We start from the raw sequence: 55,694 nt of genomic DNA, 5'->3' as shown, positions 1-55,694 counted from the left end.
CAGGGACAGAACGCCAAACGGATGCTTGAAGAGGCCAGGGAACGCGTGGCCGCGAGCGTCGGAAGCGACCCGATCGAGATCGTCTTCACCGGCAGCGGCACCGAATCGGTCAACCTCGCCATCAAGGGGCTGTACTGGGCGAGGGCGCCCCGCACACGGATCCTCGTGCCCGGCGGAGAACACCACGCCACCGTCGACACCGTGGAGTGGCTTGCCCAGCAGGAGGGGGCGGTGGTGCAGTGGATTCCGCTGGACGCCCTCGGCCGGATCGACCTCGCGGCGCTCGCCGCGGCCATCGCCGAGAACCCCGACGACGTGGCCCTGGTCTCCCTGCTCGCCGCCAACAACGAGGTGGGAACCCTGCAGCCGATCGAGGAGGTGGCGGCGCTCGCCGCAGCCGCCGGCATCCCGGTGCACGTCGACGCCATCTCCGCCTACGGGCACGTGCCGATCGACTTCGCCGCCCTGCACGCGGTCGGCGTCTCGGCGCTCAGCGTTTCGGCGCACAAGATCGGCGGCCCGGTGGGCATCGGTGCGCTCGTGCTCTCCCGCACCGCCACGGTCGTGCCGTTGATCCACGGCGGCGGACAGCAGCGCCAGGTGCGCAGCGGCACCCAGGATGTCGCGGCCGCGGTGTCGTTCGCGGTCGCCGCCACGGCCATGACGGCCGAGCTGGCGAGCGAGAACGAGCGTCTCGCCGTGCTGCGCGACCGGGTGATCGCCGGAGTGCGCGCAGCCGTGCCGTCGGCCGTGCTGAACGGCGACCCGGACTCATCCGGCCGCCTGCCCGGCAACGCCCACTTCACCTTCCCCGGCTGCGAGGGCGACTCGTTGCTCTTCCTGCTCGACGTGGCGGGAGTGTCGGTGTCGACGGGGTCAGCCTGCCAGGCCGGCATCCCCGAGCCGTCGCACGTGCTGCGCGCCATGGGCCGCAGCGAGGCGGAGGCCCGCAGCGCGCTGCGGATCACGCTCGGCCGCACCTCGACCCAGGCCGATGTCGACGCGCTGCTCGACGCTCTTCCGGTGGCCTGGGGGCAGGCGATCGGCGCGGGAATGGCCGACTCGGCGCCGCGTGCGTACACTTAACCAGTGAAGATTCTGGCAGCAATGAGCGGTGGGGTGGATTCCGCCGTGGCCGCAGCCCGCGCGGTCGAGGCAGGGCACGAGGTGGTCGGGGTGCACCTGGCCTTGTCGCGCATGCCCGGCACGCTCCGTACCGGCAGCCGCGGCTGCTGCACCGTCGAGGATTCGATGGACGCCCAACGGGCCGCGAACATCATCGGTATCCCGTACTACGTGTGGGATTTCTCCGAGCGGTTCAAGCTCGACGTGGTCGATGACTTCATCGCCGAATACGCTGCCGGCCGCACGCCCAACCCGTGCATGCGCTGCAACGAGAAGATCAAGTTCGCAGCTCTCCTCGAGAAGGCCATCGCCCTCGGCTTCGACGCCGTGTGCACCGGGCACTACGCCTCGATCGTGACGGATGCCGACGGCAACCGCGAACTGCACCGCGCCAGTGCCTGGGCCAAGGACCAGTCCTACGTGCTCGGCGTGCTCACCAAGGAGCAGCTCGCGCACTCGATGTTCCCCCTGGGCGCCACGCCGTCCAAGGCCGAGGTGCGCGCAGAGGCCGCCGAACGCGGCTTCTCCGTGGCGAACAAGCCGGACTCTTACGACATCTGTTTCATCCCCGACGGTGATACCCGGGGCTGGCTCGGTGAGCGGGTCGCCCCGGCGACGGGCGACATCCTGGACCGCGAGGGCAACAAGCTCGGCGAACACGAGGGCGCCGTGGCGTTCACCGTCGGCCAGCGCAAGGGCCTCTCCATCGGCACGCCCGCCGCGGACGGCAAGCCCCGGTTCGTGCTGGAAGTGCGCCCCGTGTCGAACACTGTGGTCGTTGGCCCCAAGGAGGCCCTGGCGATCAGGGAGATCGCCGGCACCAAGTTCACCTGGGCGGGCCTCGCGCCAGAGCACCCCGAGATTGAATTCGCCTGCGACGTGCAGATCCGCGCCCACGCCGACCCCGAGCCCGCCGTGGCCCAGGTGATCAGCGTGCCCGCCGACCCCACCGCGACCCCGCCGGTGGAGGCGCACACGGAGCTCCGCATCCTGCCGAACGAACCCCTCACCGGCGTCGCCCCCGGCCAGACCGCCGTGGTCTATGTGGGCACCCGGGTGCTCGGCCAGTGCACGATCGACCGCACGGTGAGTGCCGTGCCGGTTCGTGCGATCCCTGACGTTGCTGTTCCGGTTCCCGCCGACTCCGCGACGATCAATGCCTGACGCCACCGGAGCGTCACCGGCCGCAGCCCTGGCGGCCGCCGGAGAGAAAGCCGCGAGCCTCACCAGCCGCATCCTCGAGGCCCGCGACGCGTACTACGAACAGAACGCCAGCGTTCTCTCCGACGCCGACTACGACCACCTGATCCAGCGGCTGGAAGAACTCGAACGACTCTTTCCCGAGTTGGCCAGCCAGGACAGCCCCACCCAGACCGTGGGCGGCCGCGCCGAGACCACCCTGTTCGACCCGGTTCAGCACGCCGAACGGATGCTCAGCCTCGACAACGTCTTCTCGATCGAGGAGTTCGAGGCCTGGGCGGCCAAGGTGGAGCGCGATGCCGGCCGGCGCGTGCACTACCTCTGTGAACTCAAGATCGACGGCCTGGCCATCAACCTGCGCTACCAGAACGGTGTGCTCGTCAGTGCGGCCACCCGTGGTGACGGTGTGGTCGGCGAGGACGTCACCGAGAACATCGCCCTGGTTCCCGGCATCCCCGAGCGGCTCAGCGGCACCGGGCATCCGCCGCTGATGGAGGTGCGCGGCGAGGTGTTCTTCCCCGTCGAGGCCTTCCGAGAACTCAACGCCGCCCAGAGCGCCGCGGGCGACCGGGTCTTCGCCAACCCGCGCAATGCCGCCAGCGGTTCGTTGCGGCAGAAGGCCGAGGGCAAGAACGCCGACCAGCTCGCGCTGATGAAGGCCAGGCTCGGTCGGTTGCGCATGCTCGTGCACGGCATCGGCGCGTGGGAACAACCCGGCGCCGACGCGCAGTCCGCCGTGTACGCGCTCCTGGCCGGCTGGGGCCTGCCCACCAGCACGCACTTCAGGGTCGAGCCGACGGCCGCCGAGGCCGCCGCGTTCATCGAGTACTTCGGTGAGCACCGCGCTAGCGTCGAACACGAGATCGACGGCATCGTGATCAAGGTCGACGAGCTCGCGCTGCACGCCGAACTCGGCGCCACCAACCGGGCGCCGCGCTGGGCGATCGCCTACAAGTACCCGCCGGAGCAGGTGAACACCAAACTGCTCGACATCGTGGTGAGTGTCGGCCGCACCGGCCGCGCCACCCCGTTCGCCGTGATGGAACCGGTGCGGGTTGCCGGCTCCGTCGTGCGCCAGGCCACCCTGCACAACCAGGATGTGGTCAAGGCCAAGGGCGTGCTGATCGGCGACACTGTCGTGCTGCGGAAGGCCGGCGACGTCATCCCAGAGGTTCTCGGCCCGGTCGTGGAACTGCGCGACGGAACCGAGCGCGAATTCGTGATGCCAACCGACTGCCCGGTCTGCGGCACCCCGCTCAAGGCCGCCAAGGAAGGCGACATCGATCTGCGCTGCCCGAACGCCCGCAGTTGCCCCGCCCAGGTGCGCGGCCGGGTCGAACACATCGGTTCCCGTGGCGCCCTCGACATCGAAGTTCTCGGCGAGGTGACCGCGGCAGCGCTCACCCAGCCGAGCGTCCCAGAGACCCCGCCGCTGGACACCGAGGCCGGCCTGTTCGAGCTCACCCTCGACGACCTGCTGCCCATCTCTGTGGTCGTGCGCGACGCCGAGACCGGCCTGGCCCGCGAAGACGACGACGGTACCGTGCGCCAGCGCACGCCCTTCCGCCGCAACCCGACCGCGGCCGAGAAGAAAGCCGGCCTCACCGGCCCGCAGGCCTCTTCCAACGCGGTCAAGCTCATCGCCGAGATCGAGCTGGCCAAGACCAAGCCGCTCGCGCGCATCCTGGTCTCCCTCAACATCCGTCACGTGGGCCCGGTGGCGGCGCGTGCCCTGGCCAACCACTTCGGCTCGCTGGACGCGATCCGGGCGGCCTCTCGCGAGGAGCTCGCCGAGGTCGACGGGGTCGGCGGCATCATCGCGGATGCCGTGATCGACTGGTTCGAGGTGGACTGGCACCGCGAAATCGTGGAGCGCTGGGCCGCCGCCGGGGTGCAGTTCACCACGCCCGGGCATCCGGGCCCTGGTGCCGCCGCCGCTGCCGGGGGAGTGCTGACCGGACTCACCGTCGTGGCGACGGGGTCTCTGGAGGGCTTCACCCGGGAGGGTGCCTCCGAGGCGATTCTCGCCGCCGGCGGCAAGAACGCCTCGAGCGTCTCGAAGAAGACCGACTACGTGGCCGCCGGTCCCGGTGCCGGGTCCAAGCTGGCCAAGGCGGAGGCCCTGGGCCTGCGCATCATCGACGCGGACCAGTTCCGGCTGCTGCTGGAGTTCGGCCCGGCCGGGTTGCCGGATGCCGAGCCGACCGAGCCGGAACCGACGGCCGAGGCCGACACGGACTAGGTCTGCTCCGACGGGCGGGCGTCCTCCGGCGCTGCCGACCAGGTCGCCGCGCTCGTTTCCGCACATCGCACGGTAGAGGTCGCCCTGGACCGTGCGATTCCCGGAAAGCAGGGACGTGATTGCAGACATGCTGTGCCCAGAGCGAACCGCGCTTGCTGCCGGATGCCGATGTTCGGTTAGCTGGCCGCATGCGATTCCTCATCCTCGGCGGAACGGCCTGGCTCGGCAGCACCATCGCGGCAGCGGCGAGCCGGCACGGCCATCGGGTCACCTGCCTGGCCCGCGGTGAATCCGGCGAGGTGCCGGAGGGGGTGAGTTTCGTGCGCGGCGACCGCACCAGGGCAGACGCCTACGACACCGTGGCCGCTGCGGAGTGGGATGTGGTGGTGGATGTCTCCCGGCAGCCCGGGCAGGTGGCAGCCGCCGTTGCAGCGCTCCGTGAGCGCGCCGGCTCCTACACCTTCGTCTCCTCCAGCAACGTGTACGCCGGCACCGCCATCCCGGGAGAGGACGAGAGCGCCGCGCTGCTGCCGGCCCTCGAGGGCGACGTGATGGAGAGCATGGACACCTATGGCGAGGCCAAGGTTGCCTGCGAACAGCGGGTGCTCGACGCCTTCGGGCCGCAGAACTCGCTGATCGTGCGGTCCGGCCTGATCGGCGGGCCCGGTGACGTGTTCGACCGCAGCGGCTACTGGCCCCTCCGGTTCGCCCAGCCGGCCACGGACGACCACAGCGTGCTCGTTCCAGACGTACCGGCCATGCTCACCCAGCTGATCGACGTGCGTGACCTCGCCGAGTGGATCGTCGACGCCGCCGAGGACGGCACCGCCGGGGTGTTCAATGCCGCGGGGGAGACGGTCTCACTGGCAGAGCACCTGGCCGTCGCCCGCGCTGTGGCCGGGCACACCGGCCCGGTCGTTGGCGCCGATGCCGCCTGGTTGCTCGGGCACGAGGTGCAGCCATGGTCCGGCCCCCGGTCCCTGCCGCTCTGGCTGCCGTTGCCCGACTACGCGGGCTTCAACGCACGGGACAGTTCCGCGGCCAGGGCAGCCGGGCTCGTCACCCGGCCGCTGGCCGAGACCCTCGCCGACACACTCCGCTGGGAACGCCGGCGCGTGACCCAGGGCGCGCGCCGCGCGGGACTCAGCGATGCCGACGAGGCCGCCCTCCTGGCCGAGCTCGCCGCCCGCTGATCCGGTCGTTCCCAGGCGCCAACTGTTCCCGAAACGGGCAACGTCTGGGCGAACGTTGGCGCGGCGGCGCGTGTGGCGAGCGGCGGGTCAGGCCGGCGGGGCGACGTCGATGAGCACCTTGCCCACCACTCCGGCTTCCACGGCGGCGTGAGCCTGCGCGGTCTGCTCCAGGGTGAATCTTCGCAGGGGAAGGCCGGCGTCCGCGCCGACCGCGAACACGCCGTCGGCGGCCGCGGCGCTCACGTCGTCCCTGGCCGCATCGAGCGCCGGCTGCCCCACCGTGTAGAGCAACACGAACTGGTAGCGCACGTTGGCGGCCATGTTCGGGCCGGCAGTCAGGGTGACGCTGCCGCCGCCATCCGTGGCATAGATGGCAACGGATGCGCGGGGGGCGGCGACAGCAACGTCGAGCGCAGCATTCACGGCCGGGGCCACCTCCACGATCAGGTTCACCCCGGCCGGAGCCAGCGCACGAATCGTGCCCGCGGTGTCGCCCTCGGTGTACACGACAACGTGGTGGGCGCCCGCGGCCTCGGCCAACGCGGCCTTCTCGGCACCGCTGACCGTGGTGATCACCGTCGCACCCGCCCAGCGGGCCAGCTGGATGGCGGCGTGCCCCACGGCGCCGGCGCCGCCCGCCACGAGAACGGTGCGGCCGGCGAGTGCGCCGGGGTGCAGCCGGTTCGGGCCGTCCTCGGCCACTGTGAGGGCGCGATGGGCCGTCATCGCCGGCACGCCGAGGCTGGCACCGACATCGAAGCTCGCGGCATCCGCCAGCGGCGCGACCCGGTTGGCCGGCAGTACCGTGAACTCCTGCGCGGTGCCGCTGGGACGCTGGTACGCCGCCAGATGGAGCCACACCCGGTCACCCACCGCGAAGCCGGTCACACCGTCGCCCAGGGCGTCCACAACCCCGGCGCCGTCCTGGTTGGGGATCGTCTCGCTCACCTCGGCGCTGAGCACACCCTGCCCGCGGCGGGACTTCCAGTCGGTGGGGTTCACCCCAGACACCACCACCCGAACGCGCACCTCCCCGGCGCCGGGTCGGGGCACTGGCCGCTCGACGATCTGCAGTACGGATGGGTCACCTGTTTGCGTATAGACGATGGCTTTCATGCTGTGCAGAAACACCCGTGGCGACCGAATGCTTCCCGCCGGGAGGGTGTTCTGGGCGAATTGCGAAACGCCGCCGAAACATTGGGTGCAAATCGTGTCCAAACTGCCCCGGATGACCCTCTATGAGGGGCATTGGCGGCTCCCGCGAATCTGTAGGCTGAGAGCGCATGACTTGCCAGTGGCGTTGAGTCTGCTAGCTACTACACGTTCGGGAGGGGACGGGAGACGTCGTGCTTTTCGAGGCCGCTGCACTGGTGACTGCCTCGCTCGCCCTGGTCGGGGTCGGCGGGTCAACCGGCGTGCCCGAATACTCCCTCGTTTCGGTGCAGCAAACCGTCGCCGAACGCCTCTCCGACCGACAGAGCGACGCCGGTGCCGCACCCCTCTGGGCCCAGGTGGAGGTGCAGTCGGCCGCGTCGGTGGACATCGACCTCGCCTCCCTGCGTTCGATGACCGGTCCGAACCTGCTGGTGGGCATGTCTCAGCTGCCCCTGGCCGACCTGGCGACCTTCGCTGCCGACTACCCGACGCACATCGACGCCCTGCTCACCGCCCCGCCGAAGGCCACGGCGGTGACGGCCTGGTGGACCATGCTCGATGCCACCCAGCGCGCCGCCCTCACGGCCGCGACTCCGCGACTGGTGGGCAACCTCGACGGTGTTCCGCTCGCGCAGCGCAGCCGGGCGAACGAGATCTACCTGAGCGACTCCCTCGCCGCAGCGACCAGCGCCCTGACCGGGTCCCTGTCAGAGACCGAGCGGAAGACCCTCACCAGCCGGGTTGCGATGCTCACGCAGGTGGCCGAAGCGCTCAAGTCGAGTGATGGCGGCCCCAAGCGCAGCCTGATCCTGCTCGACATCACCGGAACCGGCCGCGCAGCAATCGCCCTGGGCAATCCAGACACCGCCGATTTCATCGGCTACCTGGTTCCAGGCATGAACTATCAGGTCGAACCGCAGATCGTGAACTGGACCACCGTGGCCGACGACCTGTATCGCGAGCAGGCCGCGGTGCTGACTGGCGCGTCGACCCGCACTGACGACGACACCACGACGAAGTCTGGATCCACCCTCGCAGGTTTCACGGCCGCGGCAGGAGCCTCCGCGTCGTCCCGGGCCGCAACGCCCACCATCGCCACCATTTCCTGGATCGGCTACGAAGCGCCCGACCTGTTCTCGGTCGCCGGCCGTGACCGGGCACAGACCGGAGCTGGCTTCCTCGAGACGTCCTGGGCCGGCCTGCGCGCCACCCGCGGTGCCGACCAGCCCTACATCTCGGTGTTCGCGCACTCCTACGGCTCGACGGTGTCCCTGATGGCGCTGGCCAACGGTTCGGTCGAGGTGGATGCGCTCGTCGTCGTCGGGTCTCCCGGCAGCGAGATCCAATCGGCCGAGAACCTCAAGGTCGCCGATCACAACGTCTTCGTGGGCAAGGCGGACTGGGATCCGGCCGTGAACTCGGCGTTCTTCGGCAGCGACCCCGGCGCCGCGTCCTACGGTGCCAGGGTGCTCGGCGTGCACGGTGGCACGGATACCGTCACCGGCGCGAGCCTCGCGGCATCCGTCGGTCACAACGACTATTTCAAGCCCGGAAGCGAGTCGCTGCACAACATGGCGTTGATCGGCACCGACCAGGCGGAACTGGTCAGCGGCGACACTGAATAGACTTGAAGCTTCCACTTCGATTTTCTTGGGAGTTTCATGTCTGAAATCACGGCCGAGCAGGTTGCCCATCTGGCCAACCTCGCCCGGATCGACCTCAGCTCGGCTGAAATCGATCGTCTGACGATCGAACTCGGCCAGATCGTCGACTCTGTCGCCAAGGTCGCCGAGGTCGCGACGCCCGACGTGCCGGCGACCAGCCACCCGATGCCGCTGACGAACGTGTTCCGCGACGACGTCGTCGTGCCCTCGCTCAGCGTCGAACAGGCCCTCTCCGGTGCCCCGGACCGCGCCGGCGACAAGTTCCGCGTGCCCGCCATCCTGGACGAGGAGTAACCCCAGTGACCAACCTGATCAACCAGACCGCCTCCGCGCTGGCCGGCCTGCTGGCCGACGGCACGGTGAGCTCCGTCGACGTCACCCGTGCGCACCTCGACCACATCGACGCCGTCGAACCCGATGTGCACGCCTTCCTGCACGTGGCCAGCGACGCCGCCCTCGCCACCGCCGCCCGGGTGGATGCCCGCCGCGCCGCCGGCGAGAAGCTCGGCCCGCTCGCCGGCGTGCCGATCGCGATCAAGGACGTGCTCGCCACCCTCGACATGCCGTCCACCGCCGGATCGAAGATCCTCGAGGGCTGGATCCCGCCGTACGACGCCACCGTCGTCAAGCGCATCCGCGACGCCGACCTCATTCCGCTGGGCAAGACCAACATGGATGAGTTCGCCATGGGGTCGTCCACCGAGCACTCCGCCTACGGCCCCACCCACAACCCGTGGGACCTGGACCGCATCCCCGGTGGCTCCGGCGGTGGCTCCGCGGCCGCCGTCGCCGCCTTCGAGGCGCCCCTCGCGCTCGGCAGCGACACCGGCGGATCCATCCGCCAGCCCGCCGCCGTCACCGGCTCCGTCGGCGTCAAGCCCACCTACGGCGGGGTGTCCCGCTACGGCGCCATCGCGCTGGCCTCCTCGCTCGACCAGGTCGGCCCCGTCACCCGCACCGTCCTGGACGCCGCGCTGTTGCACGACGTGATCGGCGGGCACGACCCGCTCGACTCCACCTCGCTCACGGATGTCTGGCCGTCGATGACCGCCGCAGCCCAGGCCGGTCTGAAAGACGGTGCGCTGAAGGGCGTGCGTGTCGGCGTGATCAAGGAACTGAACGGCGCGGGCTTCCAGCCCGGCGTCAAGCAGCGTTTCGAAGAGACCCTGGCCCTGCTCACCGCGGCCGGCGCCATCGTCAGCGAGGTGAGCGCCCCGAACTTCGAGTACGCGGTCTCCGCCTACTACCTGATCCTGCCCGCCGAGGCCTCCAGCAACCTGGCCCGCTTCGACTCCGTGCGCTTCGGTATCCGGGTCAACCCCGACGACGGCCCGCTCACCAGCGAGCGCGTCATGGCGGCCACCCGCGACGCCGGCTTCGGCGACGAGGTCAAGCGCCGCATCATCCTGGGCACCTACGCGCTCAGCGCCGGTTACTACGACGCCTACTATGGCAGCGCCCAGAAGGTGCGCACCCTCATCCAGCGCGACTTCGCCGCCGCGTTCGACCAGGTGGACCTTCTCGTCTCGCCCACCGCGCCGACTACGGCGTTCAAGTTCGGCGAGAAGCTCGCCGACCCGATGGCGATGTACCTCAACGACATCACCACCATCCCGGCCAACCTGGCCGGCATTCCCGGCATGAGCCTGCCGATGGGCCTGGCGCCCGAAGACGGCCTGCCCGTCGGCCTGCAGGTGATGGCCCCCGCCCGCGCGGATGCCCGCCTGTACACGTTCGGCGCCGCCGTCGAGCAGCTGCTCGAGGCGCACTGGGGGCACACCCTGCTCAGCCAGGCGCCAGCGTTGGCCCACACCGAAATGTTCGCAACCGAAGGGGGAGCCGTCTGATGGCCGCAAAAGCCGAATTGATGGACTACGACAAGGCCCTCGAACTGTTCGAGCCGGTGCTCGGCTTCGAGGTACACGTCGAACTCAACACCAAGACCAAGATGTTCTGTGGCTGCGCCAACGAGTTCGGCTCCGGCGCCAACACCAACACCTGCCCCACCTGCCTGGGCCTGCCCGGCGGGCTGCCGCAGGTCAACCGCCAGGCCATCGAGTCCTCGATCCGCTTAGGGCTGGCGCTCGGCTGCGAGATCGCCGAGACCAGCCGGTTCGCCCGCAAGAACTACTTCTACCCCGACACGGCGAAGAACTTCCAGACCTCGCAGTATGACGAGCCGATCGCGTTCAACGGCCAGCTCACCATCGAGCTGGAGAGCGGCCGCCAGGTCACGGTCGACATCGAGCGCGCACACATGGAGGACGACGCCGGCAAGCTCACCCATATGGGCGGCGCGGCCGGACGTATCCAGGGCGCCGACTACTCGCTGGTGGACTACAACCGCGGTGGCGTGCCGCTGGTGGAGATCGTCACCCAGATGATCGAGGGTGCAGAGGCCGACGCCCCGGAGATCGGCAAGACCTACGTCGCCGCCATCCGCGAGATCGTCAAGGCGCTCGGCGTCTCCAACGCGCGCATGGAAGAGGGCAACGTGCGCTGCGACGCGAACGTGTCGCTCCGCCCGCGCGGCTCCAACATCCTGGGCACCCGCACCGAGACCAAGAACGTCAACTCCCTGCGCAGCGTCGAGCGCGCCGTGCGGTACGAGATCCAGCGCCAGGCGGCGCTGCTCACCGCCGGCGGCACCATCACGCAGGAGACCCGGCACTGGCACGAAGACACCGGCGTCACCTCTGCCGGCCGGCCCAAGAGCGACGCAGATGACTACCGCTACTTCCCCGAGCCCGACCTCGTGCCCGTCGCCCCGTCGCGCGCCTGGGTCGAAGAGCTGCGCGCCACCCTGCCCGAGCCGCCCGCGGCCCGGCGCAAGCGTTTGCAGGCCGACTGGGGCTTCGTCAACCTGGAGTTCCAGGATGTCGTCAACTCCGACCTCCTCGATGTTCTGGAAGCCACCATCGCCGCCGGCGCACCCGCCCAGGCCGCCCGCAAGTGGTGGACAGGCGAGATCGCCCGGCTCGCCAACGCGACCGGTGTCTCCGCCGACAGCCTCGTAACGCCGGTGCAGGTCGCCGCGCTGATCGAGCTGATCACCGACGGCACCCTCACCGACCGCCTGGCCCGCCAGGTGCTCGAGGGCGTCATTGCCGGCGAGGGCACCCCGAGCGAGGTCGTCGCCAGCCGCGGACTCGCCGTCGTCAGCGACGACGGTGCGCTCATCGCCGCCATCGACCAGGCACTCGCCTCGCAGCCCGATGTTCTCGCGAAGATCCGCGACGGCAAGGTGCAGGCCGCCGGCGCCGTCATCGGTGCGGTCATGAAGGCCATGCGCGGCCAGGCGGATGCCGCCCGGGTGCGCGAGCTCGTGCTCGAACGAGCCGGCACCGCCCCGGCGGAGTCGGCAGAGTAGTGGCCCTCTTCAAGCGCCGTCCGGTGGACGCCCCCGCAGCAGCGGGGGCGGCCGCCGCCTTCGGCGTTGGCATGCAGGTTGTCGTACGCCTGGACCGCAGCCGCTACCCGGACTCCCTGGTGGAGGACCCGATCGGGGTCATCACCGCACCGGGCGAGCTCGTGGGCTCCGCGCTGTACGCCCCGGTCGTGGGCAAGGACGCAATCTGGGTCGTGCACTTCGAGGAGCCGTTCTACGGCCTCGACGGCACCGGACCGCACGAATCCGCCCGGGTGTCGCAGCGCTCGCTCGAGGCCGCACCAGAGGCATGATCGCCGTGGCCGACCAGATCCAGCCGCCGGAAGCTGACATCCGTCGGTGGCGACAGTACTTGGCCGACGAGCAGGCTGAAGCCGCGGTCTATCGCGACCTGGCCGGCCGGCGGAGCGGCGAGGAACGGGAGATCCTCCTGGCCCTGGCCGAGGCCGAGGGCCGGCACGAGGCGCACTGGCGTGCCCTGCTCGGCGACCGGGTTGGTCCGCCCCGCAAGGGCGCGCTGCGCACCCGGATCCTGGGTCTGCTCGCTCGCCGGTTCGGCTCGGTCTTCGTACTCGCGCTCGCGCAGCGCGCCGAGGCCCGCTCGCCCTACGACGGCGACGCCGATGCGACCAGCGCCATGGCCGCAGACGAGCGTATCCACGAGGAGGTTGTGCGGGGACTGGCCGCCCGCGGCCGCCAGCGACTCTCCGGCACCTTCCGGGCCGCCGTCTTCGGCGTGAACGACGGCCTGGTGAGCAACCTGGCGTTGGTGCTCGGTATCGGCGCCACCGGGGTGCCCACCGCCACCATCCTCTTCACCGGCATCGCGGGCCTGCTGGCCGGCGCCCTGTCGATGGGCGCGGGGGAGTACGTCTCCGTGCGCTCCCAGCGTGAACTGCTCGACGCATCCACACCCAACCCGGCGCCGCGCACAGTGCTCTCGCATCTGGACGAGGCCGCCAACGAACTCACCCTGGTCTATCGGGCGCAGGGCATGTCGATCGAAGACGCCGAGGTGCACGCCCGCGAGGTGTTGCGCACCGTGGCCATGGCGACAGGCTCACTGGAGCTGAGCCGGGTGGCTGCCGCCGCGGCCGCCGACGCCGAGATTGACGAGCACGAGGCCATCGGCACCGGCATGGGCGCCGCCATCTCGAGCTTCTGTTTCTTCGCCTCCGGAGCCCTGCTGCCGGTGTTGCCCTACCTCTTCGGCATGCAGGGCCTCGCGGCGATCGTCGTCGCCGCCGTGCTGGTGGGCCTGGCGCTGCTGGCGACCGGCGCCGTGGTCGGGTTGCTCTCCGGCGGTCCGCCCCTGAAGCGGGCGCTCCGCCAACTGGCCATCGGCTTCGGCGCCGCCGGCGTCACCTACCTGCTCGGCCTGCTGTTCGGCACCACCGTCGGCTAGCGGCGGTCGTCGCGGCCGGTGAGGGCGAGCAGACGGGACTGCAGCGGGGCATCCGCCGGCATCGGAACCGGGGAGTCGAACAGGCCGCTGGCCTCGAGGGTCTCCCGCTGCGGTTCGAAGACCGTCCAGACGGCCTCGATCAGGTCGTCGTCGAGCTCCTCGTCGGCCGCCGTGGCCCGGGCGAGATCCCAGGAGTGGATGGTGACGTCGGAGACCTGCTCCCGGAGGTAGTCGAGCACCGTCACGGTGTCGTACGAGAGCTGAACGGATGCGTCGGCCGGCGCCGCCTGCCAGGCTTCGGTAGCGCGGGTGGAGTGGGTGTGCCATTCGGCAGCGAGGTCATCGCCCAGCGGGTCGACCCGGCGCTGGGCCTCGTCGATGCTCAGTCCGGCGAGCAGGGGCGGAATCCACTGCTGTTCCTGCGCGACGTGGCGCACCAGATCGCCCACGTTCCATTCCTTGTCGGGGGTGGGGGCCGACCAATCGTCGACGGCGGCCACCCGCTCGCTGAACTCGTGGTGGGCCTTCTTCTGCAGGGCGAACCAGTCGATGGTCGCCGAGTCGGCTGCGGATGCGGGGTTGTCGGGGGTCGCGGTGTTATCGGTCGCGGCGTTGCTGGTCGCGGTGTTGTTGGTCACAGTGGGCTCAATTCTTTGCTGGGTCACGCGTGATCCGCCACGAGGTGGTCGTCTCTTGGTGGGTGCAACGACACCGTGGGCGCTGGCATTCCACGGTCGCCCGTATTCGCCTGCGCCTCCGTCACCCTGCTCCCGGGCGTGCCCGGTCAGCCCTCAGGAGTTGCGAAAGCCCACGAACGTGCCGCCGGTCACCCGCACGCTGAGGTTGAACAGCAGCGCATAGAGCGCGCCCAGCGTCGTGATCAGCACGGTGTTGAGCAGGACCACCGCCGCGATGAAACCGCCGACGACCCCGGGGTCGAGAAACTGGCCGAGGTTCACCGGCTTGTTGGTGAGATCCTCGAACACACCGGTCACGCTCGAGAACACCTCCGTGTCGGTCAGGAACCGCACGACGAGCAGCAGGAGTACCACCGTGACCACGTTGAGGCACACCGAGAGCACAAAGGCGAGCTTTGTGCTCGACCACACCCCGATGTGCGCCAACGCGAGTCGCATCTGCCTGACCGGTTCCCCCCGGTCTCCCTTGCGAGCCAGCCTCTCGGCGACGTCGGTCACCGTGTTCTCCCGACCCTCATGGTTCCCGCGGGCGCTGTCCTGCCCGCCGTGTGAAGCGGCGAAGACGACTGCTGCACCATAATTCCCCCGAATCATTTTTTTCCCCTTACCCGTATATGTCCGGCCAGGGCTGGATCGTCTCACCGGCGTCCAAGAAACTTTTCGGAATACGCCGGGGGACGTGAGAATCGGGCCGGACCGGCTGTACGTTCGAGGGGAGAGCCCGTGCACCGCTCACCCGGTCACCGAACAGAGGAATCGCCCGTGCCCGCTGCCATCGCCGTCATGCTGCCCAGGGATCTGCCCGCCGCCCAAGTGGTGCCATACGCCCGCCGCGCGGAGGAACTGGGTTTCGATGAGATCTGGGTGGTCGAGGACTGCTTCTTCCGAGGCGGAATCGCCCAGGCCGCCGTCGTGCTCGCGTCGACCAGCCGGATCGTGGTGGGTATCGGCATCCTCCCGGCCGCCGCACGCACTCCCGCCTTCACCGGCCTGGAGGTCTCCACCCTGGCAGAGCTGTTTCCGGGGCGGCTGCAGGTGGGAATCGGCCACGGCATGCCCGACTGGATGCGGCAAGCCGGAGCGTGGCCGGCCAGCCCGCTCGCCATGCTCGCCGAGAATCTCGACCTTCTCCGCGGCCTGCTGCGCGGCGCGACCGCCACCGTCACCGGCCGCTACACGAACGCGGATGCGGTGAGCCTGGCCAGCCCTCCGGCCACCGTGCCGCCCGTCCTGGCCGGCGTGCGCGGGCCCAAGTCCCTGGCGCTGGCCGGCGCCTGCGCCGACGGCGTGGTGCTCGCCGAACCCGTCACCCCCGAATACCTGGCCGCGGCCCTCGCGGCGCTTGACACCGGCCGGGACGCCCCGGCCGGTGCGCACGGCTTCCCCGACCTGCGCCCGGCCCTGGGCGAGAGGCACGTGGTGGCCTACAACGTGGCTGCTGTGCACGACGACCCCGCGGAGGCCCGCAACCTGGCGCGGCCGGCGCTGGAGTGGATCGGCGACCCGGACTGGGAGCCGCACATCCGAGTGCTGCCCTTCGCCGAGGAGTTCGCGGCGTTGAGCGCCGCCAGCGTCAACAGAGCGGACTTCGCCCTGGCCCTGCCCGACGCGTGGGTCGACCAGCTCGCTGTCGTGGGTACCGCCGCATCCGCCCGGCACCGGATCGACGAGCTGCACGCGGCGGGGGCGACCAGCGTGGTGCTGATCCCGGCCGGCCCTGACCCTGTGAATGCACTGGAGTCCTTGGCCGGTGTCCTGTCGGAGCAGGGAGGCGGAGCCTAGGCTGGACATCCAACCGAAGGAGAACGCTGATGGGATTCCTCGACCGCCTCTTGGGCCGACCCGAACAACCGGAGCAGAGCCGCCAACCCGCGACACCGGAACGCTCAGAGGACGAGATCGCCGTTGAGCGCTACCGCTATCTGCTGCGCACCGCGCCGCCGGAGACGATCGAGCAGGTGCACACCGAAGCGTTCAGCAAGCTCACCGACGAGCAGCGTGACCTGCTCTTCCAACAGCTGACCGAGAACGCCATGGAGGGCGAACGCCCCGCGAACGCCGAGCCGGCCACCCTGGCCCAGTCCGCCACCCGAGCTGAACTCCGCCAGCCCGGCACGATGGAGCGCACCTTCGGCGGCGAGCAGGCCGGTGGCCGGCAAGGGCCGGGTTTCGGCAGCATGCTCGGCGCGTCACTCCTCGGAACCGTCGCCGGCTACGTGGTGGGCTCGGCTCTGGTCAGCGCCTTCCTGCCCGACCTGGGCGGCGGGGCGGATGCGTCCGCCGACGCCGGTGACGCCGGCGCTGACTCCGGTTCCGACCAAAGCGGCGAGTACGGCGGGGATTCCGGCGGCGACGCGGGTGGCTGGGGCGACTTCGGCGGTGGCGGCGACTTCGGTGGCGGCGATTTCGGCGGGTTCTAACCGGTCGCCGACCACCCCGACCCTGTATTCTCGAAGGTAACTTCGAAACTAATGGTGCCGGGTACGGCGGAAGGGCGTGTGCGGGTTGAGCAGGCAGGACGGCAGTGACCGCCAGACGACTGGCGCCGACGTCGACGACACCACTGCCACCATGCTGCACATCGACATGGATGCGTTCTTCGCCTCCGTCGAACTGCTCGACCACCCCGAGCTGGTGCACCTGCCCGTCGTGATCGGGCACCGCTCCGGTCGGTCGGTGGTCACCGCCGCGAACTACGTCGCCCGCAAGTACGGTGTGAACTCGGCCATGCCCATGGCCATCGCCCTGCGCCGCTGCCCGGCCGCGATCGTGCTCGAACCGCACATGGGCCGCTACGTGGAGGTGTCCAGGCAGGTGATGGGCATCTTCACAGATATGACGCCACTGGTCGAACCCCTGAGCATCGATGAAGCGTTCCTTGACGTTGCCGGCGCCCGGCGCCTGCACGGTTCGCCGGCCGAGATTGCGCAGAAGATCCGGGCAAGGGTGTTCGCCGAAACCGGACTCACCTGCTCGGTGGGCGCCGCGTCGACCAAGTTCGTGGCCAAGCTCGCCTCCGGCCGGGCGAAACCCGACGGCCTGCTGGTGATCCCGGCAGAGAACACCATCGACTTCCTGCATCCCCTGCCCGTCGGCGCCCTCTGGGGCGTCGGCGCCACCACCGAGCAGACGCTGCTCGGGTTGGGCCTGCGGCACGTGCGCGATATCGCCCACGCGCCGCGAGAGATGCTGCAACGCGCGGTGGGGGTGGCAACGGCGCAGAAATTGCACGACTTGTCCTGGGGCATCGACCCGCGTGCCATCAACCTCGACCGCGAGGAGAAGAGCATCGGGCACGAGGTGACGTTCGAGCACGACGTGACGGATGTGGCCCGGCTGCGTAGCGAACTGTTGCGCCAGTCCGACGCCGTGGCGGCCAAGCTGCGCGGGGCCGGGCTGGTGGCCCGCACCGTGGTGCTCAAGCTCCGCTACGCCGACTTCAGCACGGTCACGCGATCCCGCACCCTCAACGAGCCCACCAACGTGGGGCGGCGGATCTACGAAGAGGTCGCGGGGAGTTTCGATGTGCTCGCCGCCCGCGGTATCCGCGTTCGGCTGATCGGCGTGCGGGCGGAGCAGCTCGGTACCGGCGACGGCGCCGGAATGGGACTCTGGGACGACGACGACGATTGGCGTGAAGCCGAACTCGCCGTCGACACCGTGACGGCCCGCTTCGGCCGGGGCATCGTGCGCCCGGCCTCGCAACTGGGTGGTGGCAGCGCGCCCAAACGGGACGTGCATCCGTTCGGCACCCCGAAGGCCACCGACGACTGATGTGACGGGGCGCGCTGTTCTGGGTCTGCGGCCGCGAGTGGGGGTAGCCTCTCAGCATGACTAATCTCGCCTTGAAGCTCGCAGAAAACGCTCGATCGATCGGTGTCACGTCGGCATACGGCGATCCCGTGCAGATCGAGGGCGTCACCATCATTCCGGTGGCCCTCGTGCAGTACGGATTCGGCGGCGGCGGCGAAGGTGGCGACGAGGAGGGCGCTGCCGGCGGTGGTGGCGGCGGTATGGCCATCCCGATCGGCGCCTACGTGAAGTCCGGTGGGGCGGCACGTTTTGAGCCGAACGTGATCTCGCTCCTCGCCGTCGGCATCCCATTCGTCTGGGTGGCCGGCAAAGCCGTGGCCCGCATCATTCGAGCGCTCAAGCGCTAGGCACGAGCGCGTCGACCCGCAGATCGCGACGCACGCGCTGATCGAGCTTCTCGAGATCCCGCGCGCCCCGCTGGTCGAGCTTGTCGAGACCCCGCGACAAGCACGTTGATCGAGCTTGTCGAGATCCCGGTGTCAGTGTTCGTGTTGTTCGAGTGCGGCGGGGCTTTTGCTGTGCAGTTCGATCAGGCTTTGTCCGGGGTCGATGGCGGCGGGTGGTCTGAGCCAGTACCGGCCGTGGTGTTCGAGGATTTGCCAGCCTTGGTTGTGCAGTAGCCGGTGGTGGGGGTTGCAGAGCAGGATGCCGAGGCGGATGTCGGTGCGGCCGTTGTCGCGTTTCCAGTGGTCGATGTGGTGGGCTTCGGTTTGGGAGGGTGGTCGGGTGCAGTCTCCCCACCTGCAGCCGCCGTCGCGGGCGGCCAGGGCGATGCGTTGCGCGGGGGTGAAGAGGCGTTCGTCCCGGCCGACGTCGAGGGGTTGGCCGTGGGGGTCGAAGGTGATGTCGACGGTACCGGAGTCGCAGATCAGGCGGTCGAGGGTTTCCTGGGAGACCGGGGCGGGGTTGCCTTCGATGTAACCGTGCCCGGTGCCATCGGGAACGGGAGCCAGGATGTCGTTCGGGTTCCGGCCGGCCGACGGGGTGGGCTGCTGGGTGGTGGGCTTTTGGGTCTTCAGGATGCGGACGGCGGGAGTGCGGCCGCCGAGCATCCGGTTCGGGTTGACAGTGCTGCCCGCTTTGATCAGGTCGATGAAGCCGTCCGCGGTGAACTGGTCGGTGCTGCGCGGGTCGTCTTGCACGGCTTGCGCCCACGCGGCCCGGTCGGGGTCGACGAAGTGCACGCCGCCGCGGCGGGGGCCGGTGAGGCTGTCGGCGACGGCGGTGATGTAGGCGCCTTGTTCGGGCGGGAAGAGCCCGTTGATGCGGACCTGGCCGGTCTCCAGGGTCCAGATTCGCAGGTAGCGGTCGTCCCAGGCTTTCTGCTCCCGTTTGCTGATGCCGGCTTCGTCGAGGCGGTCCCGCATCCGCCGTGCCCGGCGGATCAACTCGTCGATAGTGAGAGTGCGGGCGTCCTCGAGCAGAGTCGTCAGGTTCTCGGCGAGGATATCGGCGGTGACGACGGTGTCGATATCGCCCAGCCCGGTGCGGATCGCGTGTGCTTGCGCGGCGGAGAGGGTGCCGGCGGTGACGGCGTGCGCGATCGGGGTGTGCCACGGCAGCGCCGGCACCACCACCGGTGCTGCGGGCGGAACTACGTCGGCACCGCTGGGGTCGTCGCCGTTCTCGTCTCCGGTGAGGTCCAGGGTGATGTCGAGCAGCCGGCGGGCGGCTTCCGCGTCAGCGTCGGCCTGGGCGCGGGCAGCGGCGGCTTCGGCGGCGTCAGTGTCGGCGAGCATCCGGCCCACGTCGATGAGTTTCCGGGCGTCGGCTCGGCTGGCGCCGGTGAGATCTTGCATCAAGTCGCCCGGGGTGAGGAAGCCCTGCTGCTTGGCCAGGCCCTTCTGGCCCAGCTCCGGGCGGGAGCGTTCCGCGATGGCTTTGGCGACCCACACCGACCGGGTCGTGGTCAGGGTCTGCAGCCGGGTGATCTCGCGTTGCGCGGCGAGCAGATCCGCATCGGGGAGAGCATCGAAATCGGCACTGCAGGCGCCCAGCCGAGCGACGGCGCCGGCGGCGGCTACGAGCGCCTCGGCCGACGTATCGGCGTGCAGAGCGGCAGGCGCGAGCGACTCTGGCCGGGTGCCGGTGTCGAAGAGGTCTGCGATGGTAGACATATAGTGAGAATAGCTCGATGTCGTATTTTTGTGTGCTGGTTTTGCAAGATGTGGATAACTTTTTTGGCCACCGAAAGTGACCCTGGACTGGGGTTCCTCGTGGACGGGATACTGCATTCGGGTCAGGGGGTCTCGACAAGCTCGACCAGCGAGACGGGTGCGGTGGACACGATGGGTTGCGGGGTCTCGACAAGCTCGACCAGCGAGACGGGTGCGGTGGACACGATGGGTCGCGACGGTCTCGACAAGCTCGACCAGCGAGACGGGTGCGGTGGACACTATGGGTTGCCGGGTCTCGACAGGCTCGACCAGCGGAGTGGGTGCGCTGGACACGGTGGGTCGCGGGGGCTCGAGGTCTCGCCGCGAGGAGCGGGGGCACCTATACTCGTAACCGAACACGGGAGTCCGGTGAACCGGGCTGAGAGGAAGCTACTTCAGCTTCGACCGTCGAACCTGATCTGGATCATGCCAGCGCAGGGAGGCTTCTCAATCCCGTGCCCTGTTTTCATCAACGGAAAGGGCACGAACAGTGCACGCATCAACCAATCTTCTGCGCGGCTCGACCACCCGGAAGCCCCGGGTGCTGAAATGGCGGGTCGTCGACATCGTCGTGGCCAGTGTCATCGGCGTCGCGAGCGGTGTCATCTTCTGGGCCTGGGGCCTGGCCTGGTCCCCGCTGAGCGCCGTCCTCGCCTTCACGCCCGGGCTGGAGGGCCTGCTCGCCGGCGGCTGGCTGTTCGCCGGAGTGCTCGGTGGCTTGATCATTCGCAAGCCCGGCGCCGCCGTCTACACCGAGGTCGTCGCGGCCGTGGTGTCGATGCTGATCGGTACCCAGTGGGGCTTCTCCACTCTGATCTGGGGTGTGGTGGAAGGACTCGGGGCTGAGATCATCTTTGCCCTGTTCCTGTACACCAACTGGCGCCTCGGCGTGGCGCTGCTGGCAGGAGCCGGGGCCGGCGTCGCCGTTGGCCTGCTCGACACCACCTTCACCAGCTACGCGGCCCTGGATGTCGGGTACAAGGCGGTCTACATCGTCTCCGCCGTCGTCTCCGGCACGGTCCTGGCCGGATTGCTCTCCTGGCTCGCGGTGCGCGGCCTGGCCCGCACGGGGGCACTCAGCCGGTTCGCTTCCGGCCGGGAGACCGGGCGCACCGACCGGCTCGAGCCCGTATCCGCCCGGTGACCGTGACCGGATGCGCCGGCTGGCTGGCCCGACTGTGACCGGGTCACGGGTCACCGCCTCCGGATGGGGCTGGCGGCACGCCGGCCGGGCCCGGCAGGCGGTCTCCGGACTCGACCTCGACATCCGCCCGGGGGAGCGGGTGCTCGTGCTCGGGCCGAGCGGAGCGGGCAAGAGCACTCTCATGCACGCCCTGGCCGGGGTACTGGGCGACGATGAGGACGGCGACGAGACTGGCGACCTATTCGTCGACGGTCTGCGCCCCAGCCAGGCGCGCGGCCGGGTCGGCCTGGTGCTGCAAGACCCGGATTCGCAGGTTGTCCTCGCCCGGGTCGGCGACGACGTCGCGTTCGGCTGTGAGAACCTCGGCGTACCCCGCGCCGAGATCTGGCCGCGCGTGAGCCAAGCTCTCGCGGACGTCGGACTCGACCTGCCGTTGCGGCACCCCACCAGCGCGCTCAGCGGCGGCCAGAAACAGCGCCTGGCCCTGGCTGGCGTGCTCGCGATGCGTCCGGGCCTGGTGCTGCTCGACGAACCGACCGCGAACCTCGACCCCGACGGCGTCGTGGAGGTGCGGGATGCGGTTCATCGATCGGTGGAAGCCAGCGGCGCCACGCTGATCGTGATCGAGCACCGGGTGGCGGTCTGGCAGGACGTGGTGGACCGGGTGATCGTGCTCGATCCCGCCGGAGGCGTGCTCGCGGACGGCCCCGCCGGAACCGTGCTCAGCGCAGAAGGTGAACGGCTCGCGGCCGCCGGGGTGTGGATTCCGCGCTTCCCGCCGGCCATGCCGCACCGCACCGAAGCCGCGGGCGACACTCTGCTCAGCGCACAGGATCTCGCGGTGGGCCGGGTGCCGTTCGCCCGTCGACAGGCCGTGCCCGTGGCCGACGGTCTCGACCTCGATGTGCGGGCCGGGAGCACCCTCGCGATCACCGGACCCAACGGCACTGGCAAATCGACCCTCGCGCTCACCCTCGCCGGACTCCTCGCCCCGGCGGGCGGACGCCTGGCGGCGACCAGCGCGTTGGCCGCCGGCATCGGCGAGGCACCGCACCGCTGGCGCTCCCGCGACCTGCTGGAGCGCATCGGAACGGTCTTCCAGGACCCCGAGCACCAGTTCCTGGCGGGAACCGTGCGCAGTGAACTGCTGGTCGGTCCTCGCGCCCTCGGCCTCGGCGCGGCCGAACAGGCCGAACGCGTCGACGGGCTGCTCACCCGCCTCCGTCTCGACCACCTCGCCGACGCGAACCCGTTCACGCTGTCCGGCGGGGAGAAGCGCCGCCTGTCGGTGGCGACGGTCCTGGCCACCCGGCCACGGCTGCTCGTGCTCGACGAACCCACCTTCGGCCAGGACGCCCGCACCTGGGCCGAATTGGTGCGGTTGCTCGCCGAACTGCAGGGCACCGGCACCGCGGTCGTCGCTGTCACGCACGACGACCTGTTCGTGACCGCCCTGGCGGATGCACGGCTCACCCTCGTGCCCGGCGCCGGCCCTGCGACGGGACGGGTGGTGTCGACCGGACCGGTCGCATCCGCCGGCCCGTCCCGTCCGGCGCCGCCGGTCGAGGGAGGCACCCCATGAGCCTGATGACCCCGGAGATCCGGCCGAGCGCGATCGCTCGAGTGAACCCCGTCGCCAAGCTGGCCGTCGCCCTGCTGATCAGTTGCGCTCTGATGCTCTCGATCGACTGGGTGTCGGCCGCGGTCGCCCTGGCGTTGGAGGCCATCCTGCTGGCCTGGTGTGGGTTGAATGCCCGTCAGTTCTGGCTGCGCACGGCGCCGGTCTGGATCGCGGCGCCGTTCGGCATGCTGACCACCATCCTCTACGGCGAGGACTCCGGTGCGGTGTTGTGGAGCGGCGGCTGGGTGAGCATCACCGAGGGCTCGGTGGCGCTGGGTCTCGCGATCGGGCTGCGGGTGCTCGCCATCGGCCTTCCCGGCATCGTGCTGCTGGCGACCACCGACCCGACCGACCTGGGAGACGGGCTCGCCCAGGTGCTCCGCCTGCCGGCCCGGTTCGTACTGGGCGCCCTGGCCGGCCTCCGGCTGGTGGGTATGTTCATCGACGACTGGCATTCGCTCGCGTTGGCCCGGCGGGCCAGGGGAGTGGGCGACGGCGGCGGGCTCAGGGGCAAGGCAGCCCGGTTCCGCTCCCTCGCCTTCTCGCTGCTGGTGTTGTCGGTGCGGCGGGGCAGCAAACTCGCCACCGCCATGGAAGCGCGCGGCTTCGGCAGCGACGAACCGCGCACGTGGGCCCGGGAATCGGTGTTCGGCCGGCGCGACGGCCTGGTTGTACTGATCGGGGTGGCCATCGCCGCCGCGTCGATCACCGCGGCGATTCTGGCGGGGACGTGGCACTTTGTGCTCGCCTGACCGATTGGTGACGCCCGTGCTGGCCGCCGTTCGCGGCCTCGGCCGGCATCCGGTCGGCGACCGGGCCGTTGTGCTCATCGACGGACCCAGCGGGGCCGGCAAGAGTACCCTCGCCGATGCCGTGATCGCCGCCTGGCCCGGGCCGCGGACACCAACCCTGGTACGTCTCGACGACATCTATCCGGGCTGGGGCGGCCTGGATGCCGCGATCACCGCGGTCGGCGGCCGCCTGCTCACCCCGCGCCGCACCGGGCTCGTCGCGGGCTGGCAACGGCACGACTGGCTGGCCGACGCCCCGGCCGAATGGCACAGCGTCGACCCGGACGCACCGCTGGTGATCGAGGGCTGCGGTGCCCTCGCCCGGGCGCACGCCGGGCTCAGCGACGTGCGGGTGTGGCTGGATGCCGATGACGGCATCCGCAAGCAGCGCGCGTTGGCCAGGGACAACGGCGTCTTCGAGGAGCACTGGGACCAGTGGCAGCGGGACTGGGCGGCCTACCAGCTCAGGGAACGGCCGGAGCAGACCGCAACCGTGCGATTGGTCGCGACGCCGGACCCGGCCCCGCAGTAAGTTGGGGGTATGACTACCCCGCAGAGTGGCAATGAGAACACTGAGTACACCGTGGAGTTCGTGGACGGCCCGCTCGAGGGCCAGACCGACACCCGGGTGCTCCTGCACGGCACGCACGATCCACGGATCAGCATGGTCGCCGCCGTCGACAGCATGGAATCGCTGTTCTGGTACGACGAGGTCGATTCCCGCGAGGTACAGGGCAAACTGCACGTGCGATACGCCTTCGACTCCGGCGACAGCGACCCGGTCGAATCCAACGACGAACCGGACTGATCCGCCCGCTCCGCTACTGAGCGGCGATGAGCGCGCTGATCAGGGGCACGGGGTGCAGCAACCGCCAGCCCGGACCGGGGTCGGTCAAGCTCGAGTCGAGCTCGAGGCTCGAGGAGACACTCTCGCCGAAGGCATCGACGGTGACTCGGCCGACCTTGCTGCCCGCGCGCCCCGTCGTGACATCCTCGATGTCCACCTCGGCCTCGCCGGGCGTCGCGGCCTGCCAGCCGAACCGGGTCTTCGGTGTGCCGACCACGGCATCCGCCGAATCGCCCCAGGCGGTGGTCAGGGTGGCGTAGGCGGCGCCCTCGGCCAGCACGGGAAGCTCAGTGACCCCGGCCCTGGCCGAGGCCATCAGCGCCGTGAGGTCGGCCGTGAGGGTGTCGTAGTCCGGTTCGCCGATGAACGCGCCTGCGAAGGTGAACGTCTTGCCCTGGGCGTCCACCGTGCCGGTGAAGAGGAAGCAGACACCGCCCTCGTCGGTGTAGCTGCGGGAAATCCCGGTGATGCCCTCTTCGGGCAGGTAGGCGGTGGTGTTGTTGACACCGCGTTGGTTCACCAACGCCGAGGCGGGGTTCTGGATGATGTCGGACACGATGGGGTTGGTGGCCGCCAGCCCCGCGAGCCTCGCGAGATCCGCTCCGGTGCCGGCACTGCCCTCGAGTAGCCCGTTGGCGTCCACGACGGTGGTGTCCGGCATGCCGTTCGCCGCCAGCCAGTCGTTCGCGGCAGTGAGGTAGGCGTCGACGGAGCCGAAGGCCCAGCGAGCCAGGGTGTCGGCGTGGTTGTTGCTCGAGCCCAGGATGAGGGCCTGCAACATCTCCCGTTGGGTCCAGGACTCGCCCGAGAAGACGATGACAGTGCGGGCACCTTCCGCGGTGTAGTCCAGGTAGTCCTGGTAGTCGGCGGTGACGAGGGAGTACGCCGGACCGGGCTCGTCCAGCTTGAGCGGCTTGGCGTCGAGCACCACGAGCGCGGTGATGATCTTGGCGGCGGACGCCATCGGCAGCGCGTCAGCGCCACCGCCGACCGCGATCGGCGTCTCGCCCAGGGCCGGGGTCTCTGCTGTATTAGCCGTGGTGGTAGCCGCTGTGTCATCGGTACCGGCCGTCGCGTCGTCGGCCGGCGCCTCCAACGGGGCGATGGCCAGGACGCCGCTGGTTCCCGCGACGGGCAGCGCCGGGGTCGACGCGGCGACGGCCGCGGCCGGCACGCTGAGGGCGACCTCAGCGGCGGGCAGCGGACCGAGCAGGGTGGCAGGACCGTACACGCCGATGGCGAGGATCACGAGTGTTCCCACCGAGATTCCGATCACACGGCCGGGTCGAAATCTGCTCATGGTTCAGGGTAGCCGACCGGCGTCACGCCCAGCCCAGCTCGTGCAGCCTGTCGTCGTCAATGCCGTAGAAATGGGCGATCTCGTGCACCAGGGTGACATGCACTTCGTCGCGGAGCTCATCGAGATCCGCGACGATGGCCAGCAGCGGCTCGCGAAAAATGATGATCCGGTCGGGCATCTCGCCGAAGCCGTACTGCCCGCGTTCGGTCAGGGCCACACCGTCATAGAGGCCGAGGGTGTCGAGGCTGCCGTCCTCCGGCCGATCCTCCACCACGAAGATGAGGTTGTCGAGGCCGTCGACCATGTCGTCGGGGAGCAGGTCGAGTTCGTCGATGACGAGACGTTCGAAGTCGTCGTGGCTGAGCGTGAGCATCTCTTCAGCATGACACGCGTTAAAGCCAAAAGTCCCGGCTGCTCTCGCAACCGGGACTTTCGTTACTTGGGGTGAGTAACGGGGCTTGAACCCGCGACCTCCTGGACCACAACCAGGCGCTCTACCAGCTGAGCTATACCCACCATGTGCTGCTTCACCGTGCCGGCGAAGGCAACTCAAGAATTCTATTACACGTTTGAGGTGAAGTTGTTCACAACGGCCGCTGCGTGCGATTTTGCTTCGGCACTTGTGGGTCCGGGATCGGCCACGAAGACGCTCTGACGGTAGTAGGCGAGCTCGCGAATCGATTCCAGGATGTCGGCGAGAGCACGGTGGCCGCCGTCCTTGGCAGGGGCGTTGAAGTACGCGCGCGGGAACCAGCGGTGCGCGAGTTCCTTGATCGATGACACGTCGACGTTGCGGTAGTGCAGCTGCTTGTCCAGGCGCGGCATGTACTTGGCCAGGAACGCGCGGTCGGTGCCGATCGAGTTTCCGGCCAGCGGAGCGCGCTGGTCTTCTGGCACGAAGCGCAGGATGTACTCGAGCACCTGGTATTCGGCCTCGGCCACGCTCACGCCCTGGGGAATTTCTTCGATCAGGCCGGACGAGGTGTGCATATTGCGCACGAAATCGCCCATGTTCTCGAGCGCGGAAGAATCGGGCTTGATCACGATGTCGAGGCCCGGGTCGAGAATGTTGAGGTCGAAGTCGGTGACGACCACCGCAATCTCCACAAGTTCGTCGCTGTTGATGTCGAGCCCGGTCATTTCACAGTCGATCCATACCAACCGGTCACTGCTGTTTGTCATGGCCCGAGTCTAGCGGTGGGCCCGGACAGCGGCCCCGGACGGCCGCCCGCCACTGTGCTGTTGGCTCGTAGAATTGCCGGGATGCTTACAACACTCGCGATTCTGCTCCTCGTCAACGCCGTCTGGAATGTCGTGGTCTGGCCGCGCTTCTACAAGCGGGTCAGCCAGGATGCGCGGGCACGGGACGCTGCGGGCAAGCCCACTTCATTCCTCATCGTGCACTCCGTGTTGGTCGGGGTGTCGCTGCTGTTGGCCGCGGTCTCCGCCGTGGTGGGCATCATCGCGCTTGTCAACGGTTAGGACCGGTCATGGAACTCGTCTTCTTCTCTTCGGCCTTTTGCGAACCGTGCCTGCAGACCCGGGCGATCCTGGCCGAGGTCGAACGCCTGGTTCCGGCCGCCACGGTGCGGGAATTGGATGTGGCCCGGGACAACGCCGAAGCCGAGGCCGCGGGCATCCGCAACACGCCCATGATCATCGTGCGCGACAGCTCCGGCACCGAGGTCTTCCGGGCCGGTGGTGTCCCCACGCTCGCCCAGGTGCTGGTGGCGACGGCCAAGGCCCTCTGACGCACCGGCGCCCTCGCCGCGCGGCAGAGACTCCCGTCCCCGCGCGACTGCGGTATCGTTGAACCGCTATGCGCCCCCGTAGCTCAGGGGATAGAGCAGGAGCCTTCTAATCTCTTTGTCGCAGGTTCGAATCCTGCCGGGGGCACAGCACAACCCCGCCGGCCTCGCGCCGGCGGGGTTTTTTCCGCTCGCTGACCGGGCAGATGTGCACTGCAGCGCTTGCGCCGAGTTGCTAGATTCGTTGCATGCGAGAGAACCAGGCGCGAATCATCGCGGCACTGCACGTGAGCCCATCCATCAACCCGGCCGCCGAGATTCGCCGCCGCGTCGACTTCCTCAAGGACTACCTGCTTGCCAGCGGCGCCAAAGGCCTAGTGCTGGGCATCAGCGGCGGCCAGGACTCGTCGTTGGCCGGCCGGTTGTGCCAGCTCGCGATCGAAGAACTCACCGTGGAAGGGCACGCCCTGCGCTTTGTGCCGGTGCGCCTGCCCTACGCCGTTCAGCGCGATGAGGACGACGCCCAGCTCGCCCTCGAGTTCATCGCGCCAGAGGCCAACCTCGTCTTCAACATCCAGCGCGCCGTGGACGGATTCGAGGCCGAATTCGCCGACAGCACCGGCATCCCACTGCCGGACTTCGACAAGGGCAACGTCAAGGCACGCTCCCGCATGATCGCCCAGTACGCTATCGCCGGTGCCTACGGGCTGCTGGTTGTCGGCACCGACCATGCCGCGGAGGCCGTGACCGGTTTCTTCACCAAGTACGGCGACGGCGGCGCCGACCTGCTGCCCTTGACCGGTCTCACCAAACGGCAGGGTCGCGCGCTGCTGATGGAGCTGGGCGCCCCAGAGCACCTGTACCTCAAGGCGCCCACCGCCGATCTCCTCGACGACAACCCCGGCCAGACCGATGAGGCGAACCTGGGCATGCAGTACGAGCACATCGACGACTTCCTCGAGGGCAAGGAGGTTGCCGCCTCGGTGGCCGAGGCCATCGAGCGCCGATACCTGAGCACCGAGCACAAGCGCCAGGTGCCGGCCTCACTGTTCGACGACTGGTGGAAGTGACCCGAGCCGTCTGACCGTCGCGCCCCGCGCCATCCGGACGCAGCAAAAACCCCGGCCCGCTCGAAAGCGGGCCGGGGTTCTTGTTGCCCGAAGGGCTGGGTCAGGAGTTCGGCACCGTTGCCGGTCGAACTTCGAGTGCCTGCACGTCGTCGAGCAGGCGCTGGGTTTCGGTCGACGGCGAAGCGGTCGGTGCCGGCGTGTAGCCCAGCGGCTGGGAGGCAGGAGCAGCGGCCGGAGCCGACGGCGTCGCGAACTGGTCGTGATGCTGCTGCGCAACCCAAGCGTCCTGCTCGGCCAGCAGGTTCTTCTCGGTGGGACTGCCCTGCGTCTTCCACCGGTCGAGGTCGCCCTGGAAGATCTTGCGCGCCCGGGACGGCTTGTTCTGCCAGTCGATCAGGCGGTCACGGAACTCCACCAGGGCAGGTTCGAGCTGGTAGCCGAACGTGGCCGACGTGCGCTTGAGCTCGGCGAGTTGGTGCGCGGCCCAATCCGCGGCGATGCTCGAGCCCTTGATGGGAAGCAGGCGCACCTGGATGTCGGCCATGCCCACGGCGCGATCGTTGAGCACCTGCTCCTGGGGGGTGAGTGAGTTCCACACGGATGCCTCGGTTGCGGCGTCCACGATGGTTCCGATGGCGGCAGCCTTGAGTTCGCGGTCGTGCTGTGCGAGCAGGCGCTTGATCGCACCACGTGCGATCCAGGCGGCCAGAAGACTGGCCACGATAATGGCGACAATCAGCACCACGGCGCTGAAAATCACGGGCTGGTTCCTGGTCGCTGAGAGCCAGGTTACGAAATCATTCCACCACTGCATGTGCGGAACGATACCTCGTGCCCGGGCGCATCGGCGGGAGCCGTGGCGGCGTGGCCGAATCGCGCGACGAAGGGACTCAGCCGGCCGGCGGGCCAGCGGGGGCGCCGAGCGTGTCGCGGCTGAGCATGGCGGCGCCGGCGACGGCCGAGGGCATGGTCACGACAGCCACGAAGGGCACCAGGAAGAGCAGGTAACACGCGGCGCCGAATCCCACCGCAACCGGGCGGCGGGCGCGGAGCGCGCGCCGCCGTTGCCGCACGGTGTAGCCGCGGGCGTCGAAGGCAAAGCCGGTCAACTCAACGCTGAGCAACCAGCCGCCCAGGAGCGCACCGAGCACGATTGCGAAGGCGGGGCCGACGAGGGGGATGAAGCCGCAGGCCAACAGCAGGATGCCTACCCCGATAGCGGGCACGAGCAAGCGAATCGCATCACCGATGGCCCGCCACAGGCTCCGCCAGAATCCACGTTCCGGCGCGATGGGCGGGTCGCCGAGGGCGGTTTCCACGGCGCGCCAGATGCGTTCGTAGAACGGGTCGCCCACGAGCAGCGTGACGGCGGTGAAGGTATAGACGACCGCGAGCGCAGCCACGGTCAGGAAGATCAGGGCCGCCGCGAGCCGGGCGGACACCACCAGGGGCTCGGCCCAGTCGTTGGCGAACGGGGTGGCCCAGACCACCATCGTGTCGAGGTTGAGAATGAGGAAGACGATGCCGACCAGATAGACCGCGCCCACGAGCAGGGCCGGCAGCGCGCCGAGCAGCATCAGGCGCGGTGAGGTGGCCCACATGCCGAAGCCGCGGCCGAGGTACCCGATACCGGTGAAGAACCCCGACACGGCGCCAGGGCGGGCGGAAGTGACCGGGGAAACGGTGCCTGGTTCGGGCTGGGGCAACATCGTCCCAGAGTAGCCGGGCCCGGCCTACCTGGCTCGGCCCGCCGGGCACGACATGCTCAGCGGAAGCAGTCCGCCGCCTCGTCGATGCGCCAGAACGCGCCCAACTCGATCCGCCGGGTCGACATCACCAGGCGTCTGGCCAGGTACCTGTCGCCGTCGGTCTGGGCTTCGCGTTCGATGTGGCCGAGCACGGCGCCGGAGCGGTCGACGACCCGCCACAGGCCGTCCCGTACGGCCACCAAGCTGGGCCCGTTGCGTTGACCGGCCACCGTGGGGCTGCCGGGCACCGCTGAGGCGTGCGCCACGGTGCTGGATCTGGTCTGCATGTTCAACGTGATCACGGTGTTCTCCCAACGAGGTGTTGCCGGCGCTGCGTGTTCGCACGAGCGATGCCTTCACGGTAGAACCGACCACCGACATCCCAGCGACATCCCCGCCACGGCCATCCGTCGCCCCCTCGCTTAACGCGATCGCCCGCGCCCTTACTGCCGCCCAAGCGGACATGTGCGGCCGGTGGGCCGGGCGCACATGTCCGATCGGGAAACAGTTATGGGTCGCGGGCGATGCGCAAGCGGATGCGCGCGGGCGGGCCGGGTTAGTTCATGCCGGTGCCGTGCACGGCGTACGGCTCGATGCTGGCGATCTCGTCGGCGTCGAGCGCCGGCGCCTCGAGCGCGGCAACGGTGTTCTCGAGCTGGCCGATGCTGCTGGCGCCCACGAGCACACTGGTGACCTGCGGCTGGCGCAGGATCCAGGTGACGGCGAGCTGGGCGAGCGTCTGGCCACGGTCGGCGGCGATCGTGTTCAGCGCTCGGGCACGCTCCAGGTAGGTCTCGCTGAGCGAGCTTTCGTTCAGGAACCGGCTCGTGGCCACGCGGGAGTCAGCCGGCACGGTGCCGCCGAGGTAGCGGTCGGTGAGCAGGCCCTGCGCGAGCGGGGAGAAGACGATGCTGCCCATGCCGAGCTGGTCCAGCACGGGGAACAGGCCGTCTTCGATGTGGCGGTCGAACATCGAGTAGCGCGGCTGGTGGATGAGCAGCGGAATCTTGTGTTCGGCCAGCGCTGCGTAGGCGGCGACGGTCTGCTCCGGGGTGTAGTTGGAGATGCCGGCGTAGAGCGCCTTGCCACTGGTGACGGCCGTGGCCAGGGCGCCCATGGTCTCTTCGATCGGGGTCTGGGGATCGGGACGGTGGGAGTAGAAGATGTCGACGTAGTCCAGGCCCAGGCGGCCCAGGCTCGCATCCAGCGAGGAGAGCAGGTACTTGCGCGAACCGAAGTCGCCGTAGGGGCCCGCCCACATGTCGTAGCCGGCCTTGCTGGAGATGATCATCTCGTCGCGGTACGGGCGGAAGTCTTCAGCGAAGATGCGCCCGAAGTTGGTCTCGGCCGAACCGGGAGGCGGGCCGTAGTTGTTGGCGAGGTCGAAGTGAGTCACGCCGAGGTCGAATGCCCGGCGCAGGATGCCGCGCTGGGTGTCGATCGGACGGTCGTGGCCGAAGTTGTGCCACAGCCCGAGCGACAATGCGGGGAGTTTCAGGCCGCTCTGCCCGGTTCGGCGATACGGCATATCGGAATAACGGTTGTCGGAAGCAACGTAGGTCATGCTGCAACTCTAAAGCCGGACAAACCCGAGATCCGCACGAGTTCCCTCCGGTTTCCGGGGTGAGCGGGGGTGACCGCCGGCCCAGACCTGCGGCCAGTGCGGGGCGCTCCTCCACAGCCTGGCTGAGTCATCCCACTCCACCGCCGCAGCGTGGACGTGATGCCGCACAAATCGTGCGGGCAGGCTGTCGTCAGCGCGGCTCCGGTCACGAACCCGGCACGAGGACTGACCGGGGTCGCGCCTTCCGCCCGACCAGCCTCGTGCCGCTTGGAGAGTGCACCATGACCGACACCATCGCACTGGCCGGAATCGTGGCCACCAGCCCCCGGCATCTGGTGACAAGCACCGGCCTGGCCATCACCTCATTCCGGCTCGCCTGCCGCCAACGCCGCTTCGACCGGGAGCGGTCCGCCTGGGTGGATGCCGACACCAACTGGTACACAGTGTCAGCGTTTCGGCAGCTGGCCCACAACGTGGAGCGCTCGGTGCAGAAGGGCGAGCACGTTGTCGTGAGCGGTCGGTTGCGCATCCGTGACTGGGAGAACCAGGACCGCAGCGGCACCTCAGTAGAGGTGGAGGCCGACGCCATCGGCCACAACCTGGCCTGGGGGACCACAACCCTGGTGCGCACCGCGGCACCGGCCGAGACCGAGCAGCGTGACGCTCAGCCCGCCGGCCCGGTGCAGGCCGGTGCCGGGGCAGGCGGCGGAGCCGGTTCAGGCGAGACCGAACTGGAAACATCGCCAACATAGACTCGTACTCTCGGTCGCAGGGTGCGGCCGTGGGGGAGGACGACGCGTGGCCCGGTATACCGACACTCGCTTGACGGGAACGCGCCCTGCGCACACCCCGGCCTGGCCCTGGCCCGTGCGGGCCGGTTGGGCGCTGTGCCTGGTCGTGGGGCTCGGCCTGACCGGCTGCGCCGGCAGCGCGCCCGCCGCGGAGCCGACCCCGTCGGCATCCGCGACGACCCCTGCCACCGCGGAAGCCACGGCACCCACCGCTCCTGCGCTTGAACCGATCGGCACCGCCACCGACAACCAACCGTTCTTCGACGCCGTGATCACGGCGGCCCTCGCAGCCGATCCGAACCAGGGCGGCCGTGGGTATATCGACGCGCTGAGCGCCGCCGGATTCGACAAGGCGCAGATGGAAGTCACCGCCGACACCACCACTGAGGGAAAGCCCGCAGACTCGATCCAGTTCTCCGTGCGTTTCAACGGCGAATGCATCGTCGGCCAGAACGGCCCGTCCTCTGGCGGGTACCACAGCATGGTCGCGCCCATCCTGGGCAGTGAAACGTGTCTCGTGGGTGCCACGCGCCAAATAGACTGGTAAACACTATGGCTGAATTCATTTACTCGATGGTGCGTGCGCGCAAAGCCATTGGAGACAAGCTCATCCTCGACGACGTCACGATGTCGTTCTTCCCCGGAGCCAAGATCGGTGTGGTGGGCCCCAACGGTGCCGGTAAGTCCACGATCCTCAAGATCATGGCCGGACTCGACACCCCGAGCAACGGTGAGGCCCGGCTGTCGCCCGGCTACTCCGTGGGCATCCTGATGCAGGAACCGCAGCTCGACGAGACCAAGACCGTGCTGGAGAACGTGCAGGAAGGCGTTGGCCCGATCAAGGCCAAGGTCGACAGGTTCAACGAGATCAGCGCCGCGCTGGCCGAACCCGACGCCGACTTCGACACCCTGCTCGAAGAGATGGGCACGCTGCAGGAAGAAATCGACGCAGCCGATGCCTGGGACCTCGACTCCCAGCTCGAACAGGCGATGGATGCCCTGCGCACCCCGCCGGGCGACTACTCGGTCGTGGACCTCTCCGGTGGTGAGAAGCGGCGCGTCGCTCTCTGCAAGCTGCTGCTGCAGAAGCCCGACCTGCTCCTCCTCGACGAACCGACTAACCACCTTGACGCCGAAAGTGTGCTCTGGCTCGAGCAGCACCTCGCCAAGTACCCCGGCGCCGTTCTCGCCGTCACCCACGACCGGTACTTCCTCGACCATGTGGCCGAGTGGATCGCCGAAATCGACCGCGGTCACCTGTACCCGTACGAGGGCAACTACTCGACCTACCTCGAGAAGAAGCAGGAGCGCCTGCAGGTGCAGGGCAAGAAGGACGCCAAGCTGTCCAAGCGCCTCGCCGAAGAACTCGACTGGGTGCGCTCCAACGCCAAGGGCCGTCAGGCCAAGTCGAAGGCCCGTCTGGCCCGGTACGAGGAGATGGTCAACGAGGCCGAGCGCGGACGCAAGCTCGACTTCGAAGACATCCAGATCCCGGTCGGCCCGCGCCTGGGCGCCCAGGTCATCGACGCCAAGAAGCTCAAGAAGGGCTTCGGCGACCGCGTGCTGGTCGAAGACCTCTCCTTCACCCTGCCCCGCAACGGCATCGTCGGCGTGATCGGCCCGAACGGCGTGGGTAAGACCACCCTGTTCAAGACCATCGTCGGCCTCGAGCCGTTGGATGCCGGTGACTTGAAGATCGGCGAGACCGTCGACATCTCCTACGTTGACCAGTCCCGCGGCGGCATCGACCCCAACAAGTCGCTCTGGGAGGTCGTCTCCGACGGCCAGGACTACATCCAGGTCGGCAAGACCGAGGTGCCGTCGCGTGCCTACGTCTCGACGTTCGGTTTCAAGGGACCCGACCAGCAGAAGAAGGCCGGCGTGCTCTCCGGTGGTGAGCGCAACCGCCTGAACCTGGCACTGACGCTCAAGCAGGGCGGCAACCTGTTGCTGCTCGACGAACCGACTAACGACCTGGACGTCGAGACTCTCGGTTCGCTCGAGAACGCCCTACTCGAATTCCCCGGCTGCGCCGTGGTCATTACCCACGACCGGTGGTTCCTCGACCGCATCGCCACGCACATCCTCAGCTATGAGGGCACTGCGGAAGAACCGGGTAACTGGTACTGGTTCGAGGGCAACTTCGAGTCGTACGAGCAGAACAAGATCGAGCGACTCGGTCCGGACGCGGCCAAGCCACACCGGTCCGCGTACCGCAAACTGACGCGCGACTAGGAGTTCCATGCGGCTACACGTTCCCATCCGGCTGCGCTGGTCGGATCTCGACGCGTACGCCCACGTCAACAATGCCGAGATGCTGCGCCTCCTCGAGGAGGCGCGCATCCAGGCGTTCTGGAGCAACGACGAGCTGGACGGCATCGATGGTGCCGCAGCCGGGGCTCACCCGGCGGCCGCGAGCACTGCTGTGCTCGACGGCCGGCCGGGCGCGGCGACGCTCACCCTGATCGCGCGCCTGGAGATCGAATACCTCGCCCCGATCCCGTACCTGCGTCAGCCGATCGACATCCAGTTGTGGATCGGCAAGCTCGGCGGGGCCAGCCTCGATGTCTGCTACGAGGTTCGAGGGCCGGCCGGGCAGGAACCCGGCACGCTCTACGCTCGGGCCAGCACCACGATCGTGCTGGTGGATGCGGCGACCGAGCGCCCCCGGAAGATCAATGCCATCGAACGGGCGGCCTGGACTCCCTACCTGGAGGAACCCCTCAGCTTCGCCCGCAAGTAACGCCACCCCGCGAGCCGTGACCTAAACCCCGAAAACCGCCCGGTTGTGGGGCTTAGCTCACGGCTCGCGGTCAGGTCGCGAGTACTCGGTCGCCGTCGAGGGTGACGCTTACCTCGGCGAGGGGCTCGGTGGCCGGCCCCTGCAGCACGGCGCCTGTCGCGGTGTCGAATAGCGATTGGTGGCACGGGCAGCTCAGGCCCGTCTTCTCCGGTGCGACCATGCAGCCGGCGTGTGTGCAGATGGCGCTGAAGGCGACGACGGTACCCTCGGTGGGCTGCGAGACGATGACCTGCGAGCCGTTCAGCATCACCGCCACGGCGCCGCCGACCGGAACGTCGGAGAGCAGAGCGATTTCGGTGGGCGTCCCGGCGCCGGAGTCGGCGCCGTTCCGTGCGGGCGCGCACGCGGCCAAGGCCAGTGCCGTGCCGGCACCGCCAGCGACGAGCAGCGCGCGGCGAGAGAGGTGCGTGCAGGCGGAATGGGTGGCCGCCGTGTGCGTCGACGGCGGCAGGTTCGGAGTCGTCATGGCGTCTTTCGGTCGGGCGTGGAGCGTATGGTTCCGGCGGTGGTGATCAGTCGACGGGCTTGGGCACCCGCACCATGCCCTCCTGGGCCACGGTGGCCAGCAGCAGGCCCTCACGGCTGTAGATGCTGCCCGTGGACAGACCCCGGCCGCCCTGGGCGGAGGGGGAGTCCTGCACGTACAGCATCCACTCGTCGACCCGGCCGAACCGGTGCCACCACATGGCGTGGTCGAGGCTGGCGACCTTGAGCCCGGGCGTGGCCCAGGCCAGCCCGTGCCGGCGCATCACCGGTTCCATGATCGAGTAGTCGCTCACATAGGCGAGGGCCGCCCGGTGCAGATCGGGGTCGTCGGGGATGGCCTCGAAGGTCTTCATCCAGATCATCTGCTTGGCTGTGTGCTCGCCGTCCACGGTGAGGTAGATCGACGACGGCACGTGCCGCATGTCGAACGGGCGATCGTTCGCCCATGCCCGGGCGAAGTCGTGGTCGATGTGGCCGAGGGTCTCGGCCGTGGTCGGCAGCGACTCGGGGTCTGGCAGATCTTTCGGCATCTCCAGGTGGTGCTCGAGCCCTTCATCGTCGTCCTGGAACGACGCGATCATCGACAGGATCGGGACGCCGTTCTGGTACGCCTGGGTGCGCCGGGTGGAGAACGACCGGCCGTCATGGATGCGGTCGACCGAGAAGGTGATCGGGTGGTTGATGTCACCAGGGCGCAGGAAGTAGCCGTGCATCGAGTGCACGTGGCGCTCGTCCGGCACGGTGCGGATGGCGGCGACGAGGGACTGCGCGAGCACCTGGCCGCCGAAGACCCGCCCCTGGGGCATCCACTGCGACGGACCGGTGAAGATGTCCTCGTTGGTGCGAGCACCGGTGTCGGTCAGGTCGAGAGCGGTCAGAAGACCCTCCAGCGGTGCGTGCATGCTGCCTCCTCGTTCTTTCGGGACCGAAGACCCGACGTACCTTGGTAGTTTAGACAGCAGATGAGCCAGTCATTTTCCCTCTCAGATTCCCTGTCCCTCGGCGACCTCCAGGTCTACCTTTCGCGCGCCAGCAGGGTGGAGGACGGATCGGTGCGGCTCGTGTCAGCGGCGGGAGTGCTGGCGGTGTACACCGCGATCCTGTATCCGCGCGGATTGCTCGACTCGAGCCCCACTGTTCTGGGCCTGCGCACCTTCGCGCTCACAGAGCCCGTCGAGATCGACGTGGTCGTTCCGGTGCGCTCGTTGCTCGACCGGTTGGTGCGGCTTGAGGCAGCGGTGACGGATGCGACGGCCCCGGTGACGGTCACGGTGCCGTTGCAAGTGTCCTCGGTCACCTGGGCGGGCATCACGCCCCCGCGCGGCGGCTGGAAGTCGCAGGGCAGCGCCGCCGCCACGATTCTCGAGGCTGCCGCCCACGCGGGCATCGCCGAGGTCGCCTCCGTCATCCCCACCGGCACCGGCGAGCAGATCGTGCAGCGAGTGCGCTCAGAGGTCTGGGGACGCCCGATCGACGCGCTCGACTTCGTTCCGTCCGGTGCAGGCTTCGCCGCGGTGAGCCTGGGTTTCCTGTCAGCGGATGAACCGGTGCAGTTGTTCGAGACCGGCCCCTGGACCCGGCTGAGCACCAGCCGCGGCCACATCCTGGTGCGCCGCAAACCCTGGAGCCTGCAGGCCTGAGCCGGCCATCGGTTCCGCCGGTCAGTACTTCTTGCCGGGGTTGAGGATGCCGTTCGGGTCGAGCACGGCCTTGATCGCCCGCTGCATCTCGCGCAGTCGCGGCGGCAGTTCCCCGTCGAGGGCGGCGAGTTTTTCGATGCCGACGCCGTGTTCACCGGTCATGGTTCCGCCGAGCTGTTGGGCGATCCCGGAGATGCGCTGGTAGGCCTCGTGCGCGGCCGCGACCTGTTCGGGGTCGCCCGGGTCGAACGCCACGACGGGGTGCAGGTTGCCGTCGCCGGCGTGGCCGCCGACACCGATGACAACATGCAGTTCGTTCGCGAGCGCGGCGAAACGTTCGACCAGGGCAAGGAGCCGGGACCGAGGCACGCTGACATCGCCGTTCAGTGAACCGCCACGAAGGGCGCGCATGGCCTGATTGAGCAGCCGTCGAGCCGTGAGCAGCCGATCGAGTTCGATGGGGGTGTCCGCCCGGTCGACAGTCAGGGCGCCGTGTTCGCGGAAGATCCGTTCGAACGCGCTCAATTCGGCATCCGCCCCGTGCACGGAGTCCGTTATCGCCAGTACCCAGGCCTTCGCACCGATCGGGATGCCGGCGTGCGGCAGATAGGCGTCCACTGCGCCGAGCACGATGTCATCGAGGAGCTCAAGGGTGGAGGGAACGTTCGGCCCGGCTGCGATGGCGTTCGATGCGGCGATGCCGGCGGCCAGGGTGGGGAAGACGGCGCTGACGCCGCGTGAGGGTCCGGGGGCCGGGAGCAGGCTGAGAGTGGCCTCGGTCACCACCGCCAGCGTGCCTTCACTGCCCACGATCAGGCCGGTGAGATCGAGGCCGGCGACACCCTTGATGGTCGACGGCCGCGTGCGCACGAGAGACCCGTCGGCCAACACGACCTCGAGCGTGCGCACGGCGTCGCGGGTGACGCCGTACTTGATGCAGCGCATACCGCCGGCGTTGGTGGCGATCGTGCCCCCGATGGTGGCCCACTCGGCAGACGCCGGGTCGGGTGCGTAGAACAGCCCGGCGGCGCTGGCCGCGGCGGCCAGTTCGGCCACGGTGACGCCGGGCTGCACCACGGCGAGCCGTTCTTCGACGTCGATGTGCAGGATGCGGTTGAGCGCGGAGAGGTCCAGCAACAGGGCCCCGGGCACGGCGTTCGCACCGCCAGCCAGGCCGGTGAGGGCGCCCTGCGGCACGACGGGCACCCCGGCCGCGTTGGCGGCGCCGACGACGGCTGCCACCTGTTCGGTGCTGCGTGGTTGTACAAGGGCGAGCGCGGCCCCGATCGCGGGTGCGCCCGAGGCGTCGATGCTGCGACCGAGCACGGCCGCATCCGCTGTGCTCACGGTGCCGTCTGGCAACAGATCGCGGAGGGTCGCCAGAATGTCGGGGTCGCTCATCGGATGCTGTCAGCTTGCAGGCGGCACAGGGCCGCGGCGTCTTCGGTGTCGTCGCCATTATTGATGGAGACGAGTGAGTTGACGCGAACGACGTCAGGGGCGGTGCCTGTGCCGGTAATGGTCATGGTTCCTAGGGTTCTGGGGAGGCACCTGCCTCGATTCAGGAAAGCCTATGCCACCGTACGGATGGGTCTCAGACTGCGCCGGGATCAGGCGGCGACACCGAACGCCCCAGGCCGGGTCAGAGCGCGGCGGCCACCGCGCGGCCCGCGGTGCGCCCGGTGAACAGGCAGCCGCCGAGGAAGGTGCCTTCCAACGACCGGTAACCGTGCACGCCGCCGCCGCCGAACCCGGCGGCTTCCCCTGCCGCGTAGAGTCCGGGCACCGGGTTGCCGTCGGCGCCGAGGGCGCGCGCGGACAGGTCGGTCTCGATGCCGCCCAGGCTCTTGCGGGTGAGCAGGTGCAGCTTCACGGCGATCAGCGGCCCGTTGGCCCGGTCGAGCAGCTTGTGCGGGCTCGCCACCCGGATCAGCCTGTCGCCGCGGTAGTGGCGTGCCTGCCGGATCGCGGTGATCTGGGCATCCTTGCTGAAGTCGTTGTCCAGCTCGCGGTCGCGGGCCAGCACCTCGCGTTCCACCTGGGCGGCATTGATCTGCACCTCGGGGGAGCGCTGCTGCATTCCGGCGATGAGAGCGCGCAGGCTGTCGGCGACCACGAAATCCTCGCCCTTGCTCTTGAACGCCTCGACCGGCCCCGGCGCACCCGGTGTGACCCGCTTGGCGAGCAGTCGCAGGTCCTTGCCGGTGAGGTCGGGGTTCTGCTCGCTGCCGGAGAGCGCGAATTCCTTCTCGATGATCTTCTGGGTGAGCACGAACCAACTGTGCTCGTAGCCGGTCTTGAGCAGGTATTCCATGGTGCCGAGGGTGTCGAAGCCGGGGAACAGCGGCGCGGGCAGCCGGGTACCGGTGGCGTCCAGCCACAGCGATGACGGGCCGGGCAGAATGCGGATGCCGTGTCGGGGCCAGACCGGGTCGTGGTTGACGATCCCCTCGGTGTAATGCCACATCCGGTCGCCGTTGATCAGCCGGGCGCCGGCGGCCTCGCTGATGGCGATCATCCGGCCGTCGACGGATGCCGGCACGCCGGACAGCATGTTGGTGGGTGCCGGTCCGAGCCTGGCTGGCCATTGGGCGCGTACCAGGTCGTGGTTGCCGCCGATGCCGCCGCTGGTGACGATCACCGCGGAGGCGCGCAGTTCGAATTCGCCCGCGGCCTCCCGGCCGCTGGCCTGGCCCCGGGCGGCCGTGCTGGCTTCGAGCACGGTGCCGCGCACGCCCACCACTGTGCTGCCGCCGGTGCTTGTTCCGCCCTCGAGAAGGAGTTCGTCGACCCTGTGCCGGTGCAGTGCGGTGACCAGGCCGGCCCGCACTCCCTCGCGCACCCGGGTGATGAATGGCTCCAGAATCGCCGGGCCGGTTCCCCAGACGATGTGGAACCGGGGCACGGAGTTGCCGTGGGCGAGCGCCGTGTAGCCGCCGCGTTCCGCCCAGCCGACCACCGGGAAGAACCCGACTCCGCGCTCTTTGAGCCAGGCGCGCTTCTCGCCGGCGGCGAAGTTGAGGTACGCCTCCGCCCAGCGGGTGGGCCAGTAGTCCTCCGTACGGTCGAAGCCGGCGCTGGCGAACCAGTCCTGCCTGGCCAGTTCGAGGGAGTCCTTGATGCCCATTCGACGTTGCTCGGGGGTGTCCACGAGGAACAGGCCGCCGAATGACCACCAGGCCTGGCCGCCCAGGGACGCGGCGGGTTCCTGGTCGACCAGCAGCACCCGTTTGCCGGCATCGACGAGCTCGGCCGTGGCGACGAGGCCGGCCAGGCCCGCTCCCACCACGATCGCGTCGGCGGATGTGACGGCGTGCGGAACGGGTGTTGCTGGGCTCATCGTGACTCCATCGTCAGCTGCGCGGGTGACGCCGGGGCGGGCGCCGGTTAATCGTCGAAGGTGTTGACCATAGCGTGTGCGGCGCGCTCGAGGTAGTCCCAGAGAGTGGCACGCTGCAGCGGCGGCAGGTCGGCGGCGTCCACGGCGTTCTTCATGTGCAGCAGCCAGCGGTCGCGGGCGTCGGGGTTCACCTTGAAGGGCTGGTGGCGTTGACGCAGGCGGGGGTGGCCGCGCTGCTCGCTGTAGGTGCCGGGGCCGCCCCAATACTGCTCGAGGAAGCCGGTGAGGCGCTCGATGGCGGGGTCGAGGTCTTCCTCCGGATACATGGGCTTCAAGACCGGGTCGCCGGCCACCCCGCGGTAGAACTCGGTGACGAGCTTCTCGAAGAACGGACGTCCGCCGACCTCTTGGTAGAACGACGGCCCCAGGGCGGCACCGTTCGCGCTGCCGCGCAGGTGCACTCCGGATGGGCCGGTGGCGGGGATCAGCACCGGCCCCTGGCTCTCGGGACGGCGGGTATTCGGATCAGTCATCGGTGTCTCCCTGAGCGGGCTCGCTGTCAGCGGCTGGTGAAGCCGGTTTCTCAGCGGGCTTGTCCGCGGGCTTGGCGGCCGGCTTGTCAGTGGGCTTGTCGACCGGCTTGGTGACGGCCTTCCTGACCGGCTTGGTGGCGGGCATGGCCGACGGCTCTGCGGCGGCGCCCAACGGCTGTTCGGCAATCGGCTTCGAGGCGGGCGCCGACGGGTCAACGGCCGGCAGGTGCACCGTGCGCGGTGCACGGGGTGCCTGGTTGCGGGAGATCGACGGAATGCGGGTGGTGCCCTGGGCGAATGCCTCGGCGGCCTGGGCCGCAGTGGGCTTCGCTGCGGGCGCTGCGGTCGACGCCTCAGCGGGCGTGGCAGTGGCCGGCTTCGCCTTGGCCGCGCGCGGTGCCGGCGGGTGCACGGGCAGCGCTGCGGCTGCGGCGGCCGCCGCGGCCTCAGCCGCCTTGACGGCACGGCTCTTGCGCGGTGCGCGCTTGGGTGGCGCCTCGATCACGGGCAGCGGGGTGGTGCGCGGCGGGCGGGCGCCCTGCACGCTCGCGGCACCCTCGAAGCCGGTGAGCACGATGCTGGTCAGCGAGGGCAGCTGCACGCCCATGGCGTCGAGCGCCTTCTTCAGGCGCATCCGCAGCTCGCGCGCCACATCGTCCTTGGCGGTGGTGCGCGTCTTGATCACGATGCGGATGACGATGGCCTCTTCGGAAATCGACTCCAGGCCCCACACCTCGGGCTTCTCCAGCACCCGCGAGCGCCACTTGGAGTTGGTGGCCATCTCCACGGCAACCCGCAGCATCTCGGCCTGCACGGCGTCCACATCGGTCTTGTACGGCACGGCGAGGTCGATGATCACGCGGGCCCAGCCCTGGGACATATTGCCCACCCGCAGGATCTCGCCGTTGCGCACGAACCAGAGTGTGCCGTTCACGTCGCGCACCTGGGTGATACGGATGCCGACGGCTTCCACGACACCGGTCGCGGGGCCCAGGTCGACAACGTCGCCGACGCCGAGCTGGTCCTCCATCACCATGAACAGGCCGTTGAGCACGTCCTTGACGATGTTCTGGGCGCCGAAACCCAGGCCGGCGCCGAGCGCGGCGGTGAGGAGGGCGAACGAGCTGAGGATTGTGTCATCGATCGCGTTGACGACGAGCAAAATCGCGACGACGACGACGAGCACGTTCACGATGTTTGTGAGCACGGAGCCGAGTGTGCGAGTGCGTTGAACCGTTCGAACCGCGGAGAGCGGTGACACGTTCAGGGCTTGGGTGTCGTCGACGTTTTGGGTTTTCTTTACCCCGGACACGATCTGCGTCACAACGCGTCGGATCACGAACAAGAGCACCCAGCGCGCCAGGATCGCGAAGATGATGATGAACACGACCTGCACGATTGGCCAGGTCAGGATGTCGTTAGTGGTTTTCCAGAATGAGTCCCATGTCATAGCTCGGCCAGTCTACCGAGCGGCCGCGTTGGTCAACCTGAGCGCCACAGCCCGCTGGTCGCACAGCCCGCGGGTCGAATTGTCCGCCGCACGAGCAGTCCACTGGTCTAGCAGTCCACTGGTCTAGCGGTCCGCTGGTCGAGCTTGTCGAGACCCCGTGCGGGATCTCGACAAGCTCGATCAACGGCAGCTCGGCCAGCGAGAGATCGCTGCGGTGCTACTCCTTGTCGCGGGCCTGAACGCGCAGTGAGCGCTCCACACCGGCGAGGTTCTCCACCACGAGGCGGCGGAGCGCCGCGGGCTCGGGGTTGGCGTCCAGCCAGGCGCGGGTGGCATCCACCAGGGCCTGGTTCGACAGCGGCGACGGGTAGAGGCCCGTGATGAGCTTCTCGGCGATGGAGTAGCTTCGCTCGGCCCACACCTTCTGCAGCACGTCGAAGTACTGGGCGACAAACGGCTCGAGCAGGCTCGTGTCGTGCGCGCGCAGGAACCCGGCGGCGGTGACGCGCACGATGGTGTTCGGGGCGGTGTCCACGTCGATGAGCGACGACCAGGCGGCCTGCTTGCCCTCGATGGTGGGGATGGCGGCGCGCACGTTCGCGGCCGACTGTGCGCCGGTCGCGGTGTTGTCGGCTGCCAGGGCGGCGTCGATCTCCGCGGCGCCGGCTTCGCCCCCGGCGACGAGGGCGCCGAGCAGTTCCCAGCTCAGGTCGGTGTCGATCTCGAGTCCGGGGAGCTTGAACGCGCCTGTGCGCAGGCCCGCGATGGCGGCCAGCTGAGCGGGCGTCTCGGCTACGGAGGCGAAGAACTTGACGAACTGGAACTGCGCGTCGCTGCCGGCCTCCGCACCCTGGGCCAGCGCCCAGAGTGCATCACCGACCGCGTTGACGGCCTCGTCGCGGTGTTCAGGAGCCACGTAGTACTGCGCCGTGAGCGACACCTGGCCGAGCACGGTGCGCAGGGTGGTGGATTCGGTCTCGGTGGCGATGTTGCCGAGCACCAGGCGCACGAAGTCGCGCGGCGAGGTCTCGGCGTCGCGGGTGGCGTCCCAGACGGAACCCCAGACCAGCGAGCGGGCCAGCGGGCTCTCGATGGCGGCGAGGTGCTCGAGGGCCACGGTGTGCGAGGCCGGGTCGAGGCGCACCTTGGCGTAGGCGAGGTCGTCGTCGTTGAGCAGGATCAGGTCGGCGCGGGTGCGGCCGACGAGCGCCGGCACATCCGTGGACGTGCCGTCGACGTCGAGTTCGACGCGGTGGGTGCGCACCAGGGCGCCGTCGACCAGGTCGTAGAAGCCGATCGCCAGGCGGTGCGGGCGAATGGTGGGGTAGTCCTCCGTGGCGCTCTGCAGCACGGCGAACGCGGTGATCACACCGGCCTCGTCGACCTCGATCTGCGGGCGGAGGGTGTTGACGCCGGCGGTCTCGAGCCACAGGGCGGCCCAGTCGGAGAGGTCCCGGCCGGAAGCGGCCTCGAGCTCAACGAGCAGGTCGCGGAGCTCCGTGTTGCCCCAGGCGTGCTTCTTGAAGTACGAGGCGACGCCCGTGAAGAAGGCGTCGATGCCGACCCAGGCGACGAGCTGCTTGAGCACCGATCCACCCTTGGCGTAGGTGATGCCGTCGAAGTTGACCTGCACGTCTTCGAGGTCCGTGATGGTGGCCACGACGGGGTGGGTGGAGGGCAGCTGGTCCTGGCGGTAGGCCCAGCTCTTCTCCATCGCGGCAAAGGTGGTCCAGGCTTCCGTCCACTCGGTGGCCTCAGCCGTGGCGATGGTCGACGCCCACTCGGCGAACGATTCGTTCAGCCACAGGTCGTTCCACCACTTCATGGTGACCAGGTCGCCGAACCACATGTGGGCGAGCTCGTGCAGGATCGTGACGACGCGGCGTTCCTTGATCGCGTCGGTGACCTTGGAGCGGAAGACGTAGGTCTCGGTGAAGGTGACCGCGCCGGCGTTCTCCATGGCGCCGGCGTTGAACTCCGGCACGAACATCTGGTCGTACTTGTCGAACGGGTACGGGTAGTCGAACTTGTCCTCGTAGTAGGCGAAGCCCTGGCGGGTCTTCTCGAAGATGTAGTCGGCGTCCAGGTGCTCGAACAGGCTCTTCCGGCTGAACAGGCCCAGCGGAATGACGCGGCCGTCGCTGGAGGTGAGCTCGCTGCGCACCACAGCGTACGGGCCGGCGACGAGGGCCGTGATGTAGCTGGAGATGGTGTGGGTGGGGGCGAACGCCCAGGTCTTGTTGCCGTTGCCGGCGTCAGTGGGCTCGGGCGTGGCGGAGTTGGAGATGACTTCCCAGGCGCCGGGGGCGGTCACCGTGAAGGTGAAGGTGGCCTTGAGGTCGGGCTGCTCGAACACGGCGAAGACGCGGCGGGAGTCGGGCACCTCGAACTGGCTGTACAGGTAGACCTCGTTGTCGACGGGGTCGACGAAGCGGTGCAGGCCCTCGCCGGTGTTGGTGTACGCGGCGTCGGCGACGACGGTGAGCACGTTCTCGGCTGCCAGGCCGTCGAGCTGAATGCGGATGCCGTCGCTGACGACGGCCGGGTCGAGCTCGGCTCCGTTGAGGGTGACGCTGTGCACCGTCTCGGTGATCGCGTCGATGAAGGTCGAGCTGCCGGCCACGGCACCGAAGGCGACGGTGGTGGTGCTGGCGAAGGTCGTCGGACCCGTCGTCAGGTCAAGGGTGACGTCGTAGCTGGTCACCGTGACGAGCGCTGCGCGCTCCTGGGCTTCGATCCTGGTGAGGTTTTCTCCGGGCAACGGTATTCTCCATCTGGTCTTCGTGGGCGCTTCTGGCGCCTCCGCACGAAGATCAAGCCTAGCCAGTATTCGGCCGGCGCCGGCGGAGCGGCTGATCAGGCCGCGTCGGTCACCCGACGCCCATCGGGCCGGAGGCTAGACCGGGGGAGTGACCAGCACGGGCACCACGACGCGATCGGCGCCGGCGCGGATCGGCCAGGCGCCGTCGATCACGATCAGGTCGTCGCCCTTGGACTTGCGCAGGTACGACTGGAAGCTCTCCGCCTGCTCCAGCGCCCAGCCCACCTGCCGGTCGTGCAGGGCGTGCAGGTGGGTTTCGTCGGTCTTGGCCAGCAGGGCCCAGGCCACCCGGCCGGTGGCCACGGCATCCGCTTCGGCGTCATGGGCGCCCTCGAGCAGCACGCCGTAGTACTCGGCGGTCGCCACCAGGGTGCGCTTGCCCTTGCGGTACTTGTCGATGGCCTTGTCGATCACATACGGGTCGAGCACCGGGCCGAAGTCGGTGATCGGTTCGAGGCCGTACCGGCGGGCCTCGGCGTTGAGCATGGAGAGGTCGAAGCTGGCGTTGTAGGCCACGATCGGCCGGCCGCCGGCGATGCTGCGCCGCAGCACCGTGAGCATCTCGGCGATGGCGGTGGCCGGGTCGACGCCGTCACGCTGGGCGACCTCGTCGGTGATGCCGTGGATGGCGGACGCGCCCTCCGGGATGGGGATGCCCGGGTTGACGAGCCAGCTGTACGACCCGTTCACCTGGCCGTCGCGCATCACGCGGCCGATGAAGCAGGTGACGATGCGGTCCTCGTCGGTGTTCACGCCCGTCGTCTCCAGGTCGAAGACGCAGAGCGACGGAATGTCGGCGAGGGCGGTCGGCACGGTTGCGGTCTGCACGGTTGATGTCTGCACGCTCCACACGCTAGCGGTCACCCCCGACACTGCCCGCCAAGCACCCGGGAGTGCCGCAAACTATCTCGCGAGCCGTGAGTAAAGCCCCGAAAACCAACGATTTTTGGGGCTTTGCTCACGGCTCGCGGAGAGAGACGCGGGGTTACCAGGTGCCGGGCTTGTAGTCCTTGAGGAAGACGCCGTGGATGTCTTCGCCCTGCTCGCCTCGCACGATGGGGTCGTAGACGCGGGCGGCGCCGTCGACCAGGTCGAGCGGGGCGTGGAAGCCCTCCTCGGCCAGGCGGATCTTGGTGGGGTGCGGGCGTTCGTCGGTGATCCAACCGGTGTCGACGCTGGTCATCAGGATGCCGTCGCTGAGCATTTCCTTGGCGCTGGTGCGGGTGAGCATGTTCAGCGCGGCCTTGGCCATGTTGGTGTGCGGGTGGCCTGGGCCCTTGTAGCCGCGGCCGAAGACGCCCTCCATCGCCGACACGTTCACGATGTAGGTGCGGCGGGCGGCGGATGCGGCCATTGAGGCGCGCAGCCGGCTCACCAACAGGAACGGCGCGGTGGTGTTGCAGAGCTGCACCTCGAGCATCTCCAGCGGGTCGACGTCTTCGACGTTGGCCGTCCAGCTGTTCTCCTCGTGCAGGTCGGGCACCAGGCCGCCCGCGTCGATGGCGGTGCCGGCGGCCAGGCGGGCCAGCGACGAGGACCCGGGCGCGAGGGCCAGGGCGGTGAGGTCGTCGGCGGTGAGCGCGGCGCCGGTGGCCGCGGCGGCGAGGATCGGGTGGCTGGCCACCGATGCGGCCAACGCGGTGGGGTGGGCGTCGTTGGTGTGCCCGAACGAGACGATCTCGGGCAGGTCGCCGTCGGGCAGCGGGGAGGACTCGGCCTCCACCAGCGGGGAGTAGGAACCGGGGGAGCGGCGCACGGTCTGGGCGGCGTTGTTGATCAGGATGTCGAGCGGGCCCTGCGCGGCGACGGAGTCGGCGAGGCCGATCACCTGGGCCGGGTCGCGCAGGTCGATACCGACCACGCGCAGGCGGTGCAGCCAGTCCTTGGAGTCGGGCATGGCGATGAACCGGCGTACGGCGTCGCGCGGGAACCGGGTGGTGATGGTGGTGTGGGCGCCGTCGCGCAGCAACCGCAGCGCGATGTACATGCCGATCTTGGCGCGGCCGCCGGTGAGCAGGGCGCGCTTGCCGGTGAGGTCGGTGCGGGCGTCCCGCTTGGCGTGGCTCATCAGGGCGCAACTCGGGCAGAGCTGGTGGTAGAACGCGTCGACCAGGGTGTACTTCTGCTTGCAGATGTAGCAGGCCCGCGGCACCAGCAGCTCGCCGGCACTGGGCCGGTCGGTGCCGAGCCGCAACTGGGCGCCGATGGTCTCGTCGTCGATGCGGGTGGGAGCGCCGGTCGCGGTCGCCGCGATCACCTCGCGGTCGGCGTCGGCGATCAGCTGGCGCTTCTCGTGCCGGCGCACGGTCTTCACCGACTTGAACATCTTGGCGGTGGCCTGGCGCACGGTGACGAAGTCGGGGTCGTCCGGGTCGATGGTGGCCAGGGACGCGAGCACGCGCAGCGCGACTTCAAGATCCTGTGGGTCGATCGCGGGGGAGGTGACCCCGGCGGATGCGGCGTCGCCGGTCAACTCGGAGCCTGCGGGGGAGGCGGCATCGACGGGCGTGCTCTGCGGGTGTTGCTCGGTGGTCATCAGAGAATTCTACGACGGCGCATCCGCCCGTGTTCTCAGAAACAACCCACTCGTAGGTCGAGCCTGTCGAGACCCAGCGAATGCCTTTCGGCGTGCGGGGTCTCGACAGGCTCGACCAACGGTTCGGCTCGGGGCCGGGGAGGCTAGACCTTGGCCGGCTCTGCGTCGTCGGCGGCCTTCAGCTCGGTGAGGTCCATCGACGAGGTCGGCGGCTCGAAGGTCGCGTCGAACGGCATCTCGTCGTGGTCGAGCAGCGGGTTCTCGAACTGGCCGGCGACGAGCTCGTGGGCCTCTTCGACCGATTCCACGCTCGGCATGGAGCCGGGCAGCGGGCGGTTGGCGGATTCCTTGAGCCAGAAGATGCTGATACCACCGATGAACGAGGTGGCCATCAGGTAGTAGGCCGGCATCATGTCGTTGCCGGTGCCCGCGATCAGCGCCGCGATGATGAACGGCGTCGTGCCACCGAAGATGGCGACGGCGAAGTTGTACGCGATGCCCATGGCGCCGTAGCGGCTGGCCGTGGGGAACAGGGCCGGCAATGCCGAGGCGAGGTTGGCGACGTAGAAGGTGACCGGCAGGGCGATCAGGGCCAGACCGAACAGGGTGGTCCAGACGCTGCCGACTCCGATGAGCAGGAAGGCCGGGATGGCGAAGACGACGGCGCTGATCGAGCCCATCCAGAGCACCGGACGGCGGCCGATCCTGTCGCTCAAGCGACCGGTCAGCGGGATGCAGCAGGCCATGATGACGAGGATCGGGATCGTCAGCAGCGTGCCGTGCAACTCGTCATAGCCCATCGTGCTGGTGAGGTAGGTGGGCATATACGAGGTGAGGGCGTAACCGACGGTGTTCGCGGCGGCGACCAGGATCATCGCGAGGACGATTCCGCGCCAGTAGTTCTTGAAGATGGCGACAGGTCCCTTGGGGATGCTGTCGTCCTCGACGAAGTCGGGGTCCTTGGCGGCGGCCTCCTGGGCGTCCAGGCTGGCCTGGAAGGCGGGAGACTCTTCGATCTTCATCCGGAAGTAGATGGCGATCAGGCCCAGCGGACCGGCGAGCAGGAACGGCAGACGCCAGCCCCACTCTTCCATCGCGGCCTGGCCGAGGGTGACCTGCAGGATCGACACGAGTGCGGCACCCATGGCGAAGCCGAGGTAGCTGCCCATGTCGAGGAAGCTGGCGAGGAAGCCACGGTTCTTGTCCGGGGCGTGCTCGCTGACGAAGGTGGTGGCACCGGCGTACTCGCCACCGGTGGAGAAGCCCTGCACGAGCTTGGTCACCACGAGGAGCACGGCGGCCCAGATGCCCAGCTGTGCGTACCCGGGCAGGATGCCGACGACGAAGGTTGATGCGGCCATGAGCATCAGCGTCATGGCGAGCACCTTCTGGCGGCCGAGCTTGTCGCCGAGCCAGCCGAAGAACACGCCACCGAGCGGGCGGGCGATGAAGGTGGCCGCGAAGGTGCCGAGCAGGAACAGGGTCTGCACGGTCGGGTCGGCTTCGGGGAGGAAGACCGGACCCATGGTGGTGATCAGGTATCCGAAGACACCCACGTCATACCATTCCATGGTGTTTCCGACGATGGTGCCGCCGAGGGCCTTGCGAAGCATGGGGCGGTCAACGACGTTGACGTCGGAAACCTTCAGCCGCCGACGAAGCAACGGCTTCTTGATCTTCTTCACGGCGCGATCCGCACCGTTTATAGCGTTTGACATGAGTCACTTTCTGACAGTAGAGATGCCTCTTATGGAGGTCATGACATGACTCTTGCGCAGACACGTCAAGCCTCGGATGGAGGTCGTGAGATGCCTCAGATGGAGGTCATGTGCCCCGGATGCGGGGTCGCCCCTCAGCGGGCATAAGACTCAATTTTAGCGCAATTTGCCGCAGAATCAGGCATTTTGATTTCGATAGCGGGTCTGTCCAGGGTTTTAGCCGGGTTTCGCGGGGGCCAGATTGTGCACATTTTGGCACCTTCGACTCGCTTAGGCTGGTGCGATGAGCGACTCTGTGACCTTCTGGTTCGACCCCTCCTGCCCCTGGGCCTGGATGACTTCTCGTTGGGTGGACGAGGTGAGTGATCTGCGCGGCTTCGACGTGAACTGGCAGGTGATGAGCCTGGCCGTTCTGAACGAGAACACCGACGTGTCAGAGGAGTACCGCGCTTTCTTCCCGCGGGCCCTCAAATACACCCGCCTGGTGCAGGCCGCGCAGGAGCTGCACGGCCAGGAGACCGTGAAGGCGCTCTACGACGCCCTCGGTACCCGCATCCACCACGACGGCAACTCGGATGCCGACTCCGTCATCCCCGCGGCGCTGGCCGAGGTCGGCCTCCCGTCGGACTTCGCGCGCTACGCCACCAGCGAGGAATATGACCCGCAGATGCGTGCCAGCCACTTCGAAGGCATCAACCGGGTCGGCCAGGATGTCGGCACCCCGGTGATCGCGGTGAACGACGTGGCCTTCTTCGGACCGGTCATCTCCCCGGCGCCGACCGGCGACGCGGCCGTGGCCCTGTGGGACGGCGTGGTGGCCGTGGCCAGCTACGACGGCTTCTTCGAGATCAAGCGCAGCCGCACCCGCGGTCCGATCTTCGCGCCTGACCTGCTCGCCGAAGTCGCAGAGTAGCCGCATCCGGCCGGCGCCGGCCCGCCGGGCGGCTCCGGCCGGAGACCCGGCCCGTGCACGTTGCGCGACAAATAGACTGGTCGCCATGCGCATCCACATCGCCACCGACCACGCCGGCCTCGACTTCAGCCAGCACCTGATCAGCCACCTCGGCGCCGCCGGCCACGACGTCATCGACCACGGGCCCACCAGCTACGAGCCCCTCGACGACTACCCGGCCTTCTGCATCAGCGCCGCCGAGGCCGTCGTCGCCGACCAGGCCGCCGGCGTCGAGGCGCTCGGTGTGGTCTTCGGCGGGTCGGGCAACGGCGAGCAGATCGCCGCGAACAAGGTGAGCGGCGCCCGGGCCGCCCTGGTCTGGAACCTCAGCACCGCCGAACTCGCCCGCGAGCACAACAACGCCAATGTCATCTCGATCGGCGCGCGCCAGCACACCATCGACGAGGCCACGGCGTTCATCGACGCGTTCATTGCGACTCCGTTCACCGGCGAGGAACGCCACCAGCGCCGCATCGACCAGTTGGCCGAATACGAGGCCACCGGCACGATCGCCGGAACCGTCCTCAGCCGCTGACCCGCCAGCCAGCCGCCACGTCCCCGTCGAGCCGAGAGAGCAGCCGCCATGCCTGAGGGCCATTCCGTCCATCGCATCACCCGGCAGTTCGCCCGCAACTTCGTGGGCCGCGCCGTGCGGCTGTCGAGCCCACAGGGCCGGTTCGCGGCCGGTGCGGCGATGCTCGATGGCCACGTGATGACGGATGCCCGCGCTGTGGGCAAGCAGATGTTCCTGGAGTTCGACAACGGGCTCTGGCTGCGGGTGCACTTGGGCATGTACGGCGCCTGGGACTTCGCCGGCGACATCATCATGGATGCCACGATCGCGGCGAGCAACGGCCGGATGGGCCAGACCAACCAGCGCGGCACCGACCTCGACGCGGCCGGAGCACCCGTGCTGGACTCGGCCGGTGAGAACTCGATGCACAGCATCGGGGCTCCCCGCCGCACCCGGGTGCGCATGGCCGAGCAGGAGACCCTTCGACAGGCTCAGGGACCGGCTGAGGACACCTTCCCGCCCGAGCCCGTCGGACAGGTGCGGGTGCGCCTGCTCACCGACACGGTGTCGGCCGACCTGCGTGGCCCCACCGCCTGCGAGGTGCTCGACCCCGCGCAGGTGGAGACCGTGATGAACCGGCTGGGCCCCGACCCACAGCTCGATGACAGCCCCGAAGCCGAACAACGCTTCGTGGACGTCATCCGCAAGAAGCCCACGCGCATCGGCCTGCTCCTGATGGACCAGTCCGTGGTGAGCGGCATCGGCAACGTCTACCGCGCCGAACTCCTCTTCCGCGCCCGGATCAACCCGCACACACCAGGCAAGGCGCTCAGTGAGGAGAGCCTGCGGGCGCTCTGGCGGGACTGGGCGCACCTGCTGGACATCGGTGTGAACACCGGCCAGATGATGACCATGGACGACCTAGGCGAGGATGCCTATCGGCTGGCCATGAAGAACCGGGCCGACCGGCACTGGGTCTACAAACGTGAGGGCCTGCCCTGCCGGGTGTGCGGTACCCACATCACTCTCGAGGAGATGGGTGCGCGCAAGCTCTATTGGTGCCCGTTCTGCCAGGCTTGACCGACCTCGACCGCCCGTTCCCGCTGCTGCCCGACCCCGCCTTCCAGGAGCCGTTCCATGAGAGAAAACCCCCGTTTCGCCCTGTCGGAGGTGGCCGAGGTGCGCCGCCTGATCGAGGAGAACCCCTGGGTCAGCCTGATCAGTGCCACCAGCGCGGGTGAGCTGGTGGCTTCGCACTACCCGGTGATCCTGGACCGGGCGGCGGCCGACGACGAGATCGTGCTGCTGAGCCACGTGGGTCGACCCGACGAACAACTGCACGAGCTCGGCACCCACGAGCTGCTGGTGATCGTGCAGGGACCGCACGGCTACATCTCGCCGGGTTGGTACGACGCCGCACCGGCCGTGCCCACCTGGAACTTCGTCACCGCGCACCTGCACGGCACCCCGGAGATCCTCAGCGACGCCGAGAACTTGCGCGTGCTGGCCGACCTCGTCGACCACTTCGAAGACCGCATGCCCGAACCTCGGCGCATGAACGGCACGCTGGCGAATGCCGAGTACGCCGCGCGCATCGTCAGCGGCACCGTGGGCTTCCGCCTGCGGGTCACCCGGTTCACCGCCAAGAACAAGATGAGCCAGAACAAGCCCGCAGCCACGGTGGAGCGCATCATCGCCGAACTCGACGGTGACGGCCCGTACAGCAGCCCAGCCCTCGCCGCCGAGATGCGCCGCAGCCGCGAAGGCCGCACCGAATGACCGGCACTTCCCGGGACCTGGTGCTCCGCAACGCCCGCCTGCCCGGCAGCGACGATCTGGTCGACCTGCGCATCGTCGATGGTGTGATCGAGTCGATCGGCTATCTCGCCCCGCAGGACACGGCCGGCCGGGTGGTCGACCTCGGCGAGCGCTGGCTGATCCCGGGCCTCTGGGACAACCACGTGCACTTCAGCCAGTGGGCCCAGACCGCCCGCCGCCTCGACGTCTCCGCCGCCACCAGCGCCGCAGCGACCGCCGCCCTGGTCGCCGCACGCCTCGCGGCGCTGCCGGCCCTCGCCGACGGCGAACGGTTGGTCGGCTACGGTTTCCGCGACGGACTGTGGCCGGATACGCCCAGCAGTGCACTGCTGGATGCCGCGTCCGGGCCGGTACCGGTGGTCCTGGTCAGCGCTGACCTGCACAGTTGTTGGCTGAACTCCGCGGCGCTGGCCGCGTACGGCTTCACCGGCCACGTCACCGGGCTGCTGCGTGAAGACGACGCCTTCGCGGTGGAACGTGCCATCGACAACGTGCCCGACGCCGATCTGGACGCCTGGGCGGACGAAGCCGCCCGCACCGCCGCGACCCGCGGCGTGGTCGGAGTCGTCGACCTCGAAATGACCTGGAACCTCGACGTCTGGTTGCGGCGCATCGCGGCCGGCACCGACTCGATCCGGGTGGACTTCGGCCTGTACACCCACCACCTCGACCAGGCCATCACGCTCGGCCTCCGCAGTGGCCAGGTCATCGCCGAAAGCCGGGGGCTGCTCACGGTCGGGCCGTTCAAGGTGATCACCGACGGCTCGTTGAACACCCGCACCGCCTACTGCTTCGACGCGTACCCCGGGCTGACCGGCGAGCACTCGCACGGCATGCTCACGGTTGAGCCCAGCGAGTTGGTCGCCCAGATGCGCCGCGCGGTGGCCGCCGGCATCCGCCCGGCCGTGCACGCCATCGGCGACAACGCCAACAGCCTGGCCCTCGACGCCTTCGAGGTACTGGGCTGTGCGGGCAGCATCGAGCACGCCCAGTTGCTGACCGAGGCAGATGTCGCCAGATTCCGGCGGCTCGGAGTCACGGCCAGCGTTCAACCGGAGCATGCTCTCGATGACCGCGACGTCGCCGACAGGTACTGGGCGGGCCGCACTGACCGGGCCTTCCGGTTGCGTGACCTGCTCGACGCCGGTGTGCAGCTGGCGCTCGGCTCGGACGCCCCGGTCGCCCCACTGGACCCGTGGCTGGCGATCTCCGCCGCCGTGGGCCGCGGCCACGGTGACCGGGCGCCCTGGCACCCCGAGCAGGGCATCTCCCGTCAGGCCGCACTGGCCGCGTCCGCCCGCGGGCGCCATGCAGTGACCGCCGGCCAGGTCGCCGACCTCGCGGTGTGCGAGATCGACCCGTTCACGGCGTCGGTCGACGACCTTCGGCGGATGCCCGTGGCGGCGACCCTGCTCGGTGGCCGGTTCACCCACAGCACGCTCTAGCCACCGGCTGGCGGTGCAGGGGAGTGCTGGGGGATAACCCCCGGCCGAGTCCGGAGGCTGGGAGGATGGGCGGCTCGGCGTGCCGACGGCACGCTGGAACCATGACCAACAACACCCTCGACGAGGCCGCCTCCGCCCGCGGCCCGCACACCGACCCATCGACCCAGCCGACCGGCGAACCCGCCACCGGCAACACCGGGCAGCCGAACTCTGGCACGCTGGGCTTCGTGCAGTCAGCCGATCCCACCACCAGCCCGTCCGCCGGAAGCGGCGGCTACGACGCCCCGCGCGGCTACCGTGCGCTGTGGGCCGCCCTGCCGCGGGAACTCGGCTTCCTGCTGCCCACCCTGCTGGTGGTGACGGCCGCGTTCGTCGTGCTCGTCACCCTGTTCACCACGGGCCTGGGCCTGGTGGCCGTGTTCGTCGGGCTCTTCATCGTGGTCGCTGCGCTCTACACCGCCCGGGGCTTCGGCGTGGTCGAACTCACCCGGCTGCGCTGGGCCGGCCAGCCCGCCATCACCCCGCCCCGGTGGACGCCTCGGGGTGAGCCGGCCAGCGCGCTGCGCGCCATCCTCGGCCCGCTCGTCTCGGGGCACTACTGGCTGTACTTGCTGCACGGCATGGTCGTGAACTTCATCGTCGGCATCGTGACTTGGTCGCTCACCATCGTCTGGGTCTCCGGCGCGCTCGGCGGGCTCACGTTCTGGATGTGGAGCTGGTCGCTGCCGCAGGACAATGACTCCGTCGGCCTTTATGGCCTCATCACCGGGTCATTCCGCGCCGACAACCTGGCGGCGGACAACCTGGTCAACGTCGGGCTCGGCGTGGCCTTCCTGCTCACCCTGCCGTTCCTGACCCGGGGGCTCGTGCTCATCCACCAGTCCATCGCCCGGGTCATGCTCGGCGCCTGGGCGTCGGAGGCCCTGCAGCGTGAGGTCGCCGACCTCAGTGCGTCGCGCGGCGCGGCCGTGTCGG

55 protein-coding genes, 2 tRNA genes and 1 riboswitch (2 of these 58 only partly in view) are annotated in these 55,694 nt (G+C 69.0%); of the genes, 34 read left to right on the top strand and 23 right to left on the bottom strand.

Annotation, left to right across the window (positions count from 1 at the left end; genetic code table 11):
- The 4 genes from CTB96_RS14460 to CTB96_RS14445 form a co-directional block, all read left to right on the top strand.
- A protein-coding gene (locus CTB96_RS14460; protein ID WP_110127545.1) for a cysteine desulfurase family protein crosses the window boundary here: on the top strand, window positions 1–1,086 show its 3' portion. It extends 108 nt beyond the left edge of the window; 1,086 of the gene's 1,194 nt are visible here — the last part of the coding sequence; its start codon lies off the left edge, out of view; the stop codon is at window positions 1,084–1,086.
- 3 nt (window positions 1,087–1,089) lie between these two features.
- On the top strand, window positions 1,090–2,289 hold the full coding sequence (gene mnmA / locus CTB96_RS14455) for a tRNA 2-thiouridine(34) synthase MnmA (protein ID WP_219993265.1): 1,200 nt from the start codon (window positions 1,090–1,092) through the stop codon (window positions 2,287–2,289).
- Window positions 2,282–4,567, top strand: a complete 2,286-nt coding sequence (ligA, locus tag CTB96_RS14450; protein ID WP_110127543.1) for an NAD-dependent DNA ligase LigA — start codon at window positions 2,282–2,284, stop codon at window positions 4,565–4,567. The genes mnmA and ligA overlap by 8 nt, the downstream gene beginning before the upstream one ends.
- Before the next feature lie 188 nt (window positions 4,568–4,755).
- Window positions 4,756–5,760 carry an NAD-dependent epimerase/dehydratase family protein gene (locus CTB96_RS14445; RefSeq protein WP_110127542.1) on the top strand — a complete coding sequence of 335 codons (1,005 nt, stop codon included), beginning with the start codon at window positions 4,756–4,758 and terminating at the stop codon, window positions 5,758–5,760.
- Between the two features lie 87 nt (window positions 5,761–5,847).
- Here CTB96_RS14445 and CTB96_RS14440 read toward each other — a convergent pair whose 3' ends face one another.
- Window positions 5,848–6,876: an NADPH:quinone reductase gene (locus CTB96_RS14440; protein ID WP_110128503.1), complete on the bottom strand. Its 1,029-nt coding sequence runs from the start codon at window positions 6,874–6,876 to the stop codon at window positions 5,848–5,850.
- 230 nt (window positions 6,877–7,106) lie between these two features.
- Here CTB96_RS14440 and CTB96_RS14435 point away from each other — a divergent pair, with 230 nt between their 5' ends.
- The 6 genes from CTB96_RS14435 to CTB96_RS14410 are packed head-to-tail and all read left to right on the top strand — an operon-like array spanning window position 7,107 to window position 13,372.
- The gene (locus CTB96_RS14435) at window positions 7,107–8,540 is read left to right on the top strand and encodes an alpha/beta hydrolase (protein WP_110127541.1); all 1,434 of its coding nucleotides are present in this window, start codon (window positions 7,107–7,109) and stop codon (window positions 8,538–8,540) included.
- A 36-nt stretch (window positions 8,541–8,576) separates the two neighbouring features.
- Entirely contained in the window at window positions 8,577–8,873 is a 297-nt protein-coding gene (gene gatC / locus CTB96_RS14430) for an Asp-tRNA(Asn)/Glu-tRNA(Gln) amidotransferase subunit GatC (RefSeq protein WP_110127540.1), read from the top strand.
- 5 nt (window positions 8,874–8,878) lie between these two features.
- Window positions 8,879–10,426, top strand: coding sequence for an Asp-tRNA(Asn)/Glu-tRNA(Gln) amidotransferase subunit GatA (gatA, locus tag CTB96_RS14425; protein WP_110127539.1), 1,548 nt, complete (start codon window positions 8,879–8,881; stop codon window positions 10,424–10,426).
- Window positions 10,426–11,949: an Asp-tRNA(Asn)/Glu-tRNA(Gln) amidotransferase subunit GatB gene (gene gatB, locus CTB96_RS14420; RefSeq protein WP_110127538.1), complete on the top strand. Its 1,524-nt coding sequence runs from the start codon at window positions 10,426–10,428 to the stop codon at window positions 11,947–11,949. The genes gatA and gatB overlap by 1 nt, the downstream gene beginning before the upstream one ends.
- The gene (locus CTB96_RS14415) at window positions 11,949–12,260 is read left to right on the top strand and encodes a hypothetical protein (protein WP_110127537.1); all 312 of its coding nucleotides are present in this window, start codon (window positions 11,949–11,951) and stop codon (window positions 12,258–12,260) included. Before gatB ends, CTB96_RS14415 begins: the two co-directional genes overlap by 1 nt.
- Window positions 12,257–13,372: a VIT1/CCC1 transporter family protein gene (locus CTB96_RS14410; RefSeq protein WP_110127536.1), complete on the top strand. Its 1,116-nt coding sequence runs from the start codon at window positions 12,257–12,259 to the stop codon at window positions 13,370–13,372. Before CTB96_RS14415 ends, CTB96_RS14410 begins: the two co-directional genes overlap by 4 nt.
- Here the strand turns inward: CTB96_RS14410 and CTB96_RS14405 are convergent.
- Window positions 13,369–14,010 carry a TIGR03086 family metal-binding protein gene (locus tag CTB96_RS14405; RefSeq protein ID WP_248283385.1) on the bottom strand — a complete coding sequence of 214 codons (642 nt, stop codon included), beginning with the start codon at window positions 14,008–14,010 and terminating at the stop codon, window positions 13,369–13,371. The genes CTB96_RS14410 and CTB96_RS14405 overlap by 4 nt on opposite strands.
- Before the next feature lie 153 nt (window positions 14,011–14,163).
- Complete coding sequence (locus tag CTB96_RS14400) at window positions 14,164–14,508, bottom strand: DUF3566 domain-containing protein (RefSeq protein ID WP_181397268.1); 345 nt, start codon at window positions 14,506–14,508, stop codon at window positions 14,164–14,166.
- A 324-nt stretch (window positions 14,509–14,832) separates the two neighbouring features.
- On the opposite strand from CTB96_RS14400, the gene CTB96_RS14395 reads away from it, so the two are divergent.
- From CTB96_RS14395 to CTB96_RS14380, 4 genes are all read left to right on the top strand, one after another.
- A complete protein-coding gene (locus CTB96_RS14395) occupies window positions 14,833–15,852 on the top strand; it encodes an LLM class flavin-dependent oxidoreductase (RefSeq protein WP_248283384.1) in 1,020 nt (339 codons plus the stop codon).
- A gap of 29 nt (window positions 15,853–15,881) precedes the next feature.
- Window positions 15,882–16,490, top strand: coding sequence for a hypothetical protein (locus CTB96_RS14390; protein WP_110127534.1), 609 nt, complete (start codon window positions 15,882–15,884; stop codon window positions 16,488–16,490).
- Between the two features lie 85 nt (window positions 16,491–16,575).
- Window positions 16,576–17,844: a DNA polymerase IV gene (gene dinB / locus CTB96_RS14385; protein WP_110127533.1), complete on the top strand. Its 1,269-nt coding sequence runs from the start codon at window positions 16,576–16,578 to the stop codon at window positions 17,842–17,844.
- A gap of 56 nt (window positions 17,845–17,900) precedes the next feature.
- Window positions 17,901–18,230 (top strand): hypothetical protein, encoded by a 330-nt coding sequence (locus tag CTB96_RS14380; RefSeq protein ID WP_110127532.1) that lies wholly within the window; start codon window positions 17,901–17,903, stop codon window positions 18,228–18,230.
- A gap of 132 nt (window positions 18,231–18,362) precedes the next feature.
- On the opposite strand, the gene CTB96_RS14375 is transcribed toward CTB96_RS14380, so the two are convergent.
- On the bottom strand, window positions 18,363–20,000 hold the full coding sequence (locus CTB96_RS14375; protein WP_181397267.1) for an HNH endonuclease signature motif containing protein: 1,638 nt from the start codon (window positions 19,998–20,000) through the stop codon (window positions 18,363–18,365).
- 387 nt (window positions 20,001–20,387) lie between these two features.
- Window positions 20,388–20,498: riboswitch (TPP riboswitch) on the top strand.
- Window positions 20,499–20,529: 31 nt separating this feature from the next.
- On the opposite strand from CTB96_RS14375, the gene CTB96_RS14370 reads away from it, so the two are divergent.
- The 5 genes from CTB96_RS14370 to CTB96_RS14350 are packed head-to-tail and all read left to right on the top strand — an operon-like array spanning window position 20,530 to window position 24,403.
- Complete coding sequence (locus CTB96_RS14370; protein WP_110127530.1) at window positions 20,530–21,183, top strand: ECF transporter S component; 654 nt, start codon at window positions 20,530–20,532, stop codon at window positions 21,181–21,183.
- A 10-nt stretch (window positions 21,184–21,193) separates the two neighbouring features.
- Entirely contained in the window at window positions 21,194–22,765 is a 1,572-nt protein-coding gene (locus CTB96_RS14365; protein ID WP_110127529.1) for an ABC transporter ATP-binding protein, read from the top strand.
- Window positions 22,762–23,556, top strand: a complete 795-nt coding sequence (locus CTB96_RS14360; RefSeq protein ID WP_110127528.1) for an energy-coupling factor transporter transmembrane component T family protein — start codon at window positions 22,762–22,764, stop codon at window positions 23,554–23,556. Before CTB96_RS14365 ends, CTB96_RS14360 begins: the two co-directional genes overlap by 4 nt.
- A 7-nt stretch (window positions 23,557–23,563) precedes the next feature.
- Window positions 23,564–24,127 carry a nucleoside/nucleotide kinase family protein gene (locus CTB96_RS14355; protein WP_181397266.1) on the top strand — a complete coding sequence of 188 codons (564 nt, stop codon included), beginning with the start codon at window positions 23,564–23,566 and terminating at the stop codon, window positions 24,125–24,127.
- A gap of 9 nt (window positions 24,128–24,136) precedes the next feature.
- On the top strand, window positions 24,137–24,403 hold the full coding sequence (locus tag CTB96_RS14350; protein WP_110127526.1) for a hypothetical protein: 267 nt from the start codon (window positions 24,137–24,139) through the stop codon (window positions 24,401–24,403).
- A 13-nt stretch (window positions 24,404–24,416) separates the two neighbouring features.
- Here the strand turns inward: CTB96_RS14350 and CTB96_RS14345 are convergent, their stop codons facing one another.
- The 4 genes from CTB96_RS14345 to orn all read right to left on the bottom strand — a co-directional run bounded on the left by CTB96_RS14345 (window position 24,417) and on the right by orn (window position 26,924).
- Window positions 24,417–25,742 carry a D-alanyl-D-alanine carboxypeptidase family protein gene (locus CTB96_RS14345; RefSeq protein ID WP_110127525.1) on the bottom strand — a complete coding sequence of 442 codons (1,326 nt, stop codon included), beginning with the start codon at window positions 25,740–25,742 and terminating at the stop codon, window positions 24,417–24,419.
- Between the two features lie 22 nt (window positions 25,743–25,764).
- Window positions 25,765–26,115: a metallopeptidase family protein gene (locus tag CTB96_RS14340; protein WP_110127524.1), complete on the bottom strand. Its 351-nt coding sequence runs from the start codon at window positions 26,113–26,115 to the stop codon at window positions 25,765–25,767.
- 67 nt (window positions 26,116–26,182) lie between these two features.
- Window positions 26,183–26,258: transfer RNA gene (locus CTB96_RS14335), tRNA-His, on the bottom strand.
- A 45-nt stretch (window positions 26,259–26,303) separates the two neighbouring features.
- On the bottom strand, window positions 26,304–26,924 hold the full coding sequence (gene orn, locus CTB96_RS14330) for an oligoribonuclease (RefSeq protein WP_110127523.1): 621 nt from the start codon (window positions 26,922–26,924) through the stop codon (window positions 26,304–26,306).
- An 81-nt stretch (window positions 26,925–27,005) separates the two neighbouring features.
- On the opposite strand from orn, the gene CTB96_RS14325 reads away from it, so the two are divergent.
- From CTB96_RS14325 to nadE, 4 genes are all read left to right on the top strand, one after another.
- The gene (locus tag CTB96_RS14325; protein WP_110127522.1) at window positions 27,006–27,224 is read left to right on the top strand and encodes an SCO4848 family membrane protein; all 219 of its coding nucleotides are present in this window, start codon (window positions 27,006–27,008) and stop codon (window positions 27,222–27,224) included.
- Window positions 27,225–27,232: 8 nt separating this feature from the next.
- Window positions 27,233–27,493, top strand: coding sequence for a YbbN family protein (locus tag CTB96_RS14320; RefSeq protein ID WP_110127521.1), 261 nt, complete (start codon window positions 27,233–27,235; stop codon window positions 27,491–27,493).
- Between the two features lie 72 nt (window positions 27,494–27,565).
- Window positions 27,566–27,638, top strand: a tRNA-Arg gene (locus CTB96_RS14315).
- A 100-nt stretch (window positions 27,639–27,738) separates the two neighbouring features.
- Complete coding sequence (gene nadE / locus CTB96_RS14310) at window positions 27,739–28,560, top strand: ammonia-dependent NAD(+) synthetase (RefSeq protein WP_110127520.1); 822 nt, start codon at window positions 27,739–27,741, stop codon at window positions 28,558–28,560.
- A gap of 100 nt (window positions 28,561–28,660) precedes the next feature.
- Here nadE and CTB96_RS14305 read toward each other — a convergent pair whose 3' ends face one another.
- From CTB96_RS14305 to CTB96_RS14290, 4 genes are all read right to left on the bottom strand, one after another.
- A complete protein-coding gene (locus CTB96_RS14305; RefSeq protein WP_181397265.1) occupies window positions 28,661–29,320 on the bottom strand; it encodes a hypothetical protein in 660 nt (219 codons plus the stop codon).
- A gap of 130 nt (window positions 29,321–29,450) precedes the next feature.
- Window positions 29,451–30,269 carry an EI24 domain-containing protein gene (locus CTB96_RS14300; RefSeq protein WP_110127519.1) on the bottom strand — a complete coding sequence of 273 codons (819 nt, stop codon included), beginning with the start codon at window positions 30,267–30,269 and terminating at the stop codon, window positions 29,451–29,453.
- A gap of 56 nt (window positions 30,270–30,325) precedes the next feature.
- Complete coding sequence (locus tag CTB96_RS14295; protein WP_248283383.1) at window positions 30,326–30,610, bottom strand: hypothetical protein; 285 nt, start codon at window positions 30,608–30,610, stop codon at window positions 30,326–30,328.
- A 254-nt stretch (window positions 30,611–30,864) separates the two neighbouring features.
- Complete coding sequence (locus CTB96_RS14290; protein WP_110127518.1) at window positions 30,865–31,872, bottom strand: aldo/keto reductase; 1,008 nt, start codon at window positions 31,870–31,872, stop codon at window positions 30,865–30,867.
- A 281-nt stretch (window positions 31,873–32,153) separates the two neighbouring features.
- On the opposite strand from CTB96_RS14290, the gene CTB96_RS14285 reads away from it, so the two are divergent.
- From CTB96_RS14285 to CTB96_RS14270, 4 genes are all read left to right on the top strand, one after another.
- Complete coding sequence (locus tag CTB96_RS14285; protein ID WP_110127517.1) at window positions 32,154–32,624, top strand: single-stranded DNA-binding protein; 471 nt, start codon at window positions 32,154–32,156, stop codon at window positions 32,622–32,624.
- A 70-nt stretch (window positions 32,625–32,694) separates the two neighbouring features.
- Window positions 32,695–33,210, top strand: a complete 516-nt coding sequence (locus CTB96_RS14280; protein WP_248283382.1) for a DUF6993 domain-containing protein — start codon at window positions 32,695–32,697, stop codon at window positions 33,208–33,210.
- 5 nt (window positions 33,211–33,215) lie between these two features.
- Window positions 33,216–34,898, top strand: a complete 1,683-nt coding sequence (gene ettA, locus CTB96_RS14275) for an energy-dependent translational throttle protein EttA (protein WP_110127515.1) — start codon at window positions 33,216–33,218, stop codon at window positions 34,896–34,898.
- A gap of 7 nt (window positions 34,899–34,905) precedes the next feature.
- Complete coding sequence (locus CTB96_RS14270; RefSeq protein WP_110127514.1) at window positions 34,906–35,406, top strand: acyl-CoA thioesterase; 501 nt, start codon at window positions 34,906–34,908, stop codon at window positions 35,404–35,406.
- 70 nt (window positions 35,407–35,476) lie between these two features.
- Here the strand turns inward: CTB96_RS14270 and CTB96_RS14265 are convergent, their stop codons facing one another.
- Together CTB96_RS14265 and CTB96_RS14260 are read right to left on the bottom strand one after the other, a co-directional pair.
- On the bottom strand, window positions 35,477–35,932 hold the full coding sequence (locus tag CTB96_RS14265; protein ID WP_110127513.1) for a QcrA and Rieske domain-containing protein: 456 nt from the start codon (window positions 35,930–35,932) through the stop codon (window positions 35,477–35,479).
- 46 nt (window positions 35,933–35,978) lie between these two features.
- Entirely contained in the window at window positions 35,979–36,854 is an 876-nt protein-coding gene (locus CTB96_RS14260; RefSeq protein WP_181397264.1) for an acyl-CoA thioesterase, read from the bottom strand.
- Between the two features lie 60 nt (window positions 36,855–36,914).
- Here CTB96_RS14260 and CTB96_RS14255 point away from each other — a divergent pair, with 60 nt between their 5' ends.
- Window positions 36,915–37,592: a DUF8185 domain-containing protein gene (locus tag CTB96_RS14255; protein ID WP_110127512.1), complete on the top strand. Its 678-nt coding sequence runs from the start codon at window positions 36,915–36,917 to the stop codon at window positions 37,590–37,592.
- A 21-nt stretch (window positions 37,593–37,613) separates the two neighbouring features.
- Here the strand turns inward: CTB96_RS14255 and CTB96_RS14250 are convergent, their stop codons facing one another.
- The 9 genes from CTB96_RS14250 to CTB96_RS14215 form a co-directional block, all read right to left on the bottom strand.
- Window positions 37,614–38,993 (bottom strand): FAD-binding oxidoreductase, encoded by a 1,380-nt coding sequence (locus CTB96_RS14250; RefSeq protein WP_110127511.1) that lies wholly within the window; start codon window positions 38,991–38,993, stop codon window positions 37,614–37,616.
- Window positions 38,990–39,118 carry a hypothetical protein gene (locus CTB96_RS20925; RefSeq protein ID WP_282433148.1) on the bottom strand — a complete coding sequence of 43 codons (129 nt, stop codon included), beginning with the start codon at window positions 39,116–39,118 and terminating at the stop codon, window positions 38,990–38,992. Before CTB96_RS20925 ends, CTB96_RS14250 begins: the two co-directional genes overlap by 4 nt.
- Before the next feature lie 116 nt (window positions 39,119–39,234).
- Complete coding sequence (locus CTB96_RS14245; RefSeq protein WP_110127510.1) at window positions 39,235–40,932, bottom strand: FAD-binding dehydrogenase; 1,698 nt, start codon at window positions 40,930–40,932, stop codon at window positions 39,235–39,237.
- Window positions 40,933–40,979: 47 nt separating this feature from the next.
- Window positions 40,980–41,387, bottom strand: a complete 408-nt coding sequence (locus tag CTB96_RS14240) for a globin (RefSeq protein WP_427846507.1) — start codon at window positions 41,385–41,387, stop codon at window positions 40,980–40,982.
- Window positions 41,388–41,457: 70 nt separating this feature from the next.
- Window positions 41,458–42,915: a mechanosensitive ion channel domain-containing protein gene (locus CTB96_RS14235; protein WP_110127508.1), complete on the bottom strand. Its 1,458-nt coding sequence runs from the start codon at window positions 42,913–42,915 to the stop codon at window positions 41,458–41,460.
- Between the two features lie 217 nt (window positions 42,916–43,132).
- Window positions 43,133–45,676, bottom strand: coding sequence for an aminopeptidase N (gene pepN / locus CTB96_RS14230; RefSeq protein ID WP_110127507.1), 2,544 nt, complete (start codon window positions 45,674–45,676; stop codon window positions 43,133–43,135).
- A 135-nt stretch (window positions 45,677–45,811) separates the two neighbouring features.
- Entirely contained in the window at window positions 45,812–46,579 is a 768-nt protein-coding gene (locus tag CTB96_RS14225; RefSeq protein ID WP_248283381.1) for an exonuclease domain-containing protein, read from the bottom strand.
- A 142-nt stretch (window positions 46,580–46,721) separates the two neighbouring features.
- Window positions 46,722–48,272 (bottom strand): SDR family NAD(P)-dependent oxidoreductase, encoded by a 1,551-nt coding sequence (locus CTB96_RS14220; protein ID WP_110127506.1) that lies wholly within the window; start codon window positions 48,270–48,272, stop codon window positions 46,722–46,724.
- A 143-nt stretch (window positions 48,273–48,415) separates the two neighbouring features.
- A complete protein-coding gene (locus CTB96_RS14215) occupies window positions 48,416–49,990 on the bottom strand; it encodes an MFS transporter (protein WP_110127505.1) in 1,575 nt (524 codons plus the stop codon).
- Between the two features lie 283 nt (window positions 49,991–50,273).
- On the opposite strand from CTB96_RS14215, the gene CTB96_RS14210 reads away from it, so the two are divergent.
- The 6 genes from CTB96_RS14210 to CTB96_RS14185 all read left to right on the top strand — a co-directional run.
- Window positions 50,274–50,903 carry a mycothiol-dependent nitroreductase Rv2466c family protein gene (locus CTB96_RS14210; RefSeq protein WP_110127504.1) on the top strand — a complete coding sequence of 210 codons (630 nt, stop codon included), beginning with the start codon at window positions 50,274–50,276 and terminating at the stop codon, window positions 50,901–50,903.
- 85 nt (window positions 50,904–50,988) lie between these two features.
- Window positions 50,989–51,477 (top strand): ribose-5-phosphate isomerase, encoded by a 489-nt coding sequence (locus CTB96_RS14205; protein WP_110127503.1) that lies wholly within the window; start codon window positions 50,989–50,991, stop codon window positions 51,475–51,477.
- Between the two features lie 48 nt (window positions 51,478–51,525).
- Window positions 51,526–52,536 carry an Fpg/Nei family DNA glycosylase gene (locus CTB96_RS14200; protein ID WP_110127502.1) on the top strand — a complete coding sequence of 337 codons (1,011 nt, stop codon included), beginning with the start codon at window positions 51,526–51,528 and terminating at the stop codon, window positions 52,534–52,536.
- A gap of 57 nt (window positions 52,537–52,593) precedes the next feature.
- Window positions 52,594–53,235, top strand: a complete 642-nt coding sequence (locus CTB96_RS14195) for an FMN-binding negative transcriptional regulator (protein WP_110127501.1) — start codon at window positions 52,594–52,596, stop codon at window positions 53,233–53,235.
- Complete coding sequence (locus CTB96_RS14190; protein ID WP_110127500.1) at window positions 53,232–54,719, top strand: amidohydrolase; 1,488 nt, start codon at window positions 53,232–53,234, stop codon at window positions 54,717–54,719. The genes CTB96_RS14195 and CTB96_RS14190 overlap by 4 nt, the downstream gene beginning before the upstream one ends.
- A 101-nt stretch (window positions 54,720–54,820) precedes the next feature.
- Window positions 54,821–55,694: the 5' portion of a sensor domain-containing protein gene (locus CTB96_RS14185; protein WP_110127499.1), read on the top strand. 656 nt of this gene lie beyond the right edge of the window; only the first 874 of its 1,530 coding nucleotides appear in the window; its start codon is at window positions 54,821–54,823; the stop codon falls past the right edge of the window.

Origin of the sequence: Cryobacterium arcticum, from assembly GCF_003185895.1 — a bacterium.
GTDB lineage: Bacteria > Actinomycetota > Actinomycetes > Actinomycetales > Microbacteriaceae > Cryobacterium > Cryobacterium arcticum.
The sequence above is the reverse complement of the archived record's forward strand: the minus strand, read 5'-3'. Positions and strand labels throughout refer to the sequence as shown.

Excerpts from the sequence above, each read along its gene's own strand:
- ligA (WP_110127543.1), top strand. The coding sequence starts at position 2,282 with ATGCCTGACGCCACCGGAGCGTCACCGGCCGCAGCCCTGGCGGCCGCC.
- CTB96_RS14445 (WP_110127542.1), top strand. The coding sequence starts at position 4,756 with ATGCGATTCCTCATCCTCGGCGGAACGGCCTGGCTCGGCAGCACCATC.
- CTB96_RS14440 (WP_110128503.1), bottom strand. The coding sequence starts at position 6,876 with ATGAAAGCCATCGTCTATACGCAAACAGGTGACCCATCCGTACTGCAG.
- gatC (WP_110127540.1), top strand. The coding sequence starts at position 8,577 with ATGTCTGAAATCACGGCCGAGCAGGTTGCCCATCTGGCCAACCTCGCC.
- gatB (WP_110127538.1), top strand. The coding sequence starts at position 10,426 with ATGGCCGCAAAAGCCGAATTGATGGACTACGACAAGGCCCTCGAACTG.
- CTB96_RS14410 (WP_110127536.1), top strand. The coding sequence starts at position 12,257 with ATGATCGCCGTGGCCGACCAGATCCAGCCGCCGGAAGCTGACATCCGT.
- CTB96_RS14400 (WP_181397268.1), bottom strand. The coding sequence starts at position 14,508 with ATGCGACTCGCGTTGGCGCACATCGGGGTGTGGTCGAGCACAAAGCTC.
- CTB96_RS14390 (WP_110127534.1), top strand. The coding sequence starts at position 15,882 with ATGGGATTCCTCGACCGCCTCTTGGGCCGACCCGAACAACCGGAGCAG.
- CTB96_RS14380 (WP_110127532.1), top strand. The coding sequence starts at position 17,901 with ATGACTAATCTCGCCTTGAAGCTCGCAGAAAACGCTCGATCGATCGGT.
- CTB96_RS14375 (WP_181397267.1), bottom strand. The coding sequence starts at position 20,000 with ATGTCTACCATCGCAGACCTCTTCGACACCGGCACCCGGCCAGAGTCG.
- CTB96_RS14365 (WP_110127529.1), top strand. The coding sequence starts at position 21,194 with ATGCGCCGGCTGGCTGGCCCGACTGTGACCGGGTCACGGGTCACCGCC.
- CTB96_RS14360 (WP_110127528.1), top strand. The coding sequence starts at position 22,762 with ATGAGCCTGATGACCCCGGAGATCCGGCCGAGCGCGATCGCTCGAGTG.
- CTB96_RS14350 (WP_110127526.1), top strand. The coding sequence starts at position 24,137 with ATGACTACCCCGCAGAGTGGCAATGAGAACACTGAGTACACCGTGGAG.
- CTB96_RS14345 (WP_110127525.1), bottom strand. The coding sequence starts at position 25,742 with ATGAGCAGATTTCGACCCGGCCGTGTGATCGGAATCTCGGTGGGAACA.
- CTB96_RS14340 (WP_110127524.1), bottom strand. The coding sequence starts at position 26,115 with ATGCTCACGCTCAGCCACGACGACTTCGAACGTCTCGTCATCGACGAA.
- orn (WP_110127523.1), bottom strand. The coding sequence starts at position 26,924 with ATGACAAACAGCAGTGACCGGTTGGTATGGATCGACTGTGAAATGACC.
- CTB96_RS14325 (WP_110127522.1), top strand. The coding sequence starts at position 27,006 with ATGCTTACAACACTCGCGATTCTGCTCCTCGTCAACGCCGTCTGGAAT.
- CTB96_RS14320 (WP_110127521.1), top strand. The coding sequence starts at position 27,233 with ATGGAACTCGTCTTCTTCTCTTCGGCCTTTTGCGAACCGTGCCTGCAG.
- nadE (WP_110127520.1), top strand. The coding sequence starts at position 27,739 with ATGCGAGAGAACCAGGCGCGAATCATCGCGGCACTGCACGTGAGCCCA.
- CTB96_RS14300 (WP_110127519.1), bottom strand. The coding sequence starts at position 30,269 with ATGTTGCCCCAGCCCGAACCAGGCACCGTTTCCCCGGTCACTTCCGCC.
- CTB96_RS14290 (WP_110127518.1), bottom strand. The coding sequence starts at position 31,872 with ATGACCTACGTTGCTTCCGACAACCGTTATTCCGATATGCCGTATCGC.
- CTB96_RS14285 (WP_110127517.1), top strand. The coding sequence starts at position 32,154 with ATGACCGACACCATCGCACTGGCCGGAATCGTGGCCACCAGCCCCCGG.
- ettA (WP_110127515.1), top strand. The coding sequence starts at position 33,216 with ATGGCTGAATTCATTTACTCGATGGTGCGTGCGCGCAAAGCCATTGGA.
- CTB96_RS14270 (WP_110127514.1), top strand. The coding sequence starts at position 34,906 with ATGCGGCTACACGTTCCCATCCGGCTGCGCTGGTCGGATCTCGACGCG.
- CTB96_RS14265 (WP_110127513.1), bottom strand. The coding sequence starts at position 35,932 with ATGACGACTCCGAACCTGCCGCCGTCGACGCACACGGCGGCCACCCAT.
- CTB96_RS14260 (WP_181397264.1), bottom strand. The coding sequence starts at position 36,854 with ATGCACGCACCGCTGGAGGGTCTTCTGACCGCTCTCGACCTGACCGAC.
- CTB96_RS14255 (WP_110127512.1), top strand. The coding sequence starts at position 36,915 with ATGAGCCAGTCATTTTCCCTCTCAGATTCCCTGTCCCTCGGCGACCTC.
- CTB96_RS14250 (WP_110127511.1), bottom strand. The coding sequence starts at position 38,993 with ATGAGCGACCCCGACATTCTGGCGACCCTCCGCGATCTGTTGCCAGAC.
- CTB96_RS20925 (WP_282433148.1), bottom strand. The coding sequence starts at position 39,118 with ATGACCATTACCGGCACAGGCACCGCCCCTGACGTCGTTCGCGTCAAC.
- CTB96_RS14245 (WP_110127510.1), bottom strand. The coding sequence starts at position 40,932 with ATGAGCCCAGCAACACCCGTTCCGCACGCCGTCACATCCGCCGACGCG.
- CTB96_RS14235 (WP_110127508.1), bottom strand. The coding sequence starts at position 42,915 with ATGACATGGGACTCATTCTGGAAAACCACTAACGACATCCTGACCTGG.
- CTB96_RS14220 (WP_110127506.1), bottom strand. The coding sequence starts at position 48,272 with ATGACCACCGAGCAACACCCGCAGAGCACGCCCGTCGATGCCGCCTCC.
- CTB96_RS14215 (WP_110127505.1), bottom strand. The coding sequence starts at position 49,990 with ATGTCAAACGCTATAAACGGTGCGGATCGCGCCGTGAAGAAGATCAAG.
- CTB96_RS14210 (WP_110127504.1), top strand. The coding sequence starts at position 50,274 with ATGAGCGACTCTGTGACCTTCTGGTTCGACCCCTCCTGCCCCTGGGCC.
- CTB96_RS14205 (WP_110127503.1), top strand. The coding sequence starts at position 50,989 with ATGCGCATCCACATCGCCACCGACCACGCCGGCCTCGACTTCAGCCAG.
- CTB96_RS14200 (WP_110127502.1), top strand. The coding sequence starts at position 51,526 with ATGCCTGAGGGCCATTCCGTCCATCGCATCACCCGGCAGTTCGCCCGC.
- CTB96_RS14195 (WP_110127501.1), top strand. The coding sequence starts at position 52,594 with ATGAGAGAAAACCCCCGTTTCGCCCTGTCGGAGGTGGCCGAGGTGCGC.
- CTB96_RS14190 (WP_110127500.1), top strand. The coding sequence starts at position 53,232 with ATGACCGGCACTTCCCGGGACCTGGTGCTCCGCAACGCCCGCCTGCCC.